Source organism: Endozoicomonas sp. SESOKO2 (genome assembly GCF_024606245.1).
GTDB lineage: Bacteria > Pseudomonadota > Gammaproteobacteria > Pseudomonadales > Endozoicomonadaceae > Endozoicomonas_A.
Genome location: NZ_JAHHPQ010000005.1, coordinates 1 through 42,166, shown reverse-complemented (window position 1 = coordinate 42,166; position 42,166 = coordinate 1). Strand labels below are relative to the sequence as shown.

At 44.6% G+C, this 42,166-nt stretch carries 36 protein-coding genes and 1 pseudogene; 15 read left to right on the top strand and 22 right to left on the bottom strand.

The window, feature by feature from the left end; translation table 11 throughout:
* Positions 1 to 137: 137 nt before the first annotated feature.
* The 19 genes and pseudogenes from KDK17_RS00210 to KDK17_RS19410 form a co-directional block, all read right to left on the bottom strand.
* Positions 138 to 266 (bottom strand): annotated as a pseudogene (locus KDK17_RS00210) (transposase family protein); the annotation flags it as partial.
* A 346-nt stretch (positions 267 to 612) separates the two neighbouring features.
* Complete coding sequence (locus KDK17_RS00205) at positions 613 to 1,515, bottom strand: NAD(P)-dependent oxidoreductase (protein WP_257287076.1); 903 nt, start codon at positions 1,513 to 1,515, stop codon at positions 613 to 615.
* Positions 1,515 to 2,282 carry a DUF1698 domain-containing protein gene (locus KDK17_RS00200; protein WP_257287075.1) on the bottom strand — a complete coding sequence of 256 codons (768 nt, stop codon included), beginning with the start codon at positions 2,280 to 2,282 and terminating at the stop codon, positions 1,515 to 1,517. The genes KDK17_RS00205 and KDK17_RS00200 overlap by 1 nt, the downstream gene beginning before the upstream one ends.
* A 14-nt stretch (positions 2,283 to 2,296) precedes the next feature.
* Entirely contained in the window at positions 2,297 to 3,523 is a 1,227-nt protein-coding gene (locus KDK17_RS00195) for a class I SAM-dependent methyltransferase (RefSeq protein WP_257287074.1), read from the bottom strand.
* On the bottom strand, positions 3,520 to 4,083 hold the full coding sequence (locus tag KDK17_RS00190) for a dTDP-4-dehydrorhamnose 3,5-epimerase family protein (protein ID WP_257287077.1): 564 nt from the start codon (positions 4,081 to 4,083) through the stop codon (positions 3,520 to 3,522). Before KDK17_RS00190 ends, KDK17_RS00195 begins: the two co-directional genes overlap by 4 nt.
* Positions 4,070 to 5,155, bottom strand: a complete 1,086-nt coding sequence (gene rfbG, locus KDK17_RS00185; RefSeq protein WP_257287073.1) for a CDP-glucose 4,6-dehydratase — start codon at positions 5,153 to 5,155, stop codon at positions 4,070 to 4,072. The genes KDK17_RS00190 and rfbG overlap by 14 nt, the downstream gene beginning before the upstream one ends.
* A complete protein-coding gene (gene rfbF, locus KDK17_RS00180) occupies positions 5,146 to 5,919 on the bottom strand; it encodes a glucose-1-phosphate cytidylyltransferase (protein WP_257287072.1) in 774 nt (257 codons plus the stop codon). The genes rfbG and rfbF overlap by 10 nt, the downstream gene beginning before the upstream one ends.
* A 6-nt stretch (positions 5,920 to 5,925) precedes the next feature.
* Positions 5,926 to 8,877 carry a glycosyltransferase gene (locus KDK17_RS00175; RefSeq protein WP_257287071.1) on the bottom strand — a complete coding sequence of 984 codons (2,952 nt, stop codon included), beginning with the start codon at positions 8,875 to 8,877 and terminating at the stop codon, positions 5,926 to 5,928.
* 186 nt (positions 8,878 to 9,063) lie between these two features.
* Complete coding sequence (locus tag KDK17_RS00170) at positions 9,064 to 10,320, bottom strand: hypothetical protein (protein WP_257287070.1); 1,257 nt, start codon at positions 10,318 to 10,320, stop codon at positions 9,064 to 9,066.
* 1 nt (position 10,321) lies between these two features.
* Complete coding sequence (locus KDK17_RS00165) at positions 10,322 to 11,713, bottom strand: ABC transporter ATP-binding protein (protein ID WP_257287069.1); 1,392 nt, start codon at positions 11,711 to 11,713, stop codon at positions 10,322 to 10,324.
* Positions 11,703 to 12,464 (bottom strand): ABC transporter permease, encoded by a 762-nt coding sequence (locus tag KDK17_RS00160; protein WP_257287068.1) that lies wholly within the window; start codon positions 12,462 to 12,464, stop codon positions 11,703 to 11,705. Before KDK17_RS00160 ends, KDK17_RS00165 begins: the two co-directional genes overlap by 11 nt.
* An 81-nt stretch (positions 12,465 to 12,545) precedes the next feature.
* A complete protein-coding gene (locus tag KDK17_RS00155; RefSeq protein WP_257287067.1) occupies positions 12,546 to 13,235 on the bottom strand; it encodes a TylF/MycF family methyltransferase in 690 nt (229 codons plus the stop codon).
* Between the two features lie 64 nt (positions 13,236 to 13,299).
* Positions 13,300 to 13,848 carry a dTDP-4-dehydrorhamnose 3,5-epimerase gene (gene rfbC / locus KDK17_RS00150; protein ID WP_257287066.1) on the bottom strand — a complete coding sequence of 183 codons (549 nt, stop codon included), beginning with the start codon at positions 13,846 to 13,848 and terminating at the stop codon, positions 13,300 to 13,302.
* On the bottom strand, positions 13,835 to 14,725 hold the full coding sequence (gene rfbA, locus KDK17_RS00145) for a glucose-1-phosphate thymidylyltransferase RfbA (protein WP_257287065.1): 891 nt from the start codon (positions 14,723 to 14,725) through the stop codon (positions 13,835 to 13,837). Before rfbA ends, rfbC begins: the two co-directional genes overlap by 14 nt.
* On the bottom strand, positions 14,722 to 15,621 hold the full coding sequence (gene rfbD / locus KDK17_RS00140; RefSeq protein ID WP_257287064.1) for a dTDP-4-dehydrorhamnose reductase: 900 nt from the start codon (positions 15,619 to 15,621) through the stop codon (positions 14,722 to 14,724). Before rfbD ends, rfbA begins: the two co-directional genes overlap by 4 nt.
* Positions 15,618 to 16,685 carry a dTDP-glucose 4,6-dehydratase gene (gene rfbB / locus KDK17_RS00135; RefSeq protein ID WP_257287063.1) on the bottom strand — a complete coding sequence of 356 codons (1,068 nt, stop codon included), beginning with the start codon at positions 16,683 to 16,685 and terminating at the stop codon, positions 15,618 to 15,620. The genes rfbD and rfbB overlap by 4 nt, the downstream gene beginning before the upstream one ends.
* A 3-nt stretch (positions 16,686 to 16,688) precedes the next feature.
* A complete protein-coding gene (locus tag KDK17_RS00130; protein WP_257287062.1) occupies positions 16,689 to 17,762 on the bottom strand; it encodes a glycosyltransferase in 1,074 nt (357 codons plus the stop codon).
* Between the two features lie 648 nt (positions 17,763 to 18,410).
* Positions 18,411 to 19,214 (bottom strand): class I SAM-dependent methyltransferase, encoded by an 804-nt coding sequence (locus KDK17_RS00125; protein WP_257287061.1) that lies wholly within the window; start codon positions 19,212 to 19,214, stop codon positions 18,411 to 18,413.
* Between the two features lie 297 nt (positions 19,215 to 19,511).
* On the bottom strand, positions 19,512 to 19,643 hold the full coding sequence (locus KDK17_RS19410) for a transposase family protein (RefSeq protein ID WP_373691543.1): 132 nt from the start codon (positions 19,641 to 19,643) through the stop codon (positions 19,512 to 19,514).
* Positions 19,644 to 20,518: 875 nt separating this feature from the next.
* Between KDK17_RS19410 and KDK17_RS00120 the strand changes: the two genes are divergently transcribed.
* Positions 20,519 to 21,163 carry an NAD(P)H-binding protein gene (locus KDK17_RS00120; RefSeq protein WP_257287060.1) on the top strand — a complete coding sequence of 215 codons (645 nt, stop codon included), beginning with the start codon at positions 20,519 to 20,521 and terminating at the stop codon, positions 21,161 to 21,163.
* On the opposite strand, the gene hutI is transcribed toward KDK17_RS00120, so the two are convergent.
* A complete protein-coding gene (gene hutI, locus KDK17_RS00115) occupies positions 21,160 to 22,425 on the bottom strand; it encodes an imidazolonepropionase (RefSeq protein WP_257287059.1) in 1,266 nt (421 codons plus the stop codon). The two genes, KDK17_RS00120 and hutI, sit on opposite strands and share 4 nt — an antisense overlap.
* Before the next feature lie 263 nt (positions 22,426 to 22,688).
* Here hutI and putP point away from each other — a divergent pair, with 263 nt between their 5' ends.
* Both putP and KDK17_RS00105 read left to right on the top strand, forming a co-directional pair.
* Positions 22,689 to 24,218 (top strand): sodium/proline symporter PutP, encoded by a 1,530-nt coding sequence (gene putP, locus KDK17_RS00110; protein ID WP_257287058.1) that lies wholly within the window; start codon positions 22,689 to 22,691, stop codon positions 24,216 to 24,218.
* A gap of 248 nt (positions 24,219 to 24,466) precedes the next feature.
* Positions 24,467 to 24,694 (top strand): hypothetical protein, encoded by a 228-nt coding sequence (locus tag KDK17_RS00105; protein WP_257287057.1) that lies wholly within the window; start codon positions 24,467 to 24,469, stop codon positions 24,692 to 24,694.
* Between the two features lie 149 nt (positions 24,695 to 24,843).
* Here the strand turns inward: KDK17_RS00105 and KDK17_RS00100 are convergent, their stop codons facing one another.
* Positions 24,844 to 25,176 (bottom strand): hypothetical protein, encoded by a 333-nt coding sequence (locus tag KDK17_RS00100; protein ID WP_257287056.1) that lies wholly within the window; start codon positions 25,174 to 25,176, stop codon positions 24,844 to 24,846.
* A 278-nt stretch (positions 25,177 to 25,454) separates the two neighbouring features.
* Here KDK17_RS00100 and KDK17_RS00095 point away from each other — a divergent pair, with 278 nt between their 5' ends.
* The 11 genes from KDK17_RS00095 to KDK17_RS00045 all read left to right on the top strand — a co-directional run bounded on the left by KDK17_RS00095 (position 25,455) and on the right by KDK17_RS00045 (position 39,411).
* On the top strand, positions 25,455 to 26,876 hold the full coding sequence (locus tag KDK17_RS00095) for an isochorismate synthase MenF (RefSeq protein WP_257287055.1): 1,422 nt from the start codon (positions 25,455 to 25,457) through the stop codon (positions 26,874 to 26,876).
* Positions 26,845 to 28,587, top strand: a complete 1,743-nt coding sequence (gene menD / locus KDK17_RS00090; protein ID WP_257287054.1) for a 2-succinyl-5-enolpyruvyl-6-hydroxy-3-cyclohexene-1-carboxylic-acid synthase — start codon at positions 26,845 to 26,847, stop codon at positions 28,585 to 28,587. Before KDK17_RS00095 ends, menD begins: the two co-directional genes overlap by 32 nt.
* Positions 28,584 to 29,417: a 2-succinyl-6-hydroxy-2,4-cyclohexadiene-1-carboxylate synthase gene (gene menH, locus KDK17_RS00085; RefSeq protein ID WP_257280014.1), complete on the top strand. Its 834-nt coding sequence runs from the start codon at positions 28,584 to 28,586 to the stop codon at positions 29,415 to 29,417. Before menD ends, menH begins: the two co-directional genes overlap by 4 nt.
* A gap of 13 nt (positions 29,418 to 29,430) precedes the next feature.
* Entirely contained in the window at positions 29,431 to 30,465 is a 1,035-nt protein-coding gene (gene menC, locus KDK17_RS00080) for an o-succinylbenzoate synthase (protein WP_257280013.1), read from the top strand.
* Complete coding sequence (gene menE, locus KDK17_RS00075; protein WP_257280012.1) at positions 30,441 to 31,847, top strand: o-succinylbenzoate--CoA ligase; 1,407 nt, start codon at positions 30,441 to 30,443, stop codon at positions 31,845 to 31,847. Before menC ends, menE begins: the two co-directional genes overlap by 25 nt.
* Positions 31,848 to 31,929: 82 nt before the next feature.
* Positions 31,930 to 32,517 carry an RNA 2',3'-cyclic phosphodiesterase gene (thpR, locus tag KDK17_RS00070; protein WP_257280011.1) on the top strand — a complete coding sequence of 196 codons (588 nt, stop codon included), beginning with the start codon at positions 31,930 to 31,932 and terminating at the stop codon, positions 32,515 to 32,517.
* A 431-nt stretch (positions 32,518 to 32,948) separates the two neighbouring features.
* Complete coding sequence (gene alaE / locus KDK17_RS00065; protein WP_257280010.1) at positions 32,949 to 33,380, top strand: L-alanine exporter AlaE; 432 nt, start codon at positions 32,949 to 32,951, stop codon at positions 33,378 to 33,380.
* A gap of 527 nt (positions 33,381 to 33,907) precedes the next feature.
* On the top strand, positions 33,908 to 35,647 hold the full coding sequence (locus KDK17_RS00060) for an ABC transporter ATP-binding protein (RefSeq protein ID WP_257280009.1): 1,740 nt from the start codon (positions 33,908 to 33,910) through the stop codon (positions 35,645 to 35,647).
* Between the two features lie 138 nt (positions 35,648 to 35,785).
* The gene (locus KDK17_RS00055; RefSeq protein WP_257287053.1) at positions 35,786 to 37,345 is read left to right on the top strand and encodes an ABC transporter substrate-binding protein; all 1,560 of its coding nucleotides are present in this window, start codon (positions 35,786 to 35,788) and stop codon (positions 37,343 to 37,345) included.
* A 129-nt stretch (positions 37,346 to 37,474) separates the two neighbouring features.
* Positions 37,475 to 38,455, top strand: a complete 981-nt coding sequence (locus tag KDK17_RS00050) for an ABC transporter permease (protein ID WP_257280005.1) — start codon at positions 37,475 to 37,477, stop codon at positions 38,453 to 38,455.
* A gap of 11 nt (positions 38,456 to 38,466) precedes the next feature.
* Positions 38,467 to 39,411: an ABC transporter permease gene (locus tag KDK17_RS00045; RefSeq protein ID WP_373690670.1), complete on the top strand. Its 945-nt coding sequence runs from the start codon at positions 38,467 to 38,469 to the stop codon at positions 39,409 to 39,411.
* Between the two features lie 45 nt (positions 39,412 to 39,456).
* On the opposite strand, the gene KDK17_RS00040 is transcribed toward KDK17_RS00045, so the two are convergent.
* Positions 39,457 to 40,617: a glycosyltransferase family 87 protein gene (locus tag KDK17_RS00040; RefSeq protein ID WP_257287052.1), complete on the bottom strand. Its 1,161-nt coding sequence runs from the start codon at positions 40,615 to 40,617 to the stop codon at positions 39,457 to 39,459.
* 570 nt (positions 40,618 to 41,187) lie between these two features.
* On the opposite strand from KDK17_RS00040, the gene KDK17_RS00035 reads away from it, so the two are divergent.
* Entirely contained in the window at positions 41,188 to 41,991 is an 804-nt protein-coding gene (locus KDK17_RS00035; RefSeq protein ID WP_257287051.1) for a M23 family metallopeptidase, read from the top strand.
* Positions 41,992 to 42,166: the final 175 nt, after the last annotated feature.

Below are 42,166 nucleotides of genomic sequence, written 5' to 3'. Positions count from 1 at the left end.
GATGTGTCACTCTGCCATTGGTTCAGCTTCTCCAAAGAGAAGTGATGATCGAAGGTCTTTTCAAGCTTACCCTGATTGCCTTTGACCGCCAGCATCCAGTCAATTAAACACTTCTGGGCTGATGGTACTCACTCACCCCAGTCTTCTGCGCCGACAATGACAGCACAGATGGACAGAAAAAGGATGTCTGTTAGCTTGTGGCCGACTTTCCAAGCTTGGCGTTCACTGATAATAGGGAGTTGTGAGATCAAATTGTGAGCATTCATACTGAGGCCTTATCCTGATTTAAAGGTATAAGACCATAGAAGTATTAAGAAGAAAATAAATATAAGCTACGGGTCAATAGTTTCAGGGGTTTTTATGATTTTTCCCTGGTGTTAGACCGGAAATATTGCTGACAGATGAGTGGATCAGTGAAGGGGATAACGACTTTATGGAGCGCGTTGATAAACGACTTATGAGTTTTGTTAACAAGGCAGGTTTTGGTTATGGCTACTCATCAGAAAACACTGGCTGAACGAATATGCTCCCGCAGACTTAATATTCATATTCAGCAAGGAAAAATAAGATAATTAAATGTCAATATTGTCAGTTAGAATTTGTATCGATTGATTATGAAAATTGCAGCTTCCACCAATCAATTGTTTCTTTTATCCTTTGTTGAAACGTTTCGGAAGGTTGCCACCCTAATTCATCGTTAAGTCTGCGTGTATCGGCTATAAGAAGGGGTGGCTCTGTCGGTGAATTTGGCACTTTTCCAAACTGAATTAAATCTAGGCGGTCTAAAGAAGTACCTATATTGATGACCATTTCCCTAACTGATATTCCTCTTCCAGATGCAATATTGATAGGGCCTTGTAGATCAGATGTTGTTAGAGTGACAAGAGCTGAGGCTACGTCTGCGACATGTAAAAAATCACGCACCTGGTTACCCTGGCTACATGCGGCAATTTGACCCCTTAATAGTGAAAGTGTAACTGATGAGATAAGCCTTGCCGGGTGCTCGTGGGGTCCAAAAATGAAAAAAATACGCCCCCAAGCAGTACTTATCGCTGTCTCATGGCTGTAAGAACTCAATATATCTTGTAATGCATTCTTACACGTTCCGTAGAGGGTGCCTGGATTTAGTGGTGTAATATCTTCTGAGCACCAACCAAAACGCCAGTCGTATTCGGCGCAGGTACCCGTTATTACTACACGATGGCCACCATGTTCAGCAAAAGCCTGCAAAAGCTCAAGACTGGCACTAAGCCATTGTAGGTTCTCGGGTGTGGACCAAAACACATTTGGTTCTGCATTCCAAGCGAGGTGTAAAAGATAACTTGGTCGTACCAAACGAATGAGCCTTACTGCAGACCCTTTCTCAAGCAAATTGCACTTATGCCAAAAAATTTCATTATCTTCTCGTTCTTGACGTGTAGCAGCATGTATTTCAAAACTAGAGTCCTTTAGCAGTTTCAGACAGTAGCGACCTATGAAACCTGTAGCACCTGTTATGAGTATTTTTTTACTCATTACTTTTTAGTGGCGATAGCAGTGAACTCTGGGCCATGAATATGATTTTCGCTACCAGATAAAATCTCTAACGTAAAGCCCAGAGAATCGAAGAGGCTGAACCAGCTCTCTAAATCCATCCAATAGGTATATGTGTTACCACCTCCGCAAAAACGAGGTATGTTGAGTGCCTTTGAATAGTTGTGTTTGTAGACAGTGCCTGTATAACCCTTGAAATTCATTATCTCCGCAACGTAAGAGAATCTATCACCATAAATAGACCTCACCTCACTCTCTTTAAAATAGTGAGACCATATACCAATTTTTTGTGTTTTATTAGATATTTTTACTATTGTTTCAATGGGGTTCTTACAGTGATATATGACACCACATGCTAAAACCAGGTCATACATATTACAGTCATTTAAGTATTGGTCAAAATCCCCTAACATGTAAGACACGTTGTTCATTCCAAGTATTTCTTTGACAATTAAACATTTAAGATAAGCTCTGCTGTTTGCCTCAATTGCAGTAACGCTTCTTGCTTTTAACTTTTTTGTTAGCATGTGTGAGTGTCCACCTTCCAATGGTCCTAATTCCAGAATATTGGCATTAGTCAAACCGCCTACTTTGTTACAAATAAGATCAATTCTGGCATCGTTAAAAAGATCAGCAGTGCCATTACTTTTTATATCTCCGGGTATTATGCTTGACCATTCCCCATGAAATATATCTATCGCATTTTGTGATTTAGGATATGTCATGAAATACTCATCAAGTATTGACATGTTACTTACCTTAACTAATAAATTGTTAATCGTGGTATGGCTGTAACAAATTGACAACCCCAGTTATGCACATAAGAGAGTTGGTGCATTATTTCTGAGCGTAAATTCCAAGGCAGTATAATGATGTAATCAGGCTTAACATGATTTAAAACATCCTCTTCAACTATTGGTATGCGACTACCTGGCATGTATTTTCGCTGTTTATTGGGGTTGCGATCGACAACAAATGGCAATAAGTCCTTTCGAACACCAGCATAATTTAACAGTGTATTTCCCTTAGCTGCTGCACCATATGCTGCAACCGATTTGTTTTCACTCTTAGCCTTGATTAGAAATGATAAAAATTCATGTTTTACTCGGTCTGTTGTTTTTTGAAAATCCTGATAGAACTTCTTGTTATTTATCCCATGTTCATTTTCTATTGTTAGCAAGGAATTAACATTGTCAGAAATTGATTCAACACCTGTGTCTGAGCGTTGCACGAATACTCTCAGGCTACCGCCATGAGTAGATAATTCTTCAACATCAAAAATAGTAAGGCCTGATCGTGTAAATATTTTTCTTACTGTGGTTAGGGTCAAGTATGAAAAGTGCTCATGGTAAATAGTATCAAACTGGTTATAATTCACCAGTTTTAAAAAGTGAGGAAACTCAAATGTAGCCACACCCTTAGGTTTTAGTAAAGATGTAAAACCTGTAATGAAATCGTTAATATCCGGCACATGAGCAAGAACGTTGTTTGCCACGGTTAAATCAGCTTGTATCCCCTTTTGAACAAGTTCATTTGCCAGCCTGATTCCAAAGAATTCTTCAATAACTGGAATACCTCTTTTTCTAGCAGCATCGGCGGTGCTCGCTGTCGGCTCTATTCCGGTACAGGGTATCCCAGCCTCTTTAACATACTGCAACAGATAACCATCATTGGCTGCCACCTCAACAACATGGCTATCACTATTTAAACGGAAGCGATCAATCATGTCATGCACATACTGCTTTGAATGCACTAACCAGCTGTCAGAAAAACTACTGAAATAAGCATATTCTGTGTCAAACAAGTCCTCAGCATCTGTAAAGTCCTCTGTCTGTACAAGCCAACATTTTTCGCACACTAAAACACGCAACGGAAACCATTTTTCAGGCCCCTCTATGCTTACATTCGTCAAATAAGCGTTTGAGGGAGGTGAGCTACCCAAATCAACCAGTGATAAGACAAGGTCGGAGTTACAATGCCGACATTTCAAAGTTTTACACCTTTAAACTGACTATCATCCAGCATGGGATGGCCAGAATCTCTGGTCGACATGGACTCAACATTATACGGCCAGTCAATTGCCAGTTTTTTGTCCAGCGGATTGAGGCCACCCTCTGATTTTGGCTGATACAATGCTGTGTGAAGATAAAGCAATTCGCAATTTTCTGATAATGTTTGAAAACCGTGGGCAAATCCATCAGGGATGACAAGTGATTTCAGATTTCTCTCACTCAAAACTTCCCCATGCCATTTCAGAAATGTAGGAGAACCCATTCGAACATCGACAGCAACATCAAAAACCTCTCCTCGAATACAGCTAATAAATTTTGTTTCAGCGTTTGGTGGGTATTGAAAGTGCATCCCACGTACGGTGTATCTGGATTTCGTTAGAGTATGATTTATTTGCGCGATGAATTTACCAGATAGCACTGTCATTAATTCCTCAGAGCAGAAAAACCTCTCAAAATAGCCTCTTCCATCCTCTAGCAGTTTCCTTTGCAGAACCTTCAAGCCATCAATTTCGACAGAATGTATTTCAAAACGCGGCATCATCATGGCGTGCCAAACTGGCTTCATAGGTTTGAATCTGCTGCAAGCTTGCCCTATGCATGTTTTGGTTATTCTTCCAGGCAAGGTACCAGTCAGATGTCATATCGAGGGCTTGTGTCAAATTCCAACGAGGGTACCACTTAAGCTTTGATTTTGCCTTGGAAGTATCAAGTTTGAGCACTGCTGCTTCATGGGGTTGAAGAGTAGTGTCATATACCCAGCTCGTATCCGGATATTTGCGACCTAAATAATCAACTATCCAGGATACAGAGCGAGCGTCGTCTTCATCAGGCCCAAAATTCCAGCCTTCAGCCATGTCCTGACAATCATTATAGAGGGCTTCAGCAAGTACGATGTAGCCACAAAGGGGCTCAAGCACGTGCTGCCAGGGTCGTATTGAGTATGGCGAACGAACAGTCAATCTATGACCAGCCTCAAAGGCTCTAAAAAAATCAGGAATCAGCCTGTCAATTGCCCAATCTCCACCACCAATCACGTTGCCGGCTCTTGCGCTTGCGACTTGAATACCTTGTTGATGAAAAAAAGATCGCCGATAAGCTGCGGTCAAAAGTTCAGAACAAGCTTTGCTACTGGAATAGGGATCAAAACCACCCATAGGCTCATTTTCTCTGTAGGGCCAGACCCACTCCCTGTTTTCGTAACACTTATCTGAAGTAACATTGACAATCGCTTTTACGCTCCCGGCCTTGCGAACTGCTTGAAATAAATTGACAGTGCCAAGTACATTCACGCTATATGTTTCTACCGGATCAATGTAAGACTGTCGAACAATAGGCTGTGATGCCAGATGAAAAATTATTTCTGGTTTTATACTGCAAACCGATGTTGTCAATTTTTCTGCATTACGCAAATCACCAATTTCATGTCTTGTCAAGTAATTTTCTAGTTTTGTTGCGTAGAAAAAGTTTGGTTTCGTAGGTGGTTTTAGAGCATAGCCGTATATTTTTGCACCCATTTCCGATAACCAAAGCGTTAACCACCCACCTTTAAATCCTGTATGACCTGTTAAAAAGACTCTTTTACCAGACCAGAATGACCTGTTCACTGCCATACCTTCCAGGGTGCTTTGCCTGAAACCCAGAGATCCTCTAGCAGTTTTTTTTCGCGAAGAGTATCCATTGGCTGCCAAAAACCTGAGTGAACATATGACATAAGCTCACCGTCAGCAGCCAAAGTCTTTAAAGGCTCTTCCTCCCATGTTGTTTGATCGCCATGAATGTAATCAAGACATTTGGGGGACAAAATGAAAAAACCACCATTTATTGTGCAACCATCGCCTCTAGGTTTTTCTGAAAAGCCGCACACACAAGAACCTACCGTTTGAAGAGCTCCAAAACGTCCGGGCGGCTGGACAGCAGCAACTGTTGCCAATTTACCATGGGATTGATGAAATGAAATTTCCTTGGCTATATCAATGTCTGAAAGTCCATCGCCGTATGTAAAACAAAAACTCTCCTCTCTGATAACATGTTCTGCTATTCGCTTTAATCTACCCCCGGTAAGTGTTTTTTCTCCAGTATCTACAAGTGTTACCAGCCAAGACTCTGCATTTTGCCTGTGTACTTTCATCTGATTAGATTTCATGTCGAAAGTAACGTCTGACATGTGTAGAAAATAGTTGGCAAAATATTCCTTGATTAAATATCCTTTATAGCCACAGCAAATTACGAACTCATTAACACCATGCGCAGAATATATTTTCATTATGTGCCATAAGATAGGTTTCCCACCAATTCTGATCATTGGTTTTGGTTTTAAATTGGTTTCTTCGGAAATACGAGTACCAAAACCACCGGCAAGTATCACGGCTTTCATATGAAATCACACATATGGTTGCATTTGATTCAAGGAAGGATTGTAATAAGGATCAAATTTAAACTCTTCGCCCCAATCTTCTAAAAAAGTCAAGATTTCTGAATTTTTAACTGAACGCCCACCCTCCTTGGATACTCCTTCATAGTGGTAAAGTTCTACGTTTGCCAGATAAACAGATCTATAGCCTAGCTTAGAAGCTCTCAAACAGTAATCCACATCATTGTAATTTAATGGGTACCGATTACTGTAACCGCCTAAAATATTGAAAAGCTTTTTTGGAGTAATTGAACAAGCACCAGTGACAGCCGAATAATTTCGATTTACTGCAGCACCTAAAGCATAACCTTGTGAATTTACAGGCCACTTATAATAAGCATGACCAGGCACCCCACCTAACAAAACTACCCCAGCATGTTGTATTGTATTGTCAGGAAACAATAATTTAGGACCAACGACTCCAACGCCATCTCGTTGCACCATGCCTAGCATTAAGGTTAACCAATTAGAAGAGATTACTCTTATATCATCATTCATAATGACCAGATATTTACCATCAGCAGCAGCAGATCCTTGATTGATTTTTTGAGCTAAACTAAGTTGCTCTGATTGATAATGCGATAGTTTTATGTTTCTAAAGTTTTTAAGCCAAACTAGCTGTGAATTATCAAGATTACCGTTATGCACAATAATTATTTCATAATTTTTATATTCTGTAAGCCTAAAGATACTTTCGCAAACAGCATTTATGTGTTTTTCATAACAACCATTTATTTTTATCTCACCATTAGCTGTCGGAATTATAATTGAAACCAGAGACTCTTCTTTTGGGTAGAAGTCAATATTAAAATGACCTTTAAACTCCGAATCATTTATACTAAAATTATCTTTTTTTTCATTTAAATGATTTTCGATTGCTTTTCTTGCTCTACCAATGCTTTCTGGTTTGGCGTCAATTGTTTCAGCAGTTGAGTTTTCCCAAACTCTCCAATGATAGAGTACCATTGGAATGTGCACTATGTTCATACTTTGGTTTATAACACGTAGTACTAACTCATAGTCTTGTGCACCATCGAACTCAGAATTATAACCTCCAAGATCTTTTACTAGTGATGTTCTAAACATACTCATATGGCAGGTATACATCATTGATAGAATGTATTCAGGGGACCAGTCAGGTTTGAAAAAAGGTCCATAATTTTTTTTCCCATTTCTTGTTATTTTATCTTCATCCGAATAAATGTAATCAACATTAGGATTACGATCTATAGAAATTACAGCATGATAAAGAGCATCAGGATGTAAAGTATCATCGTGATCTAGGACTGTGAAAAATTGTCCTGAAACATGTTTAAGCGCTGTATTATTAGCAGTTGAAATATTTCCATTCTCGGGACGAATGATAACTTTTATTCTTGAATCATTCTTTTGAAAATGTCTAATTATTTTAGTAATTTTCTTGTTTTCTGAGCAGTCGTCTACAAGTATTAGCTCCCAGTTTTTATAAGACTGATTTAAGATAGAATCTATTGATTGTTTTAGCATTTTCAGAGGCGTTTTGTAAATACAGATAATCACTGATATTAACATATTGCATTTAAAATCCGGATTCTGGAGCTTATATAACGGGCCTGCAACGCCTTCATGCGTTTTTTGAAACGGTTCGCGTAGAGCACCCGTTGTTGAATAAAGTGATTTTATGTTGTTCGCTCGATAAATTATTCCATCGAGTCCCGCGTCACAATAGGTTACGTATATTTTCTCCATCAAATTAGTAATACCATATGTGGATATCAGAGATTGAAGAAAATTAAATTTTTTAATATATGATCTGACGATTCTTCCAAAAAATCTATATGGCTTAGTAACTTTCCAACTCGATGAATTAGCATATTCATTGGTTTTAGCTTCCCACTCATAGATCGCTTCCTGCAACTCTGCGATTCTAGCATTACCCTGATAGATATCTTTCTGTAATTTTCCGATTCTAGTATTACCCTGATAGGTCTCTTCATGCAATTCTACGATTCTAGCATTACCCTGATAGATCTCTTCCTGTAATTCTGCGATTCTAGCATTACCCTGATAGATCTCTTCCTGTAATTCTGCGACTCTATCATTACCCTGATAGATCTCTTCCTGTAGTGTCGCAATCTTAGAATCTGATGATATATTCCACTTGTTGTTTGATTGACATGGAGGATCAATGAAATTTCCGTCTAAGGAAAAATGACCTTTTTTTACATTTTCAATCTTACCTGCAACTCGCTGTTTACCAAGTATATTTCTATTTTTTTGGCGTTTTTTTACAATGCACATCGAATTAATAAATTCAACAGAATGTATACAAGAAAGACTAAGTTCTGGAATTTCACAATTATATTCATTAAGAATATTATCAAGAGTTTTTGTGGGTTTGGAAACGATTCCCCAATGTTCAAAATTTATTACATCAGCTAGAGCTTTGAAAAAGGAAATGGACGAATATGGATGAAATAATCCTCCCCCGTACTCTTTCCAGTAACTACAATGAAGATCCTCAACCACATAGATACCATTGTCAGCTACATTTTTAAAGTAGTTGACGAATGATTTTATAATATCATCTGAGTTATGGCTTCCATCATCAATTATAATATTGAATTTTTGGCATATATTTGAAATCGTATGGATTGTATTCTTATCGGTTACATCGCCAATTACTATTTGTATCTTTCCATTATTGTATTTAAGTGATGAACAAGTTTGGTCGATATCACAACCGATTATCTTTTTAGCATTAGAGAAGTACTTGGCCCATATTTCTAATGAACCACCATTTTGTACTCCTATTTCTAAGAGATTTATCCTTTTGGTTCGATAAGGTTTAAAAATCTCTTCATACTTTTCTAAATATAAAGACCACTTGTCTGAAGCAAAGCCTTTATGATTTTCAAATATCTTAGTATATTTAGCAACCATACAATAATGTAATCCTGAAACAATGATGAATGAAGCTTTAGTTTAATCTATATATTCAAATTTTAATCAAAAGACATTGGATTTAATATCTGAAATACACCATCAAACTTTCTTAAAATAGGCAGAAAAAATTTTTAATTTATAAGCAACCACTCATCATGCATTCCAAAAGTTGAAATTAAGTCATCATTGTATTTTATAACACTCCTCAACATAACCTTCACGTAACCAGCTTTTTAATCTGTAAAGGGCATGTAGATTTTTGATGTTCTTTGCGAAGTTGTGGACAGTTCGAGGTGAAAAAACCTCATGATTAATACTGAGAAAATAGTCTTTCGTTATCCGCTTTGTTTCTTCAAGATAGCCAAATACGAGATTATCAGATATTTCAGGAAGTGAGTCTTGACTGATAGTGACAGCCACGCTTTTCGATGGAGCATTGTAAAATTCCCAATAAGGTAAAACTCTGACACCCTTACCTGTATAAGGTTCTCCATATAGTGTTACCTTGTCTTCACCCAAGGCATGAATGAGGTAGTGACCAATGAAAGTACACGTGATTGGTAGGTCAAATATAGTATATGACTTACATCCGAAGCGGTACGCATACATTGCAGTCAGACCAAGGCCTCCACCTATTTCTGCTACGGCATCTTTTGACGGATTTATGCTATTTATTCGCATTGCCATGTATAGTGCATTTAAATGCCGATAATGAAAGATACCTTTCCGTGTCGAAATACCGTCGGTATGTATGATGCCTAGAGGAGGAGCTATATTTATTCGCAATTCCAGCTCAATTTCGTTAATCATAGTATCAATATCAGTAGTCAAATTCTCACCCCAAGGACCTGACTCTGGATTCTCCAGGCTCAACACACCAATTGATTCAGCTAAGCAAACCAGTTTGTCCAGATACGTTAGAGCTATTTGATCTGGATTTAAATTGCAGTTATATCCGTCAATAGATGTGGATATTCCGCCAAACCATGAATAATTTTTCCCAAAACCCATTAAGTGGTAGGCGACACTCTCAGCACTTCCTTTTTCCATTATTTTGATCGTTTCAGACAACTCTGATCTGAGCAAAGCAGTCCAAAGATCTTCGCCTTCACTTTGCACTTGAGCGTTTGCTGCATTGTTCTGTGCCAAGTGGTAGGCAGCCAATAAACGCTCTGCTACACGTACCCTGTTCTCTTTCATTTCGGGTCCGTGCGAGACTAACTTAACGGAGAAATTTGAGGATTTAACGGGATGAGCCATTAAACGCTCGGTAGCAAAATCATTTTCGTGAGTAAACAGTCCAGGTGAACGTGAACGAGCTATTAAAATCTGCAGATTATTCAATTCATTATCTTTATCTCTAAGATTTTCCCGAAGCATTCTAACATTTTCAACATAACTTTTAATTTTCGGGATCTTTAATAACAGTACTTTCGCCATATTAACCATTCTTTCTTTCCAGAATGATTTGCTTGAAACGAATGCCAACAAGCCCCCACCTCACTTCACTCGATGAAACAGTCACGATCAGAGCATCGTTGATCCAATGATGATGTACATGGTCATATAAAGTACCATCTGAAAAAGCAACATTGACAGAGTATTCACCGTTTGGAAGCATCGGCATAATAAAATCAAATTGAGCTGTAACGCAATCTCCTGCCTGCAAATTCATCGGACTGGTTGTACTTATTGGTAGAGTATTTTCACCAAACAGTTCCTGACCTAGGCGATCCCGCCAAATAAAACCAATTATAGGCTTATCAATTGGCTTGTTAGCAACAGCTACTATATTTAATCTGATTTTCTCTCCTCCCATGAATAGATTTGATCGTTCATTCTTAGTGTTTAAGTTCTCTATAAATACTTCGATAATTTTTCCGTTACCGGTTTGCCAGCCGCTTGCCGTATCTATTCGATTTTCTACCTGATTCTTTGTTTTATAATTACATGCAAACAATAATTCATCATCTTGACTTAATTGACTCCTTTGATTCTGAACTCCATTTTTTCTGATTTTGTTAAGTTTATATTTATCCCCATAACTACCTTGAAGCGTATGATGTAGATAATCTTCTGTAACAGATTTTGATGTACCCAAAGCCTTAATTTCACCACTTGATAACCAGATTGCTTGTTCACATAAATTTTGAATAGTTGCTGTGTCATGGCTAACAAAAATCAATGTTCCTTCTTTTTGAAATTTTCTAATAAATCGCATACATTTCTGGGTGAATAATGCATCACCTACGGCTAAAGCTTCATCTATTATTAGAATTTCAGCGTCTACGTGGGCAATAACAGCAAAAGCCAAACGTACATACATGCCACTGGAGTATATTTTAACCTGCTGGTCAATAAAGTCACCAATCTCAGCAAAACTCTCAATTTCATTAAAACGCTCATCAATTTCTTTCTTTGTCAATCCCAGGATTGAACCATTCATGTAAACATTTTCTCGCCCGGTAAACTCAGGATTAAAGCCTGAGCCTAATTCCAATAACGCAGCAACCCGCCCACTTGTTTCTACAGATCCAAATGACGGACTCAAGGTGCCACAGATTATTTGTAGTAATGTTGATTTACCTGCCCCATTACTGCCAATAATTCCAATGGTTTTACCCTTTTCTACTTCGAAAGATATATCTTTTAACGCCCAGAATTCATTATGATATTTCTTAGGTTGCAGGCCAATCCTTCTCTGAAGTCGCGGCATAACAGATTGCTTTAGGCGATCCTCAGGGCGGCCATATATATGATAAACTTTACTTAGGTTCGAAACTCGAATTGCAGCATCACTATATTTTAATTGTCGGTTTGCATTAGATAACATCGGCAAATCCCTTCCGTGTTTTTTGAAAACACCAAAAACCTAGCCAGCAGAGTACAATGCTAATCAAAATGTAAACAGCTTGTCCCATCCAATTTGGCGACTTACCAAAAATGATAACATCTCTGGTTTGTTCAATAGGAAAAGTCAGCGGATTAAGATGCATGATCAGTTGGTAAGGCTCAGGTAGGGCTGTTATCGGATAAAACACAGGGGCAAGAAATAGTAGCATGGTAGTGACAATCCCGATCATTTGCCCAATATCACGCAGATAAACCCCAAGTGAAGCTATTATCCAGCTTATGCCAAGTGTTATTGGCAATAAGGGGAACAAAGTGATCGGTGCGTAGACAGTCGTCAAAGTTGGTATCCCGTTTAGCAAAGCAAATGCTATAAGTAGCACGACAATACTGATCAAAGCATGGAATAACGAAGCACCAAGACTGACGATTGACAGTATCTCAAGAGGGAAAACAACTTTTTTTACGTAATTTGCATTACTTAAAATAAGTGATGGTGCCCGATTAAGAACCTCAGCAAACAAAGAGTGGATGATTAAACCGACGAATAGAATTAGCGCGAAATTAGCTGTATTGTCAGCCCCCTGAATACCCCAGCGTGCCTTGAAAACAACTGAAAAGACAAAAGTATACACAGCGAGCATCATCAGTGGATTGAAAAAAGACCAGGCTAAGCCAAAGATTGACCCTCTGTAACGCCCAACGACTTCGCGGATAACCATTTCCTTAATCAAGTACCGATGCTGCCAGAGTGTACTGGTAAGGAAAAACAGTGAAGTAGGAAGCGCTTTGTGAGGGTTCATAAGTCTATCAATCTAGGTTTTGATCAGCAGCCCCTGACCCGTTGGGAGCGAAGCAACATAAACTCCTTTCTCTTCAGAAAAATTATCGATAGCATATTTTTGATGGTGGTAACCATGATAAGCATAATCGTCAAGTAAAACCAAGGCACCTGTAAGCAGCTTATTCCATAGATAATTTAATGCTTCCACCTCGGGGGTTGCGCAATTTAAATCAATATGAACAAAAGCAATTTTATCAGTCGTAATTTCAGATAGAGTATCGGGTATTGACCCTTCAATGATACGAGCGTTTTTCCACTCAGAAAAATTTTCTTTTATCAATCTGGAAGAAGTAACGTAAAAACCTTCTTTTATCCGTTTGTTATTCTTATCAAGAATACCATCCTTTAACTCAGCTTCTGATACGTATCTTTCGTCTAGTCCATTGAATGTATCCAATAGGTAAAAAATTTTATTATGCTGGTCCCATTCTAAGTCGTACATAATAGATGAACTAAGAAATCCTGCATTTACACCGCACTCTACAAAATCTCCATCTAGTTTTATTGCAGACCTGGCAGCCCACAAGCCTATATGAACACGCCAATGCCAACAGTAATCTTGACCGGTTGCGGCGATCCCTCTCTCATAAGCATTTATGAATGAGGGATCCTCTAAGAAATCGCAATTATGAATACTTTTTAATCCATCTTGATCATACATTTAAATTTAACTCTCTTTCATCAGGCAACTACGATGCTGAATTCGGTAGATGATGCATGAGGGTTCATTCAAATATCTTTTTAGTATCTTTCAATTGATTTGCTTTAAGATCTTTTTTCGATACGATTGGTGACAGGCATGGCCACTCAATACCGATTGAAACATCATTCCAGCGAATAGAATGCTCATATTCCGGTGCGTAGTCATCCGTCGTTTTATAGAGGAACTCAGCCACCTCTGAGAGCGTTAAAAATCCATGGGCAAAACCTGCCGGAATCCAAAGCTGTTTTTTATTTTCAGCCGATAATTTCTCGCCAACCCATTGCCCAAATGTAGGTGATGACTGGCGTATATCAACGGCAACATCAAACACTTCGCCTCGGACGACACGAACCAGCTTTCCCTGTGCTTTGGGTGGTAACTGGTAATGCAGCCCTCGCAATACACCCTGATTGGATTTTGAGTGGTTGTCTTGCACAAAGGATACGCTGCAACCAACCGAATCTTCAAAACGCTGCTGATTGAAACTTTCGAAGAAAAAGCCGCGCTCATCCTCAAATACCCTCGGTTCTATGACCTTAACCTCTGGCAATCGGGTATCAGTTACTTTCATCGTCAACCTCCCGAATGACTTGCATCAAATATTTACCGTAGCCATTTTTCAGCATGGGTTGGGCAAGCGCTTCCAACTGTTTCTGGTCTATCCAGTTGTGACGAAAGGCGATCTCTTCAGGACAGGCTATTTTTAATTCCTGCCGATGTTCAATGGTTTGCACAAATTGATGGGCTTCAATCAGGCTTTCGTGGGTGCCTGCGTCAAGCCAGGCAAATCCCCGGCTCATGCGTTCCAGCGAAAGCTGATCTTTCTCAAGGTAGATGTTATTCAGGTCGGTAATCTCAAGCTCACCACGGTCAGATGGCCTGATCTTTTTGGCATAGTCGGGAGCATTTTCGTCGTAGAAATACAACCCGGTAACTGCATAGTTTGATTTAGGGTTTACTGGCTTTTCTTCCAGGCTTATGACCTTGCCGGCCTTATCAAATTCAGCGACACCGTATCGCTCAGGGTCGTTGACATGGTATGCAAAAACGGTTGCACCATCCTCGCGCTGATCGGCCGATGCCAGCTTTTCATCCATTGAATGGCCATAGAAAATATTATCGCCGAGAATCAATACCGATGGTGAGCCATCAAGAAATGCTTCACCAATAATCATTGCCTGGGCTATACCATCAGGTGATGGCTGTAGGGCATACTCAATATTTATTCCCCATTGGCTGCCATCACCTAACAGCTCTCTGAAACGAGGTGCATCCTGTGGTGTCGAAATGACAAGCACTTCTCGGATATCTGCAAGCATCAAGGTTGATAGCGGGTAGTAGACCATGGGCTTATCAAACACCGGCAATAGTTGTTTGGAAACCACTTGTGTGACCGGGTAAAGGCGTGTGCCATTGCCCCCAGCGAGAATAATGCCTTTTCGCCTCATGCTCTTTTGTAGCTCTTGATGATGTCTTCTGCAGCCATAAAAAAGTCATTCTGCCAGTGCGGTAAAGTAAACGGTAGATGACGCTCAAGTTTGCTGGTATCCAGCCGTGAATTGGCAGGTCGCTTTGCGGGTGTGGGGTAATCGGTGGTTTTAATGGGCTGTAGACTGCTTTCACCAGCGGTCAGTCGGAGCTGTGCCTCTTCGGCAAACTGAAGCAGTGTTTTTGCTATACCGTACCATGTTGTCTTTCCATGGGGAGCAAGGTGGTATAACCGCACCGGCCAATGCCTGGTAGTGGCTATCGCTTCGATTGCAATTATGGTTACCCGGGCGATTAATGCTGGTGAGGTTGGCACGCCAAACCGATCATTAATGATACTTAAAGAGTCTTTCTCGGTGGCCAGACGAAGAATGGTTTTGGCAAAGTTATTGCCATCCTTCCCGATCACCCAGGTGGTGCGAAAGATAAGGTGATAACAGCCACTGCCAGCAATGATCTGTTCACCTGCAAGCTTTGATTCGCCATAGATATTAATCGGCCCTGGCGAATCTGCTTCTGTATAGGACCGAGTTTTACAGCCATCAAAAACATAATCTGTTGAATAATAGATCAGCCAGATATCATGCTTGGCCGCTTCCTTCGCCAGAATGCCCGTAGCCTTCGCATTAACCTTGAAGGCTATATTGCGTTCACGTTCTGCCTGGTCGACAGCAGAATACGCAGCGGCATTGACTATTACATGGGGCTTGAAGTTGTGAATGACCTCTATCACTGAATACTGGTCGGTGATGTCCAATTCGGCATGACTACACGCCATGACTTCTCCCAGAGCAGGTAAGGTGCGGCTCAATTCAAGCCCCAATTGCCCATTGGCACCAAGAAGTAATATTTTCACGCGTACTGCCTCTCGAACCACTGGTGATAGTCACCGCTGATAACTTGTTCAACCCATTCCTGATTATCCAGGTACCACTCGTCTGTTTTTTGAATGCTCGTTGTAAAGGTCTTGGCCGGACGCCAACCGAGTTCGGTTACGATCTTGCTTGCATCAATAGCGTAGTGCCTGTCGTGACCTGGGCGATCTTCCACGAAGGTGATTGAGTCATGATAGCTGGTGATAGATGCGTTCCCGCTAACAGGATGCAGCTCATTGAGGATGTCACAAAGCAAGCGAACTACTTCAATATTGGCTTTTTCATTTAGGCCGCCAATATTGTAGACCTCGCCACAGCTGCCTTCATCCAATACCACCCGGATAGCTCTGCAGTGGTCACCCACATAGAGCCAGTCACGGATTTGTAAGCCATCGCCGTAGATTGGTAATGGCTTATGTGCCATGGCATTATGAGTGACCAGTGGTATCAATTTTTCGGGAAATTGATAGGGGCCATAGTTATTAGAGCAGTTGGTTGTCAGTGCTGGTAAATCGTAGGTGTGATAATAAGCACGTACCAAATGATCGGAAGAGGCTTTGCTGGCACTGTATGGGTTATTTGACTGGAAACCTTCTGTCACCGCGGACGCAGCAGAGTCTGCGTCTAATGAACCATACACTTCATCAGTTGAGACATGCAGAAAGCGAAAGTTACGTTTATCTTTGTCGCTAAGTTTGCTGTAGTACCGCCGCGAGGGTTCCAGCAGTCTGAAAGTACCGATAACGTTGGTTTGCAGGAACGCTTCTGGCTCGTGAATGGACCTATCCACGTGAGACTCTGCCGCAAAATTGATCACCGCCTTAGGTTTGTAGATGCGCAGTAACCTATCGATCAGAATGCTGTCGCCAATATCGCCATTCACAAAAATATGGCGTTCATCTTCTTCAACTTCAGAGAAGTTATTAAGATTGCCGACGTAGGTCAGCTTATCAAGACTGATGACGGTTTCATCCATTTCCGAAAGCCAATCAATGACAAAATTGGCACCAATAAAGCCAGCACTGCCTGTTACTAGTATCGTCATAGCCTAGACCTTATTAATAATGACACCCAAGAGCAGGCCGAGGTTGCCGAACAGTGTCTGACGGTAAATGCCTGAGCGACAAAACAAGAAGAAACGTTTAATAAAATTTGAGCGGCGGGCCATTATAATATTGTCCAGATAATTTTGATTCTCCTGTGTGAGTAGCGATCTGTGTTTAACGAGCGCAGAAAGATTAATGTCATTCCAGCTGCGGAATCTTCCTTGTAACAAACCCAGGACTCGAATGAATCGAGCTTTCCAGCCCTTGTTTGCGCCAATCAGGTTATTTGCGTGCTGACGGTATCTCAGGCAAGGTTCCTGGTCATAAATAACAATGCCACCAGCACCTGAAATGATCTGGTAACACCACCAGTCGTGGGAAACGACTTCTGTGTTTGATGATGATTCAACGATAAGATCCCGCGCCGCCTTATTGAATACCATCGTATTGCCACTGCCAATTGACTGCACAAGGGCATTTGTAAAAGACGGTGGTTTACTAAATAACGGCGAAATACCTTTGACAACGTTACAGGTTTCGTCGGTTACAAGGGTGCGTGCACAATAAAGTGCAGGTTTATCTTCGGGGTACTGTTCCAGACTATCTAGAGCCTTTTCAAGTTTGTCAGAGTGCCAAACATCATCCTGATCACTAAAAGCAAAATACCTGAACGGCTCATCAACGTAGCTTAGAGCATTTAAGAAATTGTTAGCGAACCCGATATTCGCCGCCCTGATCCCGATGCTGACTTTCTTTAGGTAATGCCGATGATACCCAAGTGATTCCGAGCACAGCCCGGTGTCAGAACCGTCATCAGAGATGAAAATGTGAGAGGGGGGGTGAGTTTGGTTAAAAATCGAATGTAGCTGTTCCCAAAGGTATAACTCACCGTTGTAGTAACCTAGAATTACGGCTAGCTGTCTGTCGCTAATATTCCTCCGATCAGCTCCACTACGCTGGTGCTCGGAAGCGTATGCAACGCCACGCTGGACAAACTGTTTCGGCACAGTGTGGTAATCGTCACCGTTAGTATCGCGCCACAAAACCTGAGTAGCAGGGGGAGTTGTTGAAAACATAAACTTTCCACTCCATCGCTATCGCTAGACCTAGTGTAGTGCCTTGAAATTCTTAGTGCCTAACATTTTCAAACCAATCATTCATTATCATTAAACCCTAAGAAAATAATGATGACTGACTGTGAGAATTGCTCCAAAAATTAAATTAAGCACACAGAAAGAACAATAGATAAAAATTCCATCGACGTCTGATAAGGATCCAACCCGCACAGCTCAATAATTAAAAAATCGTACTCCTGACTGTAGAAGATAAAACCAATCTTCAGATTGCTGAGGCTTGGAATGTTGTCGAAATCAAGTTAGCCGCTGTCACAGATATTATGCAACTGGTGCCAGGGAAAAATCATGAAACCTCACATCCAACAAGGACTTCAGACAGGTATTGTGTGCTCATAGCTGCCTTTTTCAATTTACGCTTCAAGCCTACCTTAAAGAAAGGTTTTGGTATTGTTCAATACACCAACCGCCATATGCCGAAAACCTGTTAGCATTTCAGCGGCATTGCCCATTCTGATCCGACAATCTTTCTTGGGTGTACTGGCGACTTTTTTTCCCAGTTTTATAGGCACGTGGTCACCGTTTCAGTTGGATTTGAGTGTCCACTAAAACGGAGGAGATTCAGGTCGCAACTTGAGCGCCTTGTTAGCCCTAATTATTTCTAACGACCCATACTTCTTGTTCTAGATTATATTCCTTTGGGTCGGTAATATGCCTGAGAACAGAGTGCCCCTTAAGCAATCTTTCTTTTATAAAAAGGTGCGAGTGATAAGTGGTAAAATGCTTTTTTCCTTCTTTGATTTTGTCTCTGACAACCAGTGCCCCAGAGTTATATCGCGCTTTTTCACTTAGTGTCAGTCTCCTTGAACACAAGTCGCCATGTGTAGTAAATATAAGTATACCGTTAGGTTTTATTACTCTAAAAAGCTCACTTAACCATGCATAATGCTTTTCTTCGGAAAGATGGGTGAAAATCGAAATTGCATACGCACAATTAAAATACTCTGACTCATAAGGTAGCGGAGGCGAAAGTTCATTTTTTACAAACTTGATATGATTTATGTGGTTTTTACACCATTCTACAGAATTTTTGTTGTAGTCTGTTCCATATAACCCAACTTTATCAAATCCTTCAATACTCGAAAGGTGACGAATGACTCTAGCGGGTCCACAACCCCATTCACATATTTTAATATTCTTTTCATTAACGTATTCTTTTACTAAATCAGAAATAAGCTTTGAATGAATAATACCCATGTTGTAATAAGCATTCCAGTTAGTATGATTATATGCGTCGTATGCGAGATGATGCGGTGGCGTCACAAAGTCAGGGTGTGAACTACAAAATTGCTTATTAATATTTTTAGTTTCAAATATGCTTTTAATTAACAATATATAGTCAACAACTTGTAGAAGATAGGCTTTGCGTAGTAATACTGCGATAATTTTCTTCATACTACTCACGAAATATCCTTTGTGCTTGGCTAACGCTTAATTCAACCGCTAGGGAGAAATCATTGGCGTCTATGATTATGAGGCGGCCGCAGATTTCCAGAAGACCAAGTCATTCAGGTATGAGGTAATCTCGTTACATTTACCATTAATTTTAATTTGGCCAAGAACCAATTCGTTTGCAGTCGCAAATGCACTTACCATGTGATTTGCACCTTTGTCCTTGCCTTTATCGTAAGATCCTCTTGCTGTTTTTTTGTCAATTGCAATGATTTCACCATTGGTTGTCTGGTGACAGGCTTACATCCACTCAATAAAGCATTTCTGGGATTGCTTTGGATTAATAGAAGCAACTACTCTGGAAATTGTATGATGTGAAGGAAATCCGTATTCAAACTCACCATATGCTGAAGTGCGTCGTACACGACAGATAGCCTATTCATTAAATCAAATGCATTTGTTTTCAGTGCATCTAAATGTTTCTTATATAAGACAATGAATGTATATATTTCTCTATAGGTAGGTACCCCTACGGCCTCTGAGCCCAATGGCTTCCAGTGCTTTCATGATTTTTCCCTAACCACAGCATGAAGTAATAAATTGCTCATCACTTCAAGAGAAACGAGTGGATCGAAAAACTTAAAACCTCAAGGTAAGGCTACCGCCCGTCCAATTTTTTTCGAAATTTCCAGCTGATCATCTATTGGCAAAAACACCATTTCCTCTCACACAGAGAGAAAATATACGACTATCAACATAAAAATTTAGAAAACGTCTTTTTTTGGCAACAGACAAATCACATAACTTGAATCAGAAAAGTTCATGTTCAAGCATGCAGAATTATAAAAAACCTAAGCTCTATAAGCCTTAACAATATAGAGTGGTCAGCTTTCTGCACTATCGCTAACCCGCTTGGAATGACAGTCTAGCAAAGCTTTTTAAATTTACATGTAAGGTGTCGAATTTTTTTTTACACTTCGACTTCGTGATTTGCTGAATCAGGTTCTCAGTCCTTTATCTCTAATGCCCGAGTAAATGCTATCCTGCCAATGACAACTGACTCGCGCTTGGAGGTATAAATTGCACAGTCACTGTCGTCTTGGTCAGCATTGATGGCGACTAAAGAAGAGTATCGGTATATACCAGTGATATTTCCGACAAGCCCAGATACAACGGCATTTTTAATTGCTGACAAGTGTCGTGCGATTTTGTGACTTGCGAGTAGCTTTTCTTGCATTAGTTTGATCGCGATTGTACTAAATAACCACGGTCTGCTAACCGGAATGTGGTTATTGCGGAGAAAATCCATGCCCAAAACAGCCGTAATCATCGGTGCCACAGGTTTGGTAGGTGCCACATTGCTGAACCAGCTTCTGAAGTCATCAGACATCGAAAAGGTAGTAGCACTGACGCGAAAAGGCCTGCAGCAAAAGTCCGATAAACTAGAGAATCATGTCATTGATTTTGAAAATCTGGCTCAGCACAGGGAACTCATTAAAGGGGATCTGTTCTTTTCTTGCCTCGGAACGACAAGAAAGCAGGCAGGTTCTCTCGCTGCTCAGCGGCACATAGATTTTGACTATCAATTGGAAGCTGCAAAGCTGGCTGCCGGGAATATGATCCCTCACTATCTGCTGGTCAGTTCCAGCGGAGCGAATGCACAAAGTGTATCGCCCTATTTGAAGATGAAAGGTGAGTTGGAACAGGCATTACAACGGCTTCCTTTCCAGAGAGTCAGTATTTTCCAGCCATCATTGTTGTTGGGGCAGAGAAAAGAAAGTCGCTTTGGTGAAGGGCTTGCCGCAAAGATCCTGCCCTTGCTCTGCAAACTGCCTGGTTTGCAAAAGTTCAGGCCTGTTCACGATTGGGAAGTGGCAGAGAAAATGTTGAAAGTCACCAAAGAGGCTGGCGAAGGCGTTTCTATTTACACACTGGATGAGATTTTTCATTAATCTATCTGTTGGCTGATATCAGTGATCTGCCCATCAATGACTCGCTGCTGCAAAGGACAGTGACCCAGTTGATAAGCCAGCTCATTGGGGTGATCAATATCCCATAGGCAAAAATCTGCCACTTTATCTTCTTCCAGGCTGCCGTAGTGATCGGCAATACCCAGAGCACGAGCAGCATTGATAGTGACGCCCGCCAGAGCTTCTGCGGGTGTCAGCTGAAAAAAGATACAACCCATATTCATCATCATTCTTATTGAGGCCAGGGGTGACGTCCCCGGGTTGGTATCTGTGGCCAGCGCGATAGGGACACGGTACTGTCTTAGCAGTTCAACCGGGGGGGCGGTCCGGGAACGCATGAAGTAATAAGATCCGGGAAGCAATACCGCAATCGATCCGGATTTGGCCATATCGGCGATACCCTGCTCAGAGACATATTGCAGGTGATCGCAGGATAGGGCATTCATATGTGCCGCCAGAGACGCTCCCCCGTTTTCATTGAACTGTTCGGTATGGCATTTTGTCGGTAGACCATGGTCTATTGCTGACTGAAAAATCCTTGCTTTGTGAGTCATGCTAAACGCAATATTTTCACAATGAACATCAACGGCTTCTGCGAGTTTTCTTTCCGCCAGTTCCGGAATCAGTTGTTGGCAGATCATGTCAACATATTCATCGGTTCTGCCCGCAAACTCCGGAGGCAATGCGCTGGCCACCAGCAATGTAGTGATAATTTTTACGGAGTGGCGATTGTGCAACTCTTTGGCGACTTCCAGCATTTTGATTTCATCTGCCAAGTTCAGACCATAGCCTGATTTAATCTCAATCAGTGTAACGCCTTCAGCGGTTAATGCCTTGATGCGAGGAAGAGCCGATTTGATCAGTTGTTCCTTGGAGCGTACCCGGGTGGCCCTGGCTGTTGCAAGAATACCGCCACCCTGTGCGGCAATCTGTTCATTGGGCACACCTTTCAGTCTTAATTCAAATTCCTGAGCTCTGTGGCCGCCGAATATAAGATGGGTATGGCAGTCGATGAGGCCGGGGGTCAGCCAACCATTATGGCCGTCGATCACATCATAGGGCAGCCGCGTAGCGGTGACATCAGACATGGGTTCGATGCGGGCGATTTTTCCATTGTGAATACCCAGGGCACAACCGTGTCTTGAGCCGTAAGGATCTGACATGGCGGGATCAAAAGTCGCCAGGTTGACGTTAATCCAGACTTGGTCGCACTTTTTCAGTGGGATCATACGACACGTTGCCATGGGTTGAACTCAGACAGTTGGCCCCAGGTTGAAGCCAGTATCGAGATGCCGACAGTTCATTAAGACTGCATATCGGTCATAAGAATAGCCAGATAATCTCAATACGAAAGGAAATCTGAAGTTGAGTGGATAGCTAAAATGGGTGACTGAAAGGTGAGGATTAATCCATCTGGCTATAAAAAAATACATAAATATTACTGAAGAGTGATAAATGAACTACCTTGATAAAAAAAGAACACGAATGACAATTTAGGGAATCAATTATGTCTGAAGGAAATCTGCAGATAATCCTGACCTTTCTGGTCTATTTTACCGCAATGCTGGGTGTTGGCTACATTGCCTGGCAAAAAACAGCCAGTTCAGCAGATTATTTTCTCGGGGGACGTTCTCTGGGGCCGTGGTCTGCCGCTCTGAGCGCCGGGGCGTCTGATATGAGTGGCTGGTTGCTGCTTGGATTGCCTGGTTATGCTTTTGCCGCAGGTCTGGAAGCGTTCTGGCTGGCAGCGGGGTTGCTGGGAGGAACCTGGCTGAACTGGTTGATCGTTGCCCGACGCTTGAGAGTTTATAGCGTGGTTGCCGACGACTCGCTTACCTTACCGGAATATTTTGCCAGTCGCTTTGAAGATCATAAAGGACTTTTACAGCCGGTATCAGCAGCATTCATCCTTATCTTCTTCTTGTTCTATACCAGCTCCGGTCTGGTGGCCGGGGGTAAGCTTTTTGAGTCTGTTTTTGGCATCCAATATGAGTGGGCTGTCATCATCGGAATGTTGTCGGTGGTTTCTTATACCCTGTTTGGTGGTTTTCTGGCGGTTTGTTGGACGGATCTGATTCAGGGGCTACTCATGGCAGCTGCTTTGCTGATTGTGCCCATCGCAGCCATTGAGATCAGTGGTGGGGCGGATCAGGTGATTCTGGAAATCGAAGAGTTGAACCCGCAACTCCTGAATCTCTTTACGACGAGCGAAGGTCAGGCCCTTTCATTCATTACCATTTTCTCGTTACTGGGCTGGGGGCTGGGTTATTTTGGCCAGCCGCATATTCTGGCCAGGTTCAAAGCTGTGCAATCTTCAGGTCAACTGACTCTGGCCAGACGAATTGCCGTAAGCTGGACGGGCATTTGTATGCTGGGCGCTTTACTCGTGGGACTGGCAGGTATTGTTTATACCGGGCGGTCCGGTGTGCAGCTGCATGATCCTGAGGCCATCTTTATGTTGATGGTGAATACGCTTTTCCATCCGGTGATTGCCGGGATTTTACTGGCCGCTATTCTCGCGGCCATTATGAGCACTGCTGATTCTCAATTGCTGGTGTGTTCTACGGCTTTTGCTGAAGATTTCTACCGGGATCTTTTCAGAGTGAACGCCAATGCCCGGGAAGTTTTGCTGGTGGGCCGACTGGCGGTTTTGGGTATTGCATTGATTGCTACCTGGCTAGCGATGAATCCCGACAGTACTGTTCTTGGAATGGTATCTTATGCCTGGGCTGGCTTGGGGGCAGCGTTCGGTCCGGCCCTGCTGCTGTCTCTGTACTGGAAAAGAATGACTGGACCGGGAGCTATGGCGGGCATTATTGCCGGTGCTGTCACCGTAGTGATATGGAAACCATTAATCGGTGGCATATTCGATCTTTATGAGATAATACCGGGGTTTGTGATCTCTATGATGGCTTGTGTTTTATTCAGTTTTTTGGGGCGTCAGCCTTCGAGGGATATGATAGATCGTTTTGAAAAAGTGGAGAGCATGACTCGTTCTGTTTCCCGCTATGAGGATGAAAAGCCCTCGCTCTCGTAAGGTTGGTCGATTAATCACGAGGTTGATCAGCCGTTCACGGTATTAGCCATGGTCAGGTAATATCCTGTCTCCAGATCGTCGAAGGCCTGACTGACACAGTCCAATGACTGGGTCAGGCCGTAAGACGTTTCATGAGCTCACTCTTTCTCTAATAGCACGCAGAATCAATTAATTGGGTATAGAGTAATAGGTGTCTGTTCCCTATGACAAACCCTGAATCTACAGGTTAACGAAAGAGAGAGGGTGCCATGAAGCAATTGAAAGTGGCTGTCAAAAAGCGTCATCAGGATAGTGATGTGACTGATCCTCATGATGCCAAATTGAAACAAGTTTTGGAGCGCTTGAAGAAAAAAGGGTTGAACCCCATGCAGATGTGTCACAAATTGATTGAGCATGAGGAACCTGCTCCCCTGGACCAGGTCTGGAGCTACGACCTGGTGGTGGAGGAGTGCAAGCGCCTGAAAGTCCCTTACTGAGGGCCTCTTTAAACTCATGCCTTGGCGCCCGGCATGGCACCGAATAGACTGGTGCAATGCCGAAGGCTTGATCAAGGCATTTTTTTATGTGACCTACACCATGGCTGAAGCAGAGGTTTGGCAGAATTGAACATATTTGGGTCAGAGAGCTAAAACTTCCCGGTTTTCAGCAGCTGCTGAAACTTCAGTTTTTTCTCTTGTTCACTGAGTTGAGGGGCTTGATGGTCGGATTGAGGAATCAATGGACTCAGGTCAAGGCTGACAGGTTCACTTTCTGGTGCCGTTGCTTCCCCTTTTTCCTGAAGCAGATGATTATCCATTACGTCCAGCGCTTCCAGAAGGCCGGGATAGGTTCCGTCGGATTCATCCAGAGCCTGCAGTTTATTTGAGAGGTTATCCCGAATTTGTCGTATGCGTTCAAGAGAAACCTTGTCCTGATTTTCTTCCAGCCATCTTCTGGCTGATTCGCCGTTGGTTGCCATACTCGATCTGGTTCCAGAGTATTTATATCGAGTTCTATACTATCATTTCCATTCGGCTTTTGGTGAGGCTTTTGTTGAGGGCTATCGGGTGAGTTCCTGATCACATCAGTACGATAGGCATTGGCATTTTGTTGCATGAAATGCTTAGAGCCTTCGTCTTGGAAGATAACCTTTTTCCTTGATTCATTAATGCTTCGGTAAATACCATCCTGAAGGGATTGATTCTGATACGTACAATTTACTATCTGAATTTTGCCTAAGCGCTTGGGAGTAGGGTGTTGATAGAAGAAGTTCAAAGTCAGGTAGCAGAGCTGACTGAGCGGTTGAGACAGCTTCGCTTGTCCGATGCACCAGAGCGGACTTTGGTAAGGACTGAACAGCCTCTTCCCATGATTAATCTATTCAACTGGTTGTCTGATCAGACACTACCTGAAAAAACCTACTGGCAGGATCGCGACAGTGATTATAAAGTGGCGGGTCTTGGAAAAGCCTGGCGATTCGAGATCAAAGACCGGTCTGAAGTGAACACTTGCTTTCAGCAGGTGAACGCAATGTTGGATAAAACGACGCGCTGCCTCGGATACCTGTCTTTTTCGGACAGTCAGAAGATGATCTGGCCTGCATTTGGGTATGGCGAATTCTTTTTCCCGGTGATCGAAGTGGTTCAGACCCGAAAAGGATGTTCGCTGGCCTGTCACCTACTGGGTCATGATGAGCTGTCATGGATCACCAGTATCGATAGGGCTCTGGGTTATCTCGAACGGGTCAGCTGGACACTGGAAGAAGGGGACACTCACTGTCTATTGGGAACCCCGGAATTCAGACCTGACAAGGCGCATTGGGATTCCCTGATTGGGGAGACACTTGAGGGGCTTGAGTCAGGTGCCCTGAAAAAAGTGGTGCTTTCCAGGGAGGCAAGATTAAGTCTGCTGGAAGGTCAGTTGGATCCCTGGATGCTACTGTATCACTGGCAATTGGCAAATCCCAGGTCTTATGTTTTTGCCTTTGAATCCGATCAGGGCTCACTCTTTTTTGGCTGCTCTCCGGAACGTTTGTTTCGTCGTGTCGATCGGGTTGTTCAGACTGAAGCCCTGGCAGGGACGACCCGGCGAGGCATTGATTGCAATGAAGATTTGAGACTTGAGCAACGCCTGCTTAATGACTCAAAGAATGTTCATGAAAATCGCCTCGTGCTGGATGATATCCGCATGCGGCTGGAATCCATCTGCAGTGATCTGGAATTTGACCGCAGTCATTCCGTGGTCAAGCTAAAAACGATTCAGCATCTAAGGCAGTTAATCAGGGGCGTGCTCAAGGATGGAGTCAGTGACAGTCAGATACTTTCGCTTTTGCATCCCACGCCTGCGGTCGGAGGTGAGCCCAGAGAGGTGGCAAAGGATTTCATTGAAGAGCGTGAAGTCTATAGCAGAGGGCTTTATGCCGGAGCTTGTGGTGTGCTGGGTAAAAAGCGCAGCGATTTCACGGTATTGATACGCAGTGCTTTGCTGGAAGAGCAACAGCTCAAGGTGTTTTCAGGTGCCGGCATAGTCAATGGCTCAGATGCCCGGGATGAGTGGCAGGAGCTGAATAACAAGATCGGAACCGTTCTGTCATTGTTGGATCCTAAGACCTGTGTGATGGATACATCTAACCGTATTGGACGATCTCATGACCTTTCCCACCAGGCATCCCAGCCTTAATTTTCTCTGGTCTGCACTGATTCTGGAAGAATTGAGTCGGCTGGGTGTTGAGCATGTCTGCATTGCCCCGGGCTCTCGCTCTGCCCCTTTGACACTGGTGGCGGCAGAAAACAGTCAGTTTGAAAAGCATGTGCACTTTGACGAGCGTGGTTTGGGATTCTTTGCTCTGGGATTGGCCAAAAGTACCCGTAAACCGGTTGCGGTGATGACTACTTCCGGGACCGCGGTTGCAAACCTTTATCCCGCCATCATAGAAGCCAGACAGTCAGATGTGCCATTGGTTATAATCACCGCCGATCGACCTCCTGAGCTTATTGACTGCGGAGCTAATCAGGCCATTGAGCAGCAGGATATCTATGCCGGTTACCCCGCGGCTACTTTAACACTGCCAACACCCGATGAGAATATTCCTCCCGGCTGGTTACTGACCAGTATTGATCAAGCCTTTGCCCGTTCCTGCCAGCAGGGGCTTCCAATGCATATCAACTGTATGTTCCGGGAACCTTTGTATCCGGTAGGAAAGGTCTATGATTATTCAGGTTATCTGAATCGATTGTCATTCTGGTGTTCAGCCAATACGCCTCTCACTGCCTATAACACTGAGCTGAATGTATCACTGGACAAAAGTCCCGTTGGTTGGTCAGACTTTTCGACGAGCAAAGGTCTGATCATAGCGGGACGGATTGATGAGCAAGAGTCTGCCGAAGCGGTTGTAAAGTTGGCCCGGGCGTTGGGCTGGCCACTGCTGGCCGATCTTCAATCCCAGCTTCATGGCCACCCGGCGACGGTTCCCCATCCTGATCTGCTGCTGGCCAGCAAAGCCGGAAAAGCTTTGTTAAGTCAGGCAGATCGCATTTTTCAGGTGGGTGCTCATCTGGTGTCAAAGAGACTGGACAAGTTCATCTCTTACGGTGAGTGGCAGCATTACTGGATGGTTGGTCAGGGGCTTCGCAGAATGGATACCGGTCACTGCCAGACCTATCGACTGGTCGGACCTGTTGCTGACTGCTGTCGCATGTTGAGCGGGCTTTCCGACGATCAAGGCTCCGATCCAGTGTGGAAAGGCCAGATCGAACAGTTATCTCAATCGGTTCGTAGTCTGGTGGTTAAACTGGATTCCGCGCCGGGCTTGTTGACAGAACGTTGGTTGGGGACGCATCTGACCAGACTATTACCTGAGAACTGTAGTCTATTCATCGGGAACAGTCTGCCCATTCGGCTATTGGATATGTTCTCCCTTTTACAGTGCGGGCAGGTGTACGCTAACCGCGGTGCCAGTGGCATTGACGGGTTGGTGGCAACAGCGGCGGGCTGTGCTGTGGGTGAAAAGAAATTTATGGTGGCCGTCATCGGCGATCTTTCATTCCTCCACGATTTAAATTCTCTGCAACTACTGAGGCAGCTGGATTCACCGTTTGCCCTGTTAGTCATCAACAATGACGGTGGTGGTATTTTCAACTTGTTGCCGGTTGAGGATCGACCGGAAGCCGCGCAGAAATATTTTGTCACCCCCCATGGTTTGAGTGCCCGTCAGGCTGCAGAAATGTTTGGGTTGTCTTATCATCAGCCTGACAGTCGTGAGGCACTGGCAGCTGTTCTGAAGCAGGTGAGCCGAAAGTCAGGTGCTTCAGTCATTGAGGTGATGACTCGACCCGGTCAGGCTGCTGAGCAGATAAAGCAGGCGCTAAGTCAGCTGGAGGTGTTGTCATGAACGAAACCAATCTTGCTTATCGAACCTGGGGTGTCCGCGAAGGTGTGCCGTTGGTTTTATTGCATGGTTTTCTGGGAGACTCCGGAGACTGGGAGGGGTTAGCCAGACACCTTCAGGAAGATCTCTATCTGGTGGCTGTCGATTTACCCGGGCATGGCAAAAGCCGCGATGTCAAAGTCTGTCGAGATAATGCGTTTGAAGCCTTCGGTGATCTGCTGCGGGGAACGCTTTCCCAGCTGGGTCTCGATCACTACAGCGTGTTGGGTTATTCACTGGGTGGGCGACTGGCCATGAATCATCTTACTCAGGCAGCGGACGCTATCGACCGGCTGCTGGTCGAGTCGTCCCATCCCGGTCTGGAAGACAACACTGAGCGTCGGGCTCGCTGGAACAATGATCAGGGTTGGGCAGAGCAGTTTCGCAATGACCCACTTAATGAAGTCATGCAGCGTTGGTATCACCAGCCTGTTTTTGCCGATCTGAACAGTCGTGAGCGGGAACGACTGATGAATTATCGTTGTTCAAGTCATCAAGCTGACGGCTCATCTTCCGCACAAGGTGAGGTGGGTGCCAATGGGGAATCTCTGGCATGGGCACTTGAGGCGTTCAGTCTGTCCAGGCAACCAGAGTTTTGGGGAATGCTAAATCGCTCCTCAGGGACATCACATTATTTCTGCGGCGAACGTGATTTGAAATTTCAGGCCATCGCTCATCGTCTGCTTGAGATGGGTTGCTTTCATAGTGTTCATGAAATTAAAGAGGCAGGTCATAATATTCATAGGGAGCAGCCGGGAGCTATGGCTGCGATCATAAGGCAACTACTGTTGTGACCTTGAGTTCACTATGACGCACGCTCTGTTTCAGTCCTGCAACGTCTATCGATATCGACAGCCGTTGAGCAAACCTCTGCCATTAAAAACGACGACTCTGACAGGCCGTGAAGGCTTCATTCTTGAGATGTTCGATCAGAATGGACTGGTGCATTACGGCGAAGCCTCTCCACTGCCAGACTTCAGCAGGGAAAGTATTGTTGAAGCGCTGAAACAGTTGATGGCTGCAGCAGAATACTATTGTTCCCGGGGGTTACCCGATCAAAGTCTTCTATATCCATCAGTTGCTTTTGCTATCGAGAGTGTTCAGTTCAGTCTCGGCGAAGAGCAATGGAGTCAACAGAAGGTCTCTGAGTCTCCGCTGCTGCTGGGAGTCGATGCATTGACTCTCAGACGTCTGGATGATTGGCCTGAGAAATGGCCCGATGAGTTTAAGTTAAAAGTTGGCCGCAATGACACTGTGCAGGATGTTGGAGCGGTGCATCAAATTCTTGATCGGATTCCAGCCCATGTAAAACTCAGGCTCGATGCGAATCAAAGGTGGTCTATTGATGAGGCTATAGGTTTTGCAAGACAGGTGCCTGTCAGCAGAATCAGCTATATCGAAGAGCCTACACCGTATTTTGAAGAATTCCCGCAATTATTCCGGGAAACCGGTATGGGTTATGCGCTGGATGAAACATTGCAGGGGTCTGCAGTCAGCGCGAGTCTCTCAGAAATGAATAGATTCAGGGCTGAAGACGGGCTCAGAGCTGTTGTATTGAAGCCAACCCTGGTGGGAGGTGTCTCCCAATGCTTGTCCATGGCTAACCGGGCCAGGAAGAAAAAGGTCAGAGTCGTTTTTAGCTCATCCTTCGAAAGTGCCCTGGGACTGAGCCTTATTGAACAACTCAGTCTTCAGTGTGACCCAGAGGAATGTCCTGGTCTTGATACCCTTTCTGCTTTTCAAAACCCCGGATTTTGTCATTTGCCTGAGTATGGTCAGCGTCTGTCTTCAGATTTGCTCAACGCCATGGAGAATGTATGGAGTTATCGTTCTGCCCTCTGAGAGAGTGGACACTCAGAGATCCTCAAAAGGTTGCTGTCAGAGTGAATGGTCAGCTTGTAACCCGGGCTGAGCTGGATGCAAGGGTAGAAACAATCCGTGATGCTTTCTATAGTCAGGGCGTCAGGAGAGGTGATCAGATTCTGGTACCGTTAACCTGTGCCTGGGACTCGGTGATATTGATTATTGCCTGCTTGAGAAGCCAGTGGGTCTATTGCCCGGTCAATCCGCAGATGCCTGCTGAGCAGAAGACAAAGTATTGCCGGAAGATTGGCGCTCAGTGGGCGCTTAATGAAGGGTTTGGAGAGATACCGGGTCTGGAATGGCCCGCCCTCCGGGATCAATCTAAAGTAGCGGATGCCCGCCTGATCATTGAGCCAGAAGCTATGTTTGATCTGATTGCGACTTCAGGCACTACCGGTGTGCCCAAAGCCGTCAGTCATACTTTCTCGAATCATGTTTACAGTGCAAAAGGTTCTCAATACTGTACGCCCCTGACAGAGCATGACGCCTGGCTGTTGTCTCTGCCTTTGTTTCATGTTGGCGGTTTTGGCATTGTTGTTCGTTGCCTGCTCGCAGGTGCCGAGATAGTCGTAGACACGCAAAAAGTGCCATTGCAGCAATTGCTGGTGGAGCAACGAATTACCCATGTGTCGTTGGTGAATACTCAGCTGCGCCGATTGTTGGTAGAAGGAGCCGATTTGCTGGATGAGACCGGGCTGAAATACATTCTTTTGGGTGGAGGTTTTGCGTCTCCCGAGCTGGTATCTCAAGTTCAGGAAAAAGGTATCAGGATTCTAACCACTTACGGTATGACAGAGATGAGTGCCCAGGTCTGTACCGGAACCCCTCAATTTATCAGCTCGGGAGTGACATCAGGTGAGCCATTACCCTATCGGGAGCTGACCATAGTTGCTTCCGGAGAGATTCTGGTCAGAGGTAAAACGTTATCTGCAGGTTATTTTGAGGATGGCAACATTATTCCGATCGTCGATGGGCAGGGTTGGTATCACACAGGCGACCTTGGGCAGTATTCTGGCGATCAAATAATGGTCATTGGTCGTATGGATAACATGCTGATCTCTGGCGGAGAGAACATCCATCCCGAAGAAATTGAAAAGGCTCTACTCAGCATTGACGACATCACCATGGCTGTTGTGGTATCTGTAAGGAATGATGAATATGGGCAGAGGCCTTTTGCATTTGTACAAACCGAATCAGGTTCACTGAATGAAGTATTTACAAAACAAAAGCTTGCAGGCATTATCAGTCGGTTCAAGATTCCTGATATGATTCGCTTGCTCCCGGCTGAACAGATGCCCGCCGGCCTCAAGCCCAATCGTCGAACCCTGGAAGCGTTAGCAGACAGGCTTGCAAATCCTTAATCGTATTTAACTGATTACCGTCGCTATCTGACCCAGACCAAGGCATAATGCTGGCAACGAGCGGTGATAATTGAAGTGTCTGATGAAAACAAAAGATCAAAAAAACATCCGTGCATTCATCGCTGTCAGGATTCCGCTGGAGCTTGCAGCTACACTGCACAAGAAAGCACGACACCGAGCCGGTGATGTGCTTCAGCACAAGCTTCGCTGGATGGTACCACAACAGCAACACATAACACTGCGCTTTCTGGGTGAGTGTGACGAGCGGAGTCTTGAGCAGTTTTCCAGTTATATTGGAGATTCCCTGGCAAATGTTCACGGATTCGACTGTATGACCGGGTGTTTCGAATTTTTCCCTGATGCACACAGACCCCGCGCGCTGGCTCTGAATATACACTCAGGCCAGCAGTTGAATACACTGTCCCGAATTTGTGAAGAAGGCGCCCTTATGTGCGGAATGCGTCGTGAAATGCGCAATTTCCGGCCTCACGTCACACTGGCTCGTTTCAAACAGCATCATCATGTGACTCATAGTCATTTTTTCAATATGCCCAGTTACCGTATGACGGTCAATGAAGTGGTATTGATGAAGAGCGAAACAACGTCAGAAGGCACACATTACTCTGTAATGAAAGTATTCGCTTTGCAACCTCTGGCTAACTCAGCCTGACACCAGACTTAAACAGTTTGAATTAAGTGGAAACCCTGCGCTTTCGTTGAAAGGCAGGGTTTTTTGCTATCCAGCTCAGCCTGACCTAAAAAAACATGCGCAAAAATACACCAGAAACCGGATGGTCGCTTAAGAAGTTAATTTTATAGTGGTGATACTTTTTGCTCATTCAGTCTTGTTTAGCTTATTAATCTATAAAAATATTTTATTAAAGTTTTATACTTTGTTTTTAATTCTTAAAACAAAGTATTTCACTGTTGTAAATTGTTCTTGTCGGGTATAAATTATGCCGCGTCAAACAGGTGTCTCAATCGCTTGAGGTCCAGCGGCCTGTGCCTGGCAACCAAATAATTTTTTTCAGAACTTTTCAGACTTTTTCTGATGTGACTTACGTCAGAGGTATTCTATTGTCTGCATTCAGGGGGAGTGATATGTCAATTAAGCGCGAAACACTGGCAGATACATTTGCCCTGATCAGTTTTGGACTGGTTGTTGGATTGCTGGTTGAAATTCTGGTGGCCGGGTTGACTATTGAACAATCCCTGCAATCTCGTTTGATGAGTATTCCAGTTAACATGCTGGTTGCCCGTCCTTATGGTATTTATCGCGATTGGGTAATGAGCTACTGCCATTTTTTCAAATCAGGAAAAGTCGGAGATACAGTCCTGGATATAGTGGCGTTTGTTTCTTTTCAGATTCCGGTTTACGTCGGGCTGGTTGCGGCCACGGGTGCAACATTAGAGCAGATTATCACTGCTTGTCTGGGTCAGATAGGCGCTTTAATGTTGATGGCTCGTCCCTATGGCGTTTATATGCAGCTTTGTCGTAACTGGTTTGTATCAGTTGGTATGAAAGCTGCCTGATACTACTTATTCTTGTAAGTGATGTCCGAAATTTTGCCTGCAAAATAGGTGTTGCTGGTTACAGAGACTTCCTATTTTCTAACTATCTGGTTATAGTTCCCCCCAGTTTACCCGAATGTGTTGTATGGGTTTGCCTGTTATAACTCCGCCAATAGCGGAGTTAGACAGTTCCGGTTGCCTCTTTATTATACAATTGCAGCGTCGTCCGGTGGATCCCGGATTCGCACAATTTCCGCCTTGGTCGTTGCGCGAGTGTATAAAAAGAGTGTTTGCCAAAAGGCGAATGTGCACCTTTCAGGTCCCGAAGCTTTGATTAGATCTTTCTTGTCTCCAAGGCCGTAAGCCCGTTGTATTCAAGAGCGACAGGATTGGCAAAGCACGAATAAGAATTAGATGAAAAAGCAGTCATCAATAAAAGAATCGGCTGATAAACGATTAACCGGACAATCGCTTTTAAAAGTTTTTCGTTTATCAGAGCAGCTATTAACAAACGACTGTGTTTTCACAATGAATTTGAGGGGGGGAGCATGTCCTTATTGGAGGTCAATGACCTGCGTATTGAATTTCCTTCACGTCACGGTGTTGCAGTGGCCGTAAAGGGAATGTCTTTCACGGTTGCCAGAGGTGAGATTCTGGGCCTTGTGGGAGAGTCCGGAGCCGGTAAATCCACGGTTGGTAATGCTATTATTGATTTGCTCAGTGCCCCCGGTCGTGTGGCAGGTGGTGAAATCAGGTTGAATGGTGAAGTCATTTCAGGCCTTTCTGGAGAAGCCATTCGTAAAGTGCGTGGCAAACGAGTTGGATTTATTTTTCAGGATCCAATGACTTCATTAAATCCGCTTCTGACCATTGAAACCCAATTAGTTGAAACCATTACCGAAAACCTCGGATTAAATCCAGCTGATGCTTTTATCAAAGCAATCGAGATGCTGAGCGCCGTAGGTATTCCGGAACCGGAAATCAGAATCAAGCAATACCCCCATCAATTCTCTGGTGGTATGCGTCAGCGGGTAGTTATTGCAATTGCTCTGGCTGGTGAGCCCGAATTAATTATTGCTGATGAGCCCACTACTGCCCTGGACGTTTCCATTCAAAATCAGATTCTTGATTTGATTCGTGAACTCTGTAAAGAGCGGGAAGTCGGCTGTGTATTGGTAACCCATGATATGGGGGTCATTGCAAACGTTACCGACCGCGTTGCCGTGATGTATATGGGAGAATTGGTGGAGATTGGCGAGCCCGGCAAGATTCTGCAAAACCCTGAACATCCTTATACACAGAGTCTGATCAGCGCTGTTCCAAGAACCGATGTCAAACTGCACCGTTTTCCTCGGGTCGAATACATTGAGAAAGTTGAAACTCGCAACATTGATGTCAAGAATCACTGGTTGGGTCAGCGTGAATCCTTTGGCTCTATAGAAGATGAGAATCTCCTGAGCGTTGAAAATGTCATACTCAAATTTGAAACCCAGTCTGCTTTCCTGAAGAAGAACCGTCGTTATGTGACCGCATCCAATAATGTTTCATTTAAAGTGCGTGATGGTGAAACCTTCGGTCTGGTGGGTGAATCGGGCTCAGGCAAGTCAACCATTGCTCGTGTGATTGCGGGTCTTTATCCGCCTGACTCCGGGCAGGTTGTATTCGCAGGTAATGATATTACCCGGCTGAGTGAAAAGGCCCGTAAGCCTTTAAGGCGACAGATTCAAATGGTATTCCAGAATCCCTATTCCAGTCTGAATGCCCGTATGAATGTTAACGACATTATTGCCGAGCCCATTCGTTTTCATGGCCTGGCTGACTCTGAACGGCAGATTAGACAGATCACTGCTGACCTGCTGGATCATGTTGGCCTGGGCAGTAAGGCCGGGATCAAGTTTCCTCATGAGTTTTCCGGTGGTCAGCGGCAGCGTATTTCCATTGCCAGGGCATTGGCTACCCGTCCCCGCTTCCTGATTTGTGATGAACCTACATCTGCGCTGGATGTATCGGTTCAGGCGCAGATTCTCAACTTGTTGAAAGATCTTCAGGAAGAGTTGGGTCTGACCATGCTGTTCATCAGTCACGATCTGACAGTTATCCGTCAGATGTGTGACCGGGTTGGGGTTATGAGGCATGGAACCCTGGTTGAGGTGGATGAGACTGAGAAACTGTTCAAATCTCCTGAGCACGAATATACCCGGAACCTGATTGAGCTGATGCCGAAAATTGATCATCTCTGCCATCAGGATCTGGAAGTCGCACAACAGACACCGGCTGTATTGGTCTGATGACATATGGATCGGGTGTCTATTCGTTGCCGTGTGCGCAGAATCAGTTTTATTTTTTGTCCCGGAAAATTTTTCACAGAAAAGTTGTTTCTGAAAAAAGTATAAAAACGTTTGTTGACCTGCCCAGAGGGTAAAATAATGAAAAAAATGATCAAGTCACTGGCTGGAGTTGCTCTGGCTTCTACATTAGCAATGAGTGTACAGGCTGCTTCCCTGAAGATTGCTTACGACGCTGACCCTGTGTCTCTGGACCCGTATGAGCAGCTGTCAGGCGGTACCCTGCAGATGGCGCATATGTCCTTTGATCCACTGATTCGCTGGAATCAGGATCTGAGCTTTGAGCCTCGTTTGGCCGAGAAGTGGGAGCGTATCGATGACCTGACCATGCGCTTTACCCTGAGAAAAGGTGTCAAGTTCCATTCTGGTAACACATTGACCGCCAAAGACGTGAAGTGGACCTACGATCGTATGGTTAACAGTGCGGACTACAAAGCGATCTTTGCGCCGTTCGCCGAGCTGAAAGTGATCGACGACTACACCTTTGATCTGGTGACCAAGAAGCCTTATCCACTGGTTCTGAACTCTGCTACCTACATCTTCCCGATGGATAGCCAGTTCTACAGCGGTAAAGATGATAAAGGCCGTGATAAAGGACTGATCGTCAAGCATGGCGATAGTTTTGCTTCCCGTCACATTTCTGGTACCGGACCTTACGTCGTCAGTGAGCGTCAGCAAGGCGTGAAGCTGGAATATGAACGTTTTGATGGATACTGGGACAAGCAGTCTCCGGGTAACGTTGATAACATCACTCTGACGCCGATCAAGGAAAATGCGACACGTGTTGCCGCTTTGTTGTCCGGTGGCGTGGACTTTATCTACCCGGTGCCCCCAAATGATCATGAGCGTATCAAGCGTTCTGACGATGCTGAACTGATCACCCTGACCGGTTCCCGTCTGATTTCTTTCCAGCTGAATCAGGATCGTGTTGAAGCATTCCAGGACAAGCGAGTTCGTCAGGCCATCGTTCATGCTGTCAACAATGAAGGCATTGTTAAAAAGATTATGAAGGGCTTTGCCGAGGCTGCCGGTCAGCAGGGGCCTGAAGGTTACGCAGGTTATGTTGATGAACTGGAACCGCGTTACGACCTGAAGAAAGCCAAACAGCTGATGAAAGAAGCAGGTTATGAAGATGGCTTCTCTGTCACCATGATGGCGCCAAATAACCGTTACATTAACGATGCCAAGATTGCCCAGACGGTGGCCAGCATGTTGGAGCGTATTAACATCAAGGTTGACCTGAAAACCATGCCCAAGGCGCAGTACTGGCCAGCATTTGATGAACGTGCTGCCGACATCATGATGATCGGCTGGCACTCTGATACTGAAGATTCCGCCAACATGACTGAATACACCACTGCCTGTGCTGATGCCAGCACAGGCTGGGGTCAGTACAACAGTGGTAACTACTGCAACGAGTCCGTCGATAAGCTGGTTAAAGCAGCAGGTACTGAAACAAACCTGGACAAGCGCGCCAAGCTGCTGCAGGAAGTTGAGAAGGAACTGTACCAGGAAGCAGCCTATGTTCCTTTGCACTGGGAGAACCTGGCCTGGGGCGCCCGTAAAGGTGTTAAAGCTGAAGAAGTGGTTAACATCATGAACTTCCCATACCTGGCTGACCTGGTCGTTAGCGAGAAGTAATCGTCACAGGGCCGGCTCATACCGGTCCTTTTTTGGTTTTTTTCTGATCGATCATTACCTCTGATCAGTCTGTGTCGTCATCTGAGTGGAGCGGCATTTTCGCAAGTATAAAACGCTGCAGGGTTTTTTATGTTGTTATTTTTATTCAGGAGGCTGGTGCAGGGTCTGGTGGTGATGTTTGTCATCAGCCTGATCAGTTTTTCCATCCAGGATAATCTGGGTGATCCTCTCAGAGAGATGGTGGGCCAGTCCGTGTCAGAAGCTGAACGGGAGGTGCTGCGTGATGAACTGGGCCTGAACGATCCTTTCCTGGTGCAATATGGTCGCTTTATGTCCAGGGCGGTCCAGGGGGATCTGGGAACCTCTTACTTCTTTAAAGAGCCCGCTCTGGAAGTCATTATGGATAAGTTGCCAGCGACGCTTGAGCTGGTATTCAGTGCCACCCTGCTGATTATTTTGATCTCCATTCCAGCAGGTGTTTATAGTGCCATACGTCCGAACAGTTTTTTGTCCAAGTTGATTCTCGGAGTCAGTATTTTGGGTATTTCTGTCCCTGTTTTCCTGACTGCAATATTCAGTATTTATCTGTTTTCCATTGAGTTGGGGTGGCTGCCTTCCTACGGACGAGGTGAGTTAACCCACGTCTTTGGTAGCTGGGAAACCGGCTTCCTGAGCAAAAGTGGCTGGTTACATCTGATTCTGCCGTCTGTTTCTCTGGCCAGTATCATGTTACCTCTGTTTATTCGTTTGATTCGCTCAGAGATGGTGGAAACCCTGCACAGCGAGTATGTGAAATTTGCGAAAGCGAAAGGTCTGCAGAAAGCACGTGTTTACTTCCTGCACGCTCTGAAGAACACCATGTTGCCTGTTATTACGGTGGGGGGTGTCCAGATTGGAACCATGGTCGCCTATACCATCCTGACAGAGACCGTCTTTCAGTGGCCCGGCATGGGCTTCATGTTTCTGGAAGCGGTAAACCGTGTTGATACTCCCCTGATTGTTGCTTATCTGATCGTCGTCGGTGGCATCTTTGTGGTGGTGAATACCCTGGTCGATCTGATCTATGGCCTGATTAATCCAACTGTAAAACTGGCAGGAGGCAGCCAATGAGTGAGTTGCCCATGAATGAAGTAAGCGCACAAGAGGTGCCTTCTACCTGGCAAAAGATTCGTCAGTCCAATATCTGGCACAGTTTCGTCAATGACCGTCTGGCTATGTTGGCTGCTTTTATATTGACTGTTATGGTCGCTGCTGCCTTGCTGGCACCGGTTATTGCTCCGACGAATCCTTATGATCTCTCTACCATTGATATTATGGATTCCGAGATAGCGCCGTCCTGGAGTGAAGAGGGCGATGAGCGATTCCTGTTGGGAACAGACTCACAGGGCCGGGATATGCTGAGTACCATTCTTTATGGTGCCAGAATCTCCATTACCATCGGTTTCTTTGCGGTCCTTCTACAGGCGTTGTTGGGCATTGTTATTGGTTTGACGGCTGGCTACGCGGGTGGGCGAGTTGATAACTTCCTGATGCGGATGGCGGATATTCAGCTGTCGTTCTCCACTATGATGGTAGCCATTGTCGTGTTGGCTGTGTTTCAGGCGTCCTTTGGGTCAGAGTTGTACAGCAAGCTGGCAATGTGGATGTTGATTCTGGTGATTGGTATCGCAGAATGGCCACAGTATGCCCGTACCATTCGTGCGTCGGTCCTGGCTGAGAAAAAGAAGGAATATGTCGAGGCTGCCAAAGTCATGGGTTTTGGTTCAGGGCGTATTATGTTTCGACACATTCTGCCAAACTGCCTGTCTCCCATTCTGGTCATCTCAACCGTCCAGATTGCCAACGCCATTATCAGTGAAGCCGCCCTGTCTTTCCTGGGGCTGGGGATGCCTGTGTCGGAACCTTCATTGGGGTCGCTGATCTCAAGTGGCTTTGAGTATATTTTCTCTGGTAGCTGGTGGATTACGGTTATTCCAGGTGTCATCCTGGTCACACTGGTTCTGGTGATTAACCTGCTGGGTGATTGGCTGAGGGACGTGCTCAATCCCAAGCTCTATAAAGGTTAAGCGTCACTGACAAAAAGGCCGTTTTAGCGGCCTTTTGCTTTTTTCTCAGGGTGCAAATACCCTTTTGCTGCTCAATTGCCAGATCAGGACACCAGTGAAAATGGCAGCCATCAAAGGATTGAACCAACTGGTGGCGTCTGTGACCAACGTCCTTGAAATATCAAAAGCAAAGAGAACACCGAGGGCAATTAAACCGGTTGTCCATGCCAGGGCTTTATCTCTCCACTGGCAGGTTGCAGCAGTAAACCAAAAGGCCAGAACCGAGCCAAGAATAATATAATCGGTATTAACGCTTCTGGGGTTGAACATAACGTGATAGCAAGCAGCAAAACTCAATAAATAGATCAGGCCAGTCCTGGTACCATGACGGACAATGGCATAAAAGCAAACGGCCCAGGTCATGGCTGCCAGAATGATTTTCAAAATGTTCTGCAGGTTTTCCGGGACAGAGTAGTTGAAAAGTTGCATGGGAATGTTGAAGAAACTGGCCCAGTTAGGTGTTGTTACTCCCCGGTCAACGGCTGAGTCGGCCATCTCAAGAAAGTTGTTGTACTGTTCGAGTCCATAATCCAGGCCACCAAACACCAGAGGCAGTGACAGAAATGCCAATAGCATCAACGGTACTCTTAGCCAGAAAGGCCTGAACAGTGTGGTTACCAGCAGGAAGAAGACAATAAAGGTCGGTTTCAGGCTCATGATCAGAGCCAGAATCAGGGCTGCCGAGTTCCAGCGCTTCTCTATAATCTGGCTGATCACCAGCATCATGGCTGCAATGAGGATCACATTCACTTGCCCGTTTCTAAAGCCAGAGAAAGCAATGGGAACGGCAATCAGACTGAATAATCCAAACCTGTTAAAGAGGGTTTCCCCAGAGTATTCCTGAAAGTGTCTCAGCAGTCTCAGGCTGGCCCAGACATAAAGACCTATGATAAACAAACGCCAGAGCAGGTCAGCGAGAAATATGGGCAGTTTGGTGATCGGTACAAAAAGTACGGCAAAGGTGGGGGTATAGATGAAACCTCCTGGTCCCGAGTAGAGCTTTACCCGGTCGATCCACCGATCAGCGCCGAGCAGGTAGCTGTCCAGCACGGTGTGCTGACCCGGTTCCAGGGCGACTTTGACAAAGATCAGAATTACGGCCAGCCCCCAGAGAAACATTCCGAAAAGGGCCGCAGGATGATTTTTCAGGAGGGCTATGTCCTTCATCAGTGCTCGTTCTTTTTTAGAGTTATGACCGAAAACAGGTCACTTTCTCACTGGCTAAAAGAGATCTGTTTTTCACAAAGCTGATTACAACATACGATGAGAATGTCTTTTCTGCCAGTGGTCCGCATGAATTCCTGACAAATCAGCTGAAATTCTTTGTTCTTAAGGGCTAAAGGTGAAAACAGTGCATCTGAAAGGGGGGCAGGCTTTGTGTGCTTATCACTTCGATTTGCTGAGCAATTTGTTCAGCAAATCGAAAATGACTTCAGTGGGCATGAGCGCTCCGCAGGTGGTTGACGATCAGGTTTCAGGCTCAAGAGTCAGAGACAGTAACAAAGCAAAACCGTAAACGGTGGGGAGAAAAAGAGACAGGGTTAGAATAATGTAGTCCATGTTCATGATAGGGTACCTGCTGTTATTCTTTTTATATTGAGAGTGCCGCATCCTGCCTGGCTGTCAGTTTATCGGGTAATACAAGCTGGATGAGACCTCCTGAGCCTGACAGCTTTGTACCAATCTATCAGTTTGGGATAAGGTTTGAAAAGTAGTGATATCAGACATGGAGTCCTTATGCGATTAACTCTGTTGCTTTTTTCCTGGTGGGTGTTGCCATTGGCAATGGCTCAGGATGTTGTTTCTCTTAAGTCGAAACTGGTTCAGGGGGGCTTTTATATAGGGCAGGTGAAGCCGGGAGCTGGAGTTATCTACAAAGGCAGGTCTGTCAGAGTATCTGAGCATGGTCGTTTTATCATCGGGTTTGGACGGGATGCTCAACTCCGGCAAACCATTCGGTTGATCGCTCCGGGCGGTAAAAAAGAAGAACTCAGAATCGGATTATCAAAACGAGACTATAAAATTCAGCGAATTAATGGTATTGCCCACAAATACGTCAGCCCGGCGGAGAAAGTGCTGGGTCGAATATCGGGTGAAAACCAGCGGGTTAAATCAGCCAGACAGTTTGATTCCGTTCAGAAAGATTTTTTTGCCGGCTTTGAACGTCCGGCAGTGGGGCCTGTCAGTGGTGTCTATGGCAGTCAGAGAGTTTTTAACGGTGAGCCAAGGAGACCACATTTTGGACTGGATATTGCCGGCCCTGAGGGTGCTCCGGTAATAGCTCCGGCCAATGGTGTTGTTCGGCTGGCTGAGTCTGATTTGTACTTTTCCGGTGGCACGATCATTATCGACCATGGTTTCGGTATTACCACCAGTTACTTGCACCTGAGCCAGCTAAAGGTGGTTGATGGGCAGAAAGTAAAGAGGGGCGATGTAATTGGTGCTATTGGCGCAACGGGCAGAGTGACAGGCGCTCATCTTGACTGGCGGGCAAACTGGTTCGATGTCCGGCTTGATCCGGCTCTGATGATGCTTGAGTAGGGTTGAGTCTGGGTACTCTTCTCCACGGCGGCCCTGATTTTCTGATATGCCTTGTTATCACTTCTCGTTATCTGCACCAGAGCCAGTGAGGAGCCTGTTTTACTTAGCAGCCTGTCGGAATTAAGCGTCCGTAGCGAGGATTGCAAGAAATTGAGGATAAAAAATTCTGCTTCTG

Bases quoted from the DNA above. Each gene is read 5' to 3' on its own strand.
- KDK17_RS00130 (WP_257287062.1), bottom strand. From the start codon at position 17,762: ATGTTTTCAACAACTCCCCCTGCTACTCAGGTTTTGTGGCGCGATACT.
- KDK17_RS00205 (WP_257287076.1), bottom strand. From the start codon at position 1,515: ATGAGTAAAAAAATACTCATAACAGGTGCTACAGGTTTCATAGGTCGC.
- KDK17_RS00155 (WP_257287067.1), bottom strand. From the start codon at position 13,235: ATGTATGATCAAGATGGATTAAAAAGTATTCATAATTGCGATTTCTTA.
- KDK17_RS00055 (WP_257287053.1), top strand. From the start codon at position 35,786: ATGAAAAAAATGATCAAGTCACTGGCTGGAGTTGCTCTGGCTTCTACA.
- KDK17_RS00120 (WP_257287060.1), top strand. From the start codon at position 20,519: ATGCCCAAAACAGCCGTAATCATCGGTGCCACAGGTTTGGTAGGTGCC.
- KDK17_RS00170 (WP_257287070.1), bottom strand. From the start codon at position 10,320: ATGGCGAAAGTACTGTTATTAAAGATCCCGAAAATTAAAAGTTATGTT.
- KDK17_RS00100 (WP_257287056.1), bottom strand. From the start codon at position 25,176: ATGGCAACCAACGGCGAATCAGCCAGAAGATGGCTGGAAGAAAATCAG.
- KDK17_RS00050 (WP_257280005.1), top strand. From the start codon at position 37,475: ATGTTGTTATTTTTATTCAGGAGGCTGGTGCAGGGTCTGGTGGTGATG.
- menD (WP_257287054.1), top strand. From the start codon at position 26,845: ATGACCTTTCCCACCAGGCATCCCAGCCTTAATTTTCTCTGGTCTGCA.
- KDK17_RS00190 (WP_257287077.1), bottom strand. From the start codon at position 4,083: ATGCCGCGTTTTGAAATACATTCTGTCGAAATTGATGGCTTGAAGGTT.
- KDK17_RS00045 (WP_373690670.1), top strand. From the start codon at position 38,467: ATGAATGAAGTAAGCGCACAAGAGGTGCCTTCTACCTGGCAAAAGATT.
- KDK17_RS00175 (WP_257287071.1), bottom strand. From the start codon at position 8,877: ATGGTTGCTAAATATACTAAGATATTTGAAAATCATAAAGGCTTTGCT.
- KDK17_RS00035 (WP_257287051.1), top strand. From the start codon at position 41,188: ATGCGATTAACTCTGTTGCTTTTTTCCTGGTGGGTGTTGCCATTGGCA.
- KDK17_RS00060 (WP_257280009.1), top strand. From the start codon at position 33,908: ATGTCCTTATTGGAGGTCAATGACCTGCGTATTGAATTTCCTTCACGT.
- rfbG (WP_257287073.1), bottom strand. From the start codon at position 5,155: ATGGCAGTGAACAGGTCATTCTGGTCTGGTAAAAGAGTCTTTTTAACA.
- alaE (WP_257280010.1), top strand. From the start codon at position 32,949: ATGTCAATTAAGCGCGAAACACTGGCAGATACATTTGCCCTGATCAGT.
- menE (WP_257280012.1), top strand. From the start codon at position 30,441: ATGGAGTTATCGTTCTGCCCTCTGAGAGAGTGGACACTCAGAGATCCT.
- KDK17_RS00105 (WP_257287057.1), top strand. From the start codon at position 24,467: ATGAAGCAATTGAAAGTGGCTGTCAAAAAGCGTCATCAGGATAGTGAT.
- KDK17_RS00165 (WP_257287069.1), bottom strand. From the start codon at position 11,713: ATGTTATCTAATGCAAACCGACAATTAAAATATAGTGATGCTGCAATT.
- KDK17_RS00125 (WP_257287061.1), bottom strand. From the start codon at position 19,214: ATGAAGAAAATTATCGCAGTATTACTACGCAAAGCCTATCTTCTACAA.
- hutI (WP_257287059.1), bottom strand. From the start codon at position 22,425: ATGGCAACGTGTCGTATGATCCCACTGAAAAAGTGCGACCAAGTCTGG.
- KDK17_RS00200 (WP_257287075.1), bottom strand. From the start codon at position 2,282: ATGTCAATACTTGATGAGTATTTCATGACATATCCTAAATCACAAAAT.
- rfbC (WP_257287066.1), bottom strand. From the start codon at position 13,848: ATGAAAGTAACTGATACCCGATTGCCAGAGGTTAAGGTCATAGAACCG.
- rfbB (WP_257287063.1), bottom strand. From the start codon at position 16,685: ATGACGATACTAGTAACAGGCAGTGCTGGCTTTATTGGTGCCAATTTT.
- thpR (WP_257280011.1), top strand. From the start codon at position 31,930: ATGAAAACAAAAGATCAAAAAAACATCCGTGCATTCATCGCTGTCAGG.
- menC (WP_257280013.1), top strand. From the start codon at position 29,431: ATGACGCACGCTCTGTTTCAGTCCTGCAACGTCTATCGATATCGACAG.
- putP (WP_257287058.1), top strand. From the start codon at position 22,689: ATGTCTGAAGGAAATCTGCAGATAATCCTGACCTTTCTGGTCTATTTT.
- rfbF (WP_257287072.1), bottom strand. From the start codon at position 5,919: ATGAAAGCCGTGATACTTGCCGGTGGTTTTGGTACTCGTATTTCCGAA.
- KDK17_RS00040 (WP_257287052.1), bottom strand. From the start codon at position 40,617: ATGAAGGACATAGCCCTCCTGAAAAATCATCCTGCGGCCCTTTTCGGA.
- menH (WP_257280014.1), top strand. From the start codon at position 28,584: ATGAACGAAACCAATCTTGCTTATCGAACCTGGGGTGTCCGCGAAGGT.
- rfbA (WP_257287065.1), bottom strand. From the start codon at position 14,725: ATGAGGCGAAAAGGCATTATTCTCGCTGGGGGCAATGGCACACGCCTT.